Source organism: Acidiphilium sp. MT5 (assembly GCF_054767495.1).
In genome coordinates, this window is the sequence record NZ_BAABMR010000012.1 from 1 (window position 1) to 57165 (window position 57165).

Annotated in this window: 55 protein-coding genes (1 of these 55 only partly in view); 24 read left to right on the top strand and 31 right to left on the bottom strand. The window is 56.2% G+C overall.

Translation table 11 applies throughout. The features are described from left to right. The coding region (locus ACYUCQ_RS13045; RefSeq protein ID WP_460254981.1) for a transposase at positions 1–251 on the bottom strand (251 nt) is incomplete at its 3' end. A gap of 58 nt (positions 252–309) precedes the next feature. Next, the gene (locus ACYUCQ_RS13050) at positions 310–1293 is read right to left on the bottom strand and encodes a LysR substrate-binding domain-containing protein (RefSeq protein ID WP_460254982.1); all 984 of its coding nucleotides are present in this window, start codon (positions 1291–1293) and stop codon (positions 310–312) included. Here ACYUCQ_RS13050 and ACYUCQ_RS13055 point away from each other — a divergent pair. From ACYUCQ_RS13055 to ACYUCQ_RS13065, 3 genes are all read left to right on the top strand, one after another. Beyond that, the gene (locus ACYUCQ_RS13055) at positions 1292–2317 is read left to right on the top strand and encodes an MBL fold metallo-hydrolase (protein ID WP_460254983.1); all 1026 of its coding nucleotides are present in this window, start codon (positions 1292–1294) and stop codon (positions 2315–2317) included. The genes ACYUCQ_RS13050 and ACYUCQ_RS13055 overlap by 2 nt on opposite strands. Further along, on the top strand, positions 2314–3270 hold the full coding sequence (locus tag ACYUCQ_RS13060; RefSeq protein WP_460254984.1) for an alpha/beta hydrolase: 957 nt from the start codon (positions 2314–2316) through the stop codon (positions 3268–3270). The genes ACYUCQ_RS13055 and ACYUCQ_RS13060 overlap by 4 nt, the downstream gene beginning before the upstream one ends. A 218-nt stretch (positions 3271–3488) precedes the next feature. Then, complete coding sequence (locus ACYUCQ_RS13065) at positions 3489–4073, top strand: recombinase family protein (RefSeq protein WP_460254985.1); 585 nt, start codon at positions 3489–3491, stop codon at positions 4071–4073. 242 nt (positions 4074–4315) lie between these two features. On the opposite strand, the gene ACYUCQ_RS13070 is transcribed toward ACYUCQ_RS13065, so the two are convergent. Next, positions 4316–4954 carry a hypothetical protein gene (locus ACYUCQ_RS13070; RefSeq protein WP_460254986.1) on the bottom strand — a complete coding sequence of 213 codons (639 nt, stop codon included), beginning with the start codon at positions 4952–4954 and terminating at the stop codon, positions 4316–4318. A gap of 1069 nt (positions 4955–6023) precedes the next feature. Between ACYUCQ_RS13070 and ACYUCQ_RS13075 the strand changes: the two genes are divergently transcribed. The 5 genes from ACYUCQ_RS13075 to ACYUCQ_RS13095 all read left to right on the top strand — a co-directional run bounded on the left by ACYUCQ_RS13075 (position 6024) and on the right by ACYUCQ_RS13095 (position 9755). After that, positions 6024–7451: an AAA family ATPase gene (locus ACYUCQ_RS13075; RefSeq protein ID WP_460254987.1), complete on the top strand. Its 1428-nt coding sequence runs from the start codon at positions 6024–6026 to the stop codon at positions 7449–7451. Positions 7452–7569: 118 nt separating this feature from the next. Then, complete coding sequence (locus ACYUCQ_RS13080; RefSeq protein ID WP_460254988.1) at positions 7570–7866, top strand: hypothetical protein; 297 nt, start codon at positions 7570–7572, stop codon at positions 7864–7866. Between the two features lie 49 nt (positions 7867–7915). After that, positions 7916–8638, top strand: a complete 723-nt coding sequence (locus ACYUCQ_RS13085) for a metallophosphoesterase family protein (RefSeq protein ID WP_460254989.1) — start codon at positions 7916–7918, stop codon at positions 8636–8638. A gap of 60 nt (positions 8639–8698) precedes the next feature. Further along, complete coding sequence (locus ACYUCQ_RS13090) at positions 8699–9355, top strand: SOS response-associated peptidase (protein WP_460254990.1); 657 nt, start codon at positions 8699–8701, stop codon at positions 9353–9355. Positions 9356–9551: 196 nt separating this feature from the next. Further along, positions 9552–9755, top strand: a complete 204-nt coding sequence (locus ACYUCQ_RS13095) for a hypothetical protein (protein WP_460254991.1) — start codon at positions 9552–9554, stop codon at positions 9753–9755. A 52-nt stretch (positions 9756–9807) separates the two neighbouring features. On the opposite strand, the gene ACYUCQ_RS13100 is transcribed toward ACYUCQ_RS13095, so the two are convergent. Further along, a complete protein-coding gene (locus ACYUCQ_RS13100; protein ID WP_460254992.1) occupies positions 9808–12666 on the bottom strand; it encodes an adenylate/guanylate cyclase domain-containing protein in 2859 nt (952 codons plus the stop codon). Positions 12667–12821: 155 nt separating this feature from the next. Here ACYUCQ_RS13100 and ACYUCQ_RS13105 point away from each other — a divergent pair, with 155 nt between their 5' ends. The 5 genes from ACYUCQ_RS13105 to ACYUCQ_RS13125 are packed head-to-tail and all read left to right on the top strand — an operon-like array spanning position 12822 to position 20010. Then, positions 12822–13139, top strand: coding sequence for a HigA family addiction module antitoxin (locus ACYUCQ_RS13105; RefSeq protein ID WP_460254993.1), 318 nt, complete (start codon positions 12822–12824; stop codon positions 13137–13139). Beyond that, positions 13136–15916 carry a class I SAM-dependent DNA methyltransferase gene (locus ACYUCQ_RS13110; RefSeq protein WP_460254994.1) on the top strand — a complete coding sequence of 927 codons (2781 nt, stop codon included), beginning with the start codon at positions 13136–13138 and terminating at the stop codon, positions 15914–15916. Before ACYUCQ_RS13105 ends, ACYUCQ_RS13110 begins: the two co-directional genes overlap by 4 nt. After that, on the top strand, positions 15913–16746 hold the full coding sequence (locus tag ACYUCQ_RS13115; protein ID WP_460254995.1) for a hypothetical protein: 834 nt from the start codon (positions 15913–15915) through the stop codon (positions 16744–16746). Before ACYUCQ_RS13110 ends, ACYUCQ_RS13115 begins: the two co-directional genes overlap by 4 nt. Then, positions 16743–18806, top strand: a complete 2064-nt coding sequence (locus ACYUCQ_RS13120; RefSeq protein WP_460254996.1) for a DEAD/DEAH box helicase — start codon at positions 16743–16745, stop codon at positions 18804–18806. The genes ACYUCQ_RS13115 and ACYUCQ_RS13120 overlap by 4 nt, the downstream gene beginning before the upstream one ends. Next, the gene (locus ACYUCQ_RS13125) at positions 18799–20010 is read left to right on the top strand and encodes a GIY-YIG nuclease family protein (protein ID WP_460254997.1); all 1212 of its coding nucleotides are present in this window, start codon (positions 18799–18801) and stop codon (positions 20008–20010) included. The genes ACYUCQ_RS13120 and ACYUCQ_RS13125 overlap by 8 nt, the downstream gene beginning before the upstream one ends. Positions 20011–20200: 190 nt before the next feature. Here the strand turns inward: ACYUCQ_RS13125 and ACYUCQ_RS13130 are convergent, their stop codons facing one another. Next, positions 20201–22000: an AAA family ATPase gene (locus ACYUCQ_RS13130; protein ID WP_460254998.1), complete on the bottom strand. Its 1800-nt coding sequence runs from the start codon at positions 21998–22000 to the stop codon at positions 20201–20203. Positions 22001–22407: 407 nt separating this feature from the next. Here ACYUCQ_RS13130 and ACYUCQ_RS13135 point away from each other — a divergent pair, with 407 nt between their 5' ends. Next, complete coding sequence (locus tag ACYUCQ_RS13135) at positions 22408–22641, top strand: glyoxalase superfamily protein (RefSeq protein ID WP_460254999.1); 234 nt, start codon at positions 22408–22410, stop codon at positions 22639–22641. On the opposite strand, the gene ACYUCQ_RS13140 is transcribed toward ACYUCQ_RS13135, so the two are convergent. The 9 genes from ACYUCQ_RS13140 to ruvX all read right to left on the bottom strand — a co-directional run bounded on the left by ACYUCQ_RS13140 (position 22568) and on the right by ruvX (position 33705). Continuing rightward, positions 22568–24895: an ATP-dependent DNA helicase gene (locus tag ACYUCQ_RS13140; protein WP_460255000.1), complete on the bottom strand. Its 2328-nt coding sequence runs from the start codon at positions 24893–24895 to the stop codon at positions 22568–22570. The genes ACYUCQ_RS13135 and ACYUCQ_RS13140 overlap by 74 nt on opposite strands. A gap of 62 nt (positions 24896–24957) precedes the next feature. Next, complete coding sequence (locus ACYUCQ_RS13145) at positions 24958–25368, bottom strand: hypothetical protein (RefSeq protein ID WP_460255001.1); 411 nt, start codon at positions 25366–25368, stop codon at positions 24958–24960. Beyond that, a complete protein-coding gene (locus ACYUCQ_RS13150; protein WP_460255002.1) occupies positions 25361–25843 on the bottom strand; it encodes a hypothetical protein in 483 nt (160 codons plus the stop codon). The genes ACYUCQ_RS13145 and ACYUCQ_RS13150 overlap by 8 nt, the downstream gene beginning before the upstream one ends. Then, positions 25840–28239, bottom strand: a complete 2400-nt coding sequence (locus ACYUCQ_RS13155) for a hypothetical protein (protein WP_460255003.1) — start codon at positions 28237–28239, stop codon at positions 25840–25842. The genes ACYUCQ_RS13150 and ACYUCQ_RS13155 overlap by 4 nt, the downstream gene beginning before the upstream one ends. Continuing rightward, the gene (locus ACYUCQ_RS13160) at positions 28232–29773 is read right to left on the bottom strand and encodes a tyrosine-type recombinase/integrase (protein WP_460255004.1); all 1542 of its coding nucleotides are present in this window, start codon (positions 29771–29773) and stop codon (positions 28232–28234) included. The genes ACYUCQ_RS13155 and ACYUCQ_RS13160 overlap by 8 nt, the downstream gene beginning before the upstream one ends. Further along, positions 29774–30976: a tyrosine-type recombinase/integrase gene (locus ACYUCQ_RS13165; protein ID WP_460255005.1), complete on the bottom strand. Its 1203-nt coding sequence runs from the start codon at positions 30974–30976 to the stop codon at positions 29774–29776. A 194-nt stretch (positions 30977–31170) separates the two neighbouring features. Continuing rightward, positions 31171–32796 (bottom strand): long-chain-fatty-acid--CoA ligase, encoded by a 1626-nt coding sequence (locus ACYUCQ_RS13170; RefSeq protein WP_460255006.1) that lies wholly within the window; start codon positions 32794–32796, stop codon positions 31171–31173. 109 nt (positions 32797–32905) lie between these two features. Beyond that, positions 32906–33241 carry a hypothetical protein gene (locus ACYUCQ_RS13175; RefSeq protein ID WP_460255007.1) on the bottom strand — a complete coding sequence of 112 codons (336 nt, stop codon included), beginning with the start codon at positions 33239–33241 and terminating at the stop codon, positions 32906–32908. Continuing rightward, the gene (gene ruvX / locus ACYUCQ_RS13180; protein WP_460255008.1) at positions 33238–33705 is read right to left on the bottom strand and encodes a Holliday junction resolvase RuvX; all 468 of its coding nucleotides are present in this window, start codon (positions 33703–33705) and stop codon (positions 33238–33240) included. Before ruvX ends, ACYUCQ_RS13175 begins: the two co-directional genes overlap by 4 nt. Positions 33706–33750: 45 nt before the next feature. Between ruvX and gatC the strand changes: the two genes are divergently transcribed. Genes gatC through gatB form a run of 3 tightly spaced genes read left to right on the top strand, consistent with a single transcriptional unit; the run spans position 33751 to position 36973 of the window. Beyond that, positions 33751–34038, top strand: coding sequence for an Asp-tRNA(Asn)/Glu-tRNA(Gln) amidotransferase subunit GatC (gene gatC, locus ACYUCQ_RS13185; protein WP_460255009.1), 288 nt, complete (start codon positions 33751–33753; stop codon positions 34036–34038). Then, complete coding sequence (gene gatA / locus ACYUCQ_RS13190) at positions 34035–35525, top strand: Asp-tRNA(Asn)/Glu-tRNA(Gln) amidotransferase subunit GatA (RefSeq protein WP_460255010.1); 1491 nt, start codon at positions 34035–34037, stop codon at positions 35523–35525. The genes gatC and gatA overlap by 4 nt, the downstream gene beginning before the upstream one ends. Continuing rightward, the gene (gene gatB, locus ACYUCQ_RS13195; protein WP_460255011.1) at positions 35522–36973 is read left to right on the top strand and encodes an Asp-tRNA(Asn)/Glu-tRNA(Gln) amidotransferase subunit GatB; all 1452 of its coding nucleotides are present in this window, start codon (positions 35522–35524) and stop codon (positions 36971–36973) included. The genes gatA and gatB overlap by 4 nt, the downstream gene beginning before the upstream one ends. Before the next feature lie 16 nt (positions 36974–36989). On the opposite strand, the gene fumC is transcribed toward gatB, so the two are convergent. After that, complete coding sequence (fumC, locus tag ACYUCQ_RS13200; protein WP_460255012.1) at positions 36990–38444, bottom strand: class II fumarate hydratase; 1455 nt, start codon at positions 38442–38444, stop codon at positions 36990–36992. Between the two features lie 156 nt (positions 38445–38600). Between fumC and ACYUCQ_RS13205 the strand changes: the two genes are divergently transcribed. Next, positions 38601–39338: an SCO family protein gene (locus tag ACYUCQ_RS13205; protein WP_460255013.1), complete on the top strand. Its 738-nt coding sequence runs from the start codon at positions 38601–38603 to the stop codon at positions 39336–39338. Here the strand turns inward: ACYUCQ_RS13205 and ACYUCQ_RS13210 are convergent. The 4 genes from ACYUCQ_RS13210 to ACYUCQ_RS13225 are packed head-to-tail and all read right to left on the bottom strand — an operon-like array spanning position 39335 to position 41946. Next, positions 39335–39961, bottom strand: coding sequence for an SCO family protein (locus tag ACYUCQ_RS13210; protein ID WP_460255014.1), 627 nt, complete (start codon positions 39959–39961; stop codon positions 39335–39337). The two genes, ACYUCQ_RS13205 and ACYUCQ_RS13210, sit on opposite strands and share 4 nt — an antisense overlap. Beyond that, a complete protein-coding gene (locus ACYUCQ_RS13215) occupies positions 39958–40296 on the bottom strand; it encodes a c-type cytochrome (RefSeq protein WP_460255015.1) in 339 nt (112 codons plus the stop codon). The genes ACYUCQ_RS13210 and ACYUCQ_RS13215 overlap by 4 nt, the downstream gene beginning before the upstream one ends. Then, the gene (locus tag ACYUCQ_RS13220; protein ID WP_460255016.1) at positions 40293–40751 is read right to left on the bottom strand and encodes a copper chaperone PCu(A)C; all 459 of its coding nucleotides are present in this window, start codon (positions 40749–40751) and stop codon (positions 40293–40295) included. Before ACYUCQ_RS13220 ends, ACYUCQ_RS13215 begins: the two co-directional genes overlap by 4 nt. A 10-nt stretch (positions 40752–40761) precedes the next feature. Next, positions 40762–41946 (bottom strand): outer membrane protein assembly factor BamB family protein, encoded by a 1185-nt coding sequence (locus ACYUCQ_RS13225; RefSeq protein WP_460255017.1) that lies wholly within the window; start codon positions 41944–41946, stop codon positions 40762–40764. Positions 41947–42094: 148 nt separating this feature from the next. On the opposite strand from ACYUCQ_RS13225, the gene ACYUCQ_RS13230 reads away from it, so the two are divergent. Next, entirely contained in the window at positions 42095–43624 is a 1530-nt protein-coding gene (locus ACYUCQ_RS13230) for an ArnT family glycosyltransferase (RefSeq protein ID WP_460255018.1), read from the top strand. Here ACYUCQ_RS13230 and ACYUCQ_RS13235 read toward each other — a convergent pair. From ACYUCQ_RS13235 to ACYUCQ_RS13245, 3 genes are all read right to left on the bottom strand, one after another. Further along, complete coding sequence (locus ACYUCQ_RS13235) at positions 43615–44406, bottom strand: sulfite exporter TauE/SafE family protein (RefSeq protein WP_460255019.1); 792 nt, start codon at positions 44404–44406, stop codon at positions 43615–43617. The two genes, ACYUCQ_RS13230 and ACYUCQ_RS13235, sit on opposite strands and share 10 nt — an antisense overlap. Positions 44407–44496: 90 nt before the next feature. Continuing rightward, entirely contained in the window at positions 44497–44874 is a 378-nt protein-coding gene (locus tag ACYUCQ_RS13240; RefSeq protein ID WP_460255020.1) for an ArsR/SmtB family transcription factor, read from the bottom strand. An 11-nt stretch (positions 44875–44885) separates the two neighbouring features. Beyond that, complete coding sequence (locus tag ACYUCQ_RS13245; protein ID WP_460255021.1) at positions 44886–45575, bottom strand: peroxiredoxin; 690 nt, start codon at positions 45573–45575, stop codon at positions 44886–44888. 153 nt (positions 45576–45728) lie between these two features. Between ACYUCQ_RS13245 and ACYUCQ_RS13250 the strand changes: the two genes are divergently transcribed. The 5 genes from ACYUCQ_RS13250 (at position 45729) to ACYUCQ_RS13270 (ending at position 51084) form a co-directional block, all read left to right on the top strand. Continuing rightward, entirely contained in the window at positions 45729–47000 is a 1272-nt protein-coding gene (locus tag ACYUCQ_RS13250; RefSeq protein WP_460255022.1) for an NAD(P)/FAD-dependent oxidoreductase, read from the top strand. 350 nt (positions 47001–47350) lie between these two features. Further along, positions 47351–48028, top strand: a complete 678-nt coding sequence (locus tag ACYUCQ_RS13255) for a c-type cytochrome (RefSeq protein ID WP_460255023.1) — start codon at positions 47351–47353, stop codon at positions 48026–48028. Beyond that, entirely contained in the window at positions 48025–48885 is an 861-nt protein-coding gene (locus tag ACYUCQ_RS13260) for a c-type cytochrome (RefSeq protein WP_460255024.1), read from the top strand. Before ACYUCQ_RS13255 ends, ACYUCQ_RS13260 begins: the two co-directional genes overlap by 4 nt. Positions 48886–48911: 26 nt before the next feature. Further along, positions 48912–49715: a thiosulfate dehydrogenase gene (tetH, locus tag ACYUCQ_RS13265; RefSeq protein WP_460255025.1), complete on the top strand. Its 804-nt coding sequence runs from the start codon at positions 48912–48914 to the stop codon at positions 49713–49715. Next, positions 49609–51084 carry an outer membrane protein assembly factor BamB family protein gene (locus ACYUCQ_RS13270; protein ID WP_460255026.1) on the top strand — a complete coding sequence of 492 codons (1476 nt, stop codon included), beginning with the start codon at positions 49609–49611 and terminating at the stop codon, positions 51082–51084. The genes tetH and ACYUCQ_RS13270 overlap by 107 nt, the downstream gene beginning before the upstream one ends. A gap of 107 nt (positions 51085–51191) precedes the next feature. Here the strand turns inward: ACYUCQ_RS13270 and ACYUCQ_RS13275 are convergent, their stop codons facing one another. The 9 genes in view from ACYUCQ_RS13275 to soxC are tightly spaced (at most 57 nt apart) and all read right to left on the bottom strand, a layout consistent with a single transcriptional unit that may run on beyond the window. Then, positions 51192–51623: a DsrE family protein gene (locus tag ACYUCQ_RS13275; protein ID WP_460255027.1), complete on the bottom strand. Its 432-nt coding sequence runs from the start codon at positions 51621–51623 to the stop codon at positions 51192–51194. Continuing rightward, positions 51623–53356, bottom strand: a complete 1734-nt coding sequence (soxB, locus tag ACYUCQ_RS13280; RefSeq protein WP_460255028.1) for a thiosulfohydrolase SoxB — start codon at positions 53354–53356, stop codon at positions 51623–51625. The genes ACYUCQ_RS13275 and soxB overlap by 1 nt, the downstream gene beginning before the upstream one ends. A gap of 57 nt (positions 53357–53413) precedes the next feature. Then, entirely contained in the window at positions 53414–53725 is a 312-nt protein-coding gene (locus ACYUCQ_RS13285) for a hypothetical protein (RefSeq protein ID WP_460255029.1), read from the bottom strand. Further along, on the bottom strand, positions 53722–54573 hold the full coding sequence (gene soxA, locus ACYUCQ_RS13290) for a sulfur oxidation c-type cytochrome SoxA (RefSeq protein ID WP_460255030.1): 852 nt from the start codon (positions 54571–54573) through the stop codon (positions 53722–53724). The genes ACYUCQ_RS13285 and soxA overlap by 4 nt, the downstream gene beginning before the upstream one ends. A gap of 51 nt (positions 54574–54624) precedes the next feature. Beyond that, entirely contained in the window at positions 54625–54936 is a 312-nt protein-coding gene (gene soxZ / locus ACYUCQ_RS13295) for a thiosulfate oxidation carrier complex protein SoxZ (RefSeq protein ID WP_460255031.1), read from the bottom strand. 11 nt (positions 54937–54947) lie between these two features. Next, positions 54948–55436: a thiosulfate oxidation carrier protein SoxY gene (gene soxY, locus ACYUCQ_RS13300; RefSeq protein WP_460255032.1), complete on the bottom strand. Its 489-nt coding sequence runs from the start codon at positions 55434–55436 to the stop codon at positions 54948–54950. A 29-nt stretch (positions 55437–55465) separates the two neighbouring features. Continuing rightward, the gene (gene soxX, locus ACYUCQ_RS13305; protein WP_460255033.1) at positions 55466–55819 is read right to left on the bottom strand and encodes a sulfur oxidation c-type cytochrome SoxX; all 354 of its coding nucleotides are present in this window, start codon (positions 55817–55819) and stop codon (positions 55466–55468) included. Positions 55820–55829: 10 nt separating this feature from the next. Then, positions 55830–56600, bottom strand: coding sequence for a c-type cytochrome (locus tag ACYUCQ_RS13310; RefSeq protein ID WP_460255034.1), 771 nt, complete (start codon positions 56598–56600; stop codon positions 55830–55832). Beyond that, positions 56584–57165, bottom strand: the 3' portion of a protein-coding gene (gene soxC, locus ACYUCQ_RS13315) for a sulfite dehydrogenase (RefSeq protein WP_460255035.1). It continues 669 nt past the right edge of the window; only the last 582 of its 1251 coding nucleotides appear in the window; its start codon lies beyond the right edge, outside the window; its stop codon occupies positions 56584–56586. The genes ACYUCQ_RS13310 and soxC overlap by 17 nt, the downstream gene beginning before the upstream one ends.

A 57165-nucleotide genomic window follows, 5' to 3' on the forward strand; every position in this document is an offset into this window, starting at 1 on the left:
TACTGAACCGTGGTGAAAGGCGGAAAATCCTTGGGTAACATTCGCCATTGGCAGCCCGCAGTCGCCTGATACTGGATGCCATCCCAGATGGTGCGCATGCTGTGGATCGATGGTCGCCCAACCCTGCTCGCGCGCGCCAAAAACGGCCCAATGATCGCCCACTCCTCGTCAGTGCTGTCACTTGCATACCGCAACGCGCTGCTGTCATGATGTCGCCGAGTGATTTCAGTCCAGGCCACATGATCCTCCATTGTCTTCGCAACCAATAGAGAATCATAACCAACTGAAATCGCTCACCTTAATTTTCGGTCAGACACTTAGAATTGACCCATCTCGGTCGTCCGACTCCGGTCGAGCGATCTCGGAAGCCGATGCAGCCTGCAAAAGCGGCACGATCCGCGCTCGCAGCCATGCGAGTGCCGGGTCGCCGTCATTCTGCATTGACCACACCAGAGCCACTGAAGGCAGACGAAGCGCAAGCGGAATTTCCGTTACCGTGAGGCCGAAGCGCGGCGCGTAGCGTGCCGCCATCCGCGTCGGCAACGTGGCGATAACTGGTGCCTCGGCCGCCGTAGCCAGGACGGTGAGAAAATCGGATGCCGCCAGCACGACGTTCAGCGTTTCGCCGGCCCGCGCCAAAGCGTCTGACAAGCAGCCCTGGATATCGTCCTTCAATGTCATCAGCGCATGGGGATGCGCGATATATTCGGCAGCCGACAACGGTAGCCTCGGCTGCACGAGAGCCGGATTGAAGCAGCAAGCAAGTGACTGCTCGAACAGAGGCGTTCCGCAATGTCGCTCCAGTCCGTAATCGAAACAACCGATGGCGAGATCGAGTTCACCGCTATCCAGCATGCGATGCGCGTCGCTCCGCGCCACCGAACGGGTCAGCAAGCTGATTCCTGGCGCATGTACCTGTAGGCAAGCGGTCAGCCTCGGCAGCAGCAGAATCTCCAGCTCCGACGAAAAGCCGATTCGGACGATGCGTGTTTCGGACTGCGGATCGAACCGCCTGCCCTCCGTCAGCGTGTTCTGGATTTGCAGCAGTAATTCGCGCAGCCGCGGCGCAAGCGCGATTGCCTTGGCGGTTGGGTTCATCGTCGTGCCGACCCGGACCAAAATTTGGTCATCTAGTAGCAGCCGCAATGTGGACAGCGCGTGGCTCATCGCCGGTTGCCCGAGTTTCAGCCGCTGCGCCGCCCGCGTGACGCTGCGCTCGGTCATCAGGGCGTCGAAGGCAATCAACAGGTTAAGGTCGAACGAGCGAAGATTGAAGTGGTTGATGGAGTCCATGACTCAAATCGATTTGTATGACGAGGAGGCGAACCATAGCTATCTGTCCATGACGCAGCAACCCTCGAACAACGCGGAAATCCCGCTCTCCTTCCGGGTGGGCGACGCCCTCATAACCCAGATTCCCGAACTCCGCTGGACGAATACCGATCCGGCCCGGCTCTATCCCGATCTCAACGCCGCGGCTCTTGGCACAAATGGCGGTCAGCTCACGGCCGGTTCCTACAACCCGGACACTGGCACGCTGGCCCAGGGCACGCATTCCTGGCTGGTGCGGCATGCCGGGCGGATCATTCTGATCGACACGGCCACCGGCAATGGCAAGAAGCGGCCCAGCGCCCCGATGCTGGACCGTCTAGACACCCCCTATCTGGCCCGCCTCGCGGCCGCCGGGGTAACACCGGAACAGGTCGATCTCGTCCTGCTGACGCATATCCATGCCGACCATGTCGGCTGGAACACGGTGCTGCGGGACGAGATCTGGCAACCGCTCTTCACATGTGCGACGCACGTCTATTCCAAGACGGAAGCGCGCTACGCCGCGGCACTGGACGGTTTCGCACCCGCGCCTGACCTGCCACCGGAAGCGTTCGGCCGCCCCGATCACCCGCCCATGCCGCAGGTCTATACCGACAGTCTGAAACCCGTGATCGATGCCGGTTTGGGCCAAGCCATCGCGATCGACGGCCAGGAGATCGCAGAGGGTCTCTCCTTCCATCCCGCGCCCGGCCACAGCATCGACCATGCCGTCATCCGCCTCCGCTCGCGCGGCGAGGAAGCCTGGTTCGTGGCCGACCTCATGCATCACCCGCTGCAAGTCTACCGGCCCGATCTGCGGTCGGTATACTGCGAGTTTCCCGGCAAAGCCGAGGAATCGCGCCGACGCATGCTGGCGCACGCCGCCGAAACCGGCGCGCTCTGCTTTACCGCGCATTTTGCCGAAAGCGGCGCCGGGCGCGTCACGCAGAATGGCGTCGGCTTTGCCTGGCATTTCGTCAATCCCATGGAAGCATCTCCAACATGAGTGACCTTACCACCGAAAACCAGCTAATCCCGAGTGATACACCGGGCATTTGCCTCCACCTCCGCCGCAAGCGCCGCACCGATATCGCCGCATTCGGGGCAGAGCGCACCCTGCTGCTCATGCATGGCGCGACGCTCCCAGCCGAAAGCCTTTATGACGTGCCGGTCGGCGACGGTGCCTTCATGGATGTGCTTGCGGACGCAGGTTTCGATGTCTGGGCGCTGAATGTGCGCGGCTTTGGCGGCTCGACCCGCCCCGCCGGCATGGACGGCGCGCCCGATGCAGCCCCGCCGCAAGTCTCCACGGCAGAAGCAGTGCGCGACCTGGCTACCGCCGTGAGTCACATCCGCGCCGTCCAGAGTGTTTGTCAGCTTACCCTTATCGGCATGTCCTGGGGTGGCACGGTAACCGCGGCATACAGCGCCACCAATCCCTCCCACGTCGCCAAACTCGTGCTCATCGCCCCGCAATGGCTGAGCGACGGACCACCACGCATCGATCCGGGCGGGCCGGTGCCAGCCTATCGCCGCTTCGATGTCCACGCCTTCCGCGATCGCTGGCTTGAAAGCGTGCCGCACGAGCTGCGGGAGGAGATCCTGCCCGGCGCCTGGTTCGCCGCCTGGTCCGAAATTATCTTGGCGAGTGATCCGGCGGCCAGGGACGGCATTATCCGCGCACCTGCTGGCGTCATCCAGGACGTACGGGACTACTGGGCCGTCGGCCGACCATTCTACCAGCCGGAGGCGATCACCGCTCCCGTGCTGCTGCTGCACGGCGAATGGGATCTGGATGTACCGCTGCCGCGCATGTCGGCCCTTTTCCAGCGCCTTACCGGTGCCCGCTATCGGCGCTGGATCGAGATCGGCGAAGCCACCCATATGATGGTGATGGAATGCAACCGCTGGCAGATCCTGAGCGAGATCCTACTTTTTTTGCGCAGTCAGCCTGGATAGCTCCCCACGACCGGCCTGCTATCGCCCTCAAATTCGCCTTGAGGCGAATGACAGTTTCAGGCCGACTGGCAGCTTTCCAATCTACAAGCGCATTGGCGCATAACTTGTAAAATACGCGACAGCTATGCGAATTCCCGGTCCAACAGGGTTTTTCCTGTTGCATATCTTTGTCGCAAGTTATATTTATTACGCGACATAACTTGCAACAGGAAAATTGAATGGCCAATTCCGCTTCCGGTCACTTTATTGGTTACGCCCGCGTTTCGACCCAAGGCCAAGACCTCGCCCAGCAACGTTTTACGCTGAATGAGTCCGGCTGCACTCGGATTTTCGAGGAAAAAATCAGTGGAGCAAAGCGCGATAGGCCGGAACTGGGGCGACTGCTCGACCATCTGCGCGCTGGGGACGTGGTAACGGTCACGCGCCTTGACCGGCTCGCTCGCTCTACGCGTGATCTTTTGGAAATCGCCGAGCGGATCAAAGATGTCGGGGCGGGCTTGCGCTCACTGGCCGAGCCATGGGCCGACACCACGACGCCAGCCGGGCGTATGGTTATGACCGTGTTCGCCGGCATGGCAGACTTCGAGCGTTCCCTGATCGTGGAGCGCACCAGCGCCGGTCGGGTAGCAGCCAAAGCGCGCGGCGTGCGCTTTGGGCCGCGCGCCTCCCTATCGGCCGAGCAAATCGCTCATGCCCGTCAACTCATCGAGCTGGAGAGTAAGCCTGTCGCCGAGGTGGCTCGCTTGCTCGGGGTCCATCGGGCCACCCTCTACCGGGCTTTGGACGCACATCAATCACACTGACTTTCGGCGGTGCTGTTTGGAGCCAAAATCGACCGTTTTCGAAAGAATAAAATTACTAAATCGTAGAATGGGATGGGCATTTCGGACAACCGATTTTATCGGGCCGCGATTTTGCATAGAGTATTCAACGTAATCTGATTATATGACGGTTAAGCACCCCACATGAGGGCTATTTTCCAACACGCCAGGATGTATGTAAGTGCGGGTGTACTTTGTGGTCGAATTCTAGTCTGTTTCGGTAGTTAGTGGTTTTTTCGGCCAATTATACAAAGTTCAATTAATTTGCATTTAATAGGAAAATTATCAGAAACAGTGAGTTCGCGGATTTTCGCGCATCGTCCATCGACTATATTTTTTGTTAATATTCCGATAAGTTCGTTCTGAGTTTCGGGGACTGTATTCGCCCACAAATTCTTGCAATATTTAAAATATTCTTCGTATGATTGAAATGGGTTTCCCATTGATTTGTTATCAACAACAGGAAAAATGCATGGAGAAATAAAATGGCATAGTTTTGAAGTGAAAACAGGCGAATTGACTTTTTTAATACTATATACTATTGACGTAAATTCTGCTATTTCATCCCAATCCACCTCGGCAATATCATTTTTAAGAAAAATTTTTTCATTATAGGCATTGTAAGCAATCCTCAGCGTAGGGAATAGATCTCTAGCGTTTCGAGTCAGATCGTCCGAACTTTTTGGTCGCGTAGCTTTCCAACGCGTTAGAATGGGGAGTATCCGACCCCACCATACCTCGAAAGACGTTCTATTAAGAGCGGGTGGTAATTCGTGCTTGTAGAAATATTCGTGGAAATCTTGTGGCCATTTTGTCTTTCTCCAGAATCGGATTCCACTCTCTAATTCTGCTATCTTCAGCATCCGAAAATCCCTTGTTTTGTGCCTTCGCTCGTATTTCACTCAACTGTCGATCACAGAATCGATCATTATGGAAACTATTCAATAATCTCAGGAAAATTTTCCCTCAATCCGCGATGTGCAAATCGGCTGAAGCCATAATCACAGGCGCGCAGGGAATGGTCAAGACGCCACGCCAAGCCCACACTTGGTATGCCGCGAATACTTTGAGAAGAGATTTCCCATACGAATGCACCCGGCACGGAAGGGCTGAGGCAGCGGCCCATGTTCAGGACACCTCACCAGATCCATCTACGCCCAGAATAGAAAGATGGCGGCCACCCCTCAAGGACGCTGCGCGCCGCTGCGCGGTGGCCGATGGCCATCCTTGACCGCCGACCGCCATCTTTCTCATGGGGAAGGCAGGTCGGGACGGGGGGATGGTCTCTTCGATCGAACAAAGGGATTTGGTAGGTGCTCTGGGGTCAGGTGGCCGGCCGTGTAGGCGCATCCCACCATCGAATTTGAAAAGAGCTTTATGATCAGCTGGGAAGTTTTGACGATGAGCGTTTCAGCTGAGATCGCCGGGCGCCAGGAGTACGATTAAGGGGCCTTCGCGATCCTTCTATACACTTCCCCCTGGTTGTATTAGACATAAGTGTCGCGACTCGGCTTGAACACCGCTCGCGATGCGCACAGCGCGGAACGCAGGGAGACCGCTTTGTCGGGCGGCTCCCGAAATATAATACCTTCCGAGGGAATACGGGAGGTGCGTTACCCTGCGTGCGCATGTTCAACCGTCCCGGCGCCAGCGGGGACCATGCAGGGTGTGAAGCTATGGTCAAAGCTTTCCTTAGTTGAATTCGCGCTGTGCGCACAATCGATCATGTGGCCCTGTAAGGTTCCGTGACGATGGTGTTGCGTCGGCATTCTTTTGCCTAGTTGCCAAATTTGAATCGTCTATCGGTTAGGGTGACCAATGCCGCCTAATGCTCAATCGACCTCAAAGGGTTGGAGATACCATTTCAATAGACGCAATCGAGCCGCCGAAGAAGGAAGACATCTTCCGACACTTGAAGAGCTCTATTGCGGAATGTCGTTTCTGAACGAGTCCCTGGCTTACGATGTGCAGATATGGTCGGAACGCGTTATTTCGTCTCTTGCCAAATATACCGATAAATTAACGCGGAGCTCGCTGCGAACAGCTCTTGGGCGGCTGACGGTAAGCGCAAACCTTCAAGATCTGACAATCGTCTATGATATGACCGTAGAATATGAAAATTCGCCGGAATTGGCAGATGAAGTCCAATGTGCGGCGAAGCGGATGGTTGTGTATCGGGTGGCCAGTGGGGATGCAGCAGCTCGACCATTATTATGCAACGACCTAGTAGCGGTAATCCGGATGACTTATGGCGAATCTGCTAAGCTTTTTGCGATGGCATCAACTTTACTCGGCCTAATGTTAAATATGAATTTGCAGCACCAATTCCGTGGAGATCGCACACGATCCCTACGCACCTTCATCCGCGATGGCGAAATCATGCTAGGCAGGATCAAAAATTCGGCTGCCGATTGGGAAGGGGTTGATGCAGAAAATACGAGCACCAAAAATAATATTAAAAACGCCGAAACCGACGTCACGAACTCAAAAGTTTCTGGCCCGTCAATCATCGTCTTCACCCAAATTGGTAATATCACCAAAGACAATGATAGCAAATTCAATTCTGTCCTGAAGGATCTTGTTGGCAAAAAAGTTCCTTTAAAAACCTACCCGGAACTCAAATATATTCGAGAGATACTCGTTGATGAGTTTCCATATGCTGCGGGCGTGGCGGATGCGATTTTAGGCGACCTAGCATCGCACGATTACATTGAAATCAAACCGACCATTCTGTTGGGGGCACCGGGCTGCGGCAAAACAACGTTTTCCCAGCGGCTTGGAGGATTGCTCGAATTACCCTTCGAGATTTACTCATGTGCTGGCATGAACGATTCTTCTCTTGCCGGAACGGCTCGACGCTGGTCATCCGGTGAACCTTCGCTGCCGACCTCCTTGGTCATTTCTACCCGGTTGGCCAACCCACTCATCATATTGGACGAAATCGAAAAGGCTGCGACCTCAAAGTTGAATGGCAGCTTGCTGGATGCACTATTGCCGTTCCTTGAGCGTGTATCCGCGTCCAAATATTACGACATATTTCTTCAGGCATCAGTGGATTTAAGTGGTGTGGTCTGGCTTGCTACCGCGAATGACGTTGCACCTTTGCCTAAACCGCTTCGCGATCGCTGCCGTATATTGACCTTTCCATCCCCAACGATTGCCGATCTTCCGCTCATTGCTCCTCGTATTGTTGGGGAGATCGCAAAGTCATGGGGGCTCGATGAACGATGGATATCGCCCGTTACTGTGGATGAAATGGAAGCTCTTTCCGCGGCATGGTCTGGAGGCTCAATCAGATCGCTAAAGCGGCTCCTTGAAGGCGTTTTAACGGCTCGCAACCGATTTACTGAAAGGCACTAATTCGAGACAAAATAACATCTTGAAAATCTGTTGATTGGAATTTTTGTTGAATTTACCATCGTATGATCAACGGGATGTGCACGACACGCTTGTAAAATCGCCGAGAAGGAGGCTTCTCATGGAAGATACCGACATCGATTACGCCTATAGTGTTTCCGATATTCTGCATAAAAGGCAGTACGAAGAATGGGGCCGCCCTACCGTCTGGCCACGGGATCTGACCTTTGATAAAACGGCACAGGCGAGGATTGAGGTAGTTAGCAAAAAAGCCATGGAGGTATTAGGGCCTCTCGAAGGGCATAACTGGTGTTTCTTTGAAGCAGAAGAGCTGCGGGGTCATATACCTCGGCTACTCGCTGCCGCCAGCGAGCAGGGCATGCGGCTAATCTTGGAATTCTTGAGCAAAGTTAAATGAACCCAGACTTATTGAGAACAATGAGGGCGCTCGGCGTTAAGGCAAAATAATGACCAAACGCACCACGCCAGATCACCGTGAACCGTCAGGCATTCTGTTTTACGGCGATCCTCATGGAAATTGGCGCCCTTTGATCGAGGCTGTGCTGCGCGATCGGCCTGCCGCCGTCGTAATCCTCGGTGATTGCGGTCTCGATGCGCCGCTCCGTCAAAAACTCGCCGCGATTTGGGATCAGGTGCCGGTCTGGAAATGGATCATCGGCAATCACGATGTTGATAGTCTCGCAGAGTATGAGTTTTTGGTGGAGAGCCATCCTGCCGGAAATCTCAATGGAAGCTGGGCTTCACTGGACGGCCACATCGTCGCGGGGCTGGGTGGCATTTATCGCGCCCAAGTTTGGTATCCCAAATTCGGCGGCACCGATGATGATCCGCCAAAATTCCGCACCCGGCGCGACATGATCAAGGTTACCGCCCGGGCGGATCGGCTCAAAGGTGGGCTACCGCGCTCTGCACGGGCGACAATCTTTCCAGAGGATCACCAGGCGCTACGGTCTATTCGGGCCGACATTCTGGTGTGCCACGAGGCACCGACATCGGATCGGCACGGATTTGCCGCGATCGATGCGCTCGCTCATGAGATGGGCGTCAGCCTCGTGGTGCATGGTCACCATCACCGCAGCTATGAGGGTAACACCGCCCACGGTATTCCCGTCAGGGGGCTGGGTATCGCCGAGCCGTGGGTGTGGCGGGGCAACGTCACCATGGCCTAACCATTTACCGAACAAGGATCTTGCCAATAAAAGCAAACTTTATCGCATCCAAGGGAACCGATGTGTAACCTCTACAGCATGACCAAAGGCCAGCAGGCGATCCGGGATTTTACGCGGGCGATCAAGGATCGCACCGGCAATCTGCCGATGATGCCCGGCATCTTCCCTGATTACGCGGCACCAATCGTGCGCAACCAGCCCGACGGGCGAGAACTGGTCATGGCGCGCTGGGGTATGCCCTCACCGGCCTTTGCCCTCCAAGGCCGGAACGCTGATCCGGGGATCACCAACGTGCGCAATACCGCCTCGCCGCATTGGCGCCGTTGGCTCGGCGTCGAACATCGCTGCGTGGTGCCGTTCACCAGCTTTGCCGAAACCGAAAGACTGCCGGATGGATCCCGCCCGCCGATCTGGTTTGCCCTCGATGCCAGCCGACCGCTCGCGTGTTTTGCCGGCATCTGGACACGATGGACGTCCGTCCGGAAGGTCAAGGAAGGCGAGACCACCAATGATCTGTTCGCCTTTCTCACGACCGAGCCGAACAAATTAATCGCCGCGCATCATCCCAAAGCCATGCCGGTCATTCTGACAAATCAGGACGCGATCGATCGCTGGATGACCGCCCCAATCGAAGACGCTTTGACGCTGCAACGACCCTTGCCCGATGATGCGCTCATGATTGTCGCCCGAGGGGCAAAAACGGACGGCGAGTCCTGACCAACGCGGGTGCGCACCGCCTTTCACAACGCCACCCCCTGCGCACATCTAAACCCACAGCACCCACCCCGTGGCGCCAAAATTCACCCGATCATGCATTCAATGTGCTAAATATCACATCTTTGCGCCCGTCCCCGCGCTATTCATCATTTCAACGCTGCACACCCCAACCCACACCCCGCCAGGAGCAACCACCATGAACATCATCGCCCCCACCCCCGCCGTCACCAGCACCGCCCTTCCCGTCAAGCATTTCCGCGCCGACGCAAAAATCACCTTTTCGCGCCCGCAGATCATTGTCGATCGGGATTTCGACATCTCGCACCGGATCAAATATGTCGGCACCTTGGCCGCCACCGCCGTCACCCTGATCACCGGCGCTGTGTTCCTGTTCATGTAATTGTCGCGCCGCACCAATCGTCGCGCCAAATCTCGCACCGCTCCCGAGCACCCTACAGCCCGAGGTCGAGTTCCAGCGCCGCGCGGAGCGATAAGGTGGCCCCTTGCGCCATCAGCGCGGCGCGAGTTTCCGCGGGCAACGTGCCCGCCACCGCCGCCACGTCGAACAGCACCATCAGCGCATCCCACACGCGCTGTTCGATGGGTTCCATCGGCTGTTGATGCGCGGTCCAAAAATGCTCGGTGTGTCCGGCGAGTTGTGCCGCCACGTCCAGCGCGCCAGCCCGCGCCGCCAGCAGTGCCAAGTCGCCCGTGAAGCATGCGCCGATACTGTAATCCTCCAGCTCGATGACCAAGGGCACCGCCTCCCGCGCCGCCTGCACCGCCGCCGCATCATCCCCCGCCAGCAGCGCATAGCTGGTCAGGTTCACCACATCATAGGTGAGATTATACCAGTCGCGTCGGGCGCGGCTTAGAGCCGAGTTACGCTTTACGCTCGCGATCGCACCACCATAATCGCCGAGTCTGGCCTGGAGTTCAGCGAGGTTGCTGGAGACAACAAGCACCCCGCTCTGGTCGTTGAATTTTTCATGAATCGCCAAAGAAGCCGCAAAATCCCTCCGGGCCGCTTCCATCACCGTCGCGTCCGAACCAGCGAGATATTGATAGGCTGCGAGATCGCCCAGCATCCCCGCTTGGATCAGGTTGGGCTTCATGGTTGGCAATATCGCCCGTGCCGCTTCGGCAAATCGCCGCCCCTGAGCCTCATCCCCCGCGCCGAGGAGCAAAAATGCGGTCCTGGCCGCTGCCAACCCAGCCATGGGCCTGTCTTGCAGCATCTCAAACAAAGCCCGCGCTGTGTCAGCGGCCGTCGCGCAGGCCCACGCACCCGCAGATCGATCGCCTGACAGAGCCCGCCACAGCCGGGCGGCATCCTTGGTCGGCGTGTCCGGCGTCAGCTTGGTAATCGCCGTTCGCACAAAAGCGAAATAAGTGGGCGATGCGAGCAAAGCCTGTCGTCGCAGGGGCTCCAACCATGCCGCGAGGGCAATCGCCAGCGCGTCATCCCCCGCCTCGCTAAACGCCCACTCCAGCGCCGCCAGCAAATTCTCAATCTCTGGCTCAATAGAAGCCCGCCAGACCAGCGTGTCCGTATCCGGATAGCGGTCCTCCGCTGCACCGAACAATGTGACCATATATTCGGCATGGGCGCGGCGGAGCGCCTGGGTCTCGCCCGCCTGCGCCAGGGCGTCCAGCGCATAGGCCCGTGTGCTGTCCAACAGCCGGTAGCGCGGTTCTTCGCCCGCTGCGGGCAGCCGCGTCACCAGCGATTTATCCAGCAGGCTCGCCACCAAATCCAACACTTCCAGTGCCTCAATGTCTCGCCCCGCCAGCACGGCCTCCACGGCGGAAAGGTCAAAACTGCCCGCAAACACCCCCAGCCGCCGGAACGCAATCCGCTCCTTCTCGCTCAGCAGCGCAAAACTCCAATCAATCAGCGCCCGCAATGTCTGCTGCCGCGGCAAATGGGTGCGCGCCCCACCCGTCAGCAGCCGGAACCGATCATTCAGCCGCGCCAGCAAATCCTTTGGCCGCATCATCCGAATGCGCGCTGCCGCTAACTCAATCGCCAAGGCAATCCCGTCCAGCCGCTGGCAAATCGCAGCAATATCCGCCGCATTATCCGCCGCCAGCGCAAAGCCCGGCTGCACCAAATTCGCCCGCGCCACGAATAATTCGATGCCGGCATAGGTCGCAGCATCCGCCACCGTCATCCCCGCAATCGCGTCAGGTTCCGGCACCGCGAGGGTGGGCAGAGCAAAACTTTGCTCGCCCGGCAGCCCCAGCGGGCTGCGGCTGGTGGCCAGGATCGTCACACCCGGATTGCGCCGCAAAACCGCATCCGCCAGCGCCGCCGCCGCCTCAATCAGATGCTCGCAATTATCCAGAATAATCAGCATCGAGGCCCCGCGCAGCGCCGAGGCAAATTGCTCTGCCGCATTCCCACTGCCGCTGAGCGCAATATTCAGCGCCGCCGCCGCACTCGCCGCCACCTGCTCGCCCTGGCTTACCCCCGCCAGTTCCACCAGCCACACCCCGTCCGCATAGTTCTCCAGCGCCTCTGCCGCCGCCTGCAGCGCGAGCCGGGTTTTGCCAATGCCGCCAGGGCCAAGCACGGTCACCAGCCTGTGCCGCGCCAGCAAGCCGCGCACATCCGCAAGCGCCCCCTCCCGGCCAATCAGCGTGCTCGTCTGCTCGGGCAGATTATGCGGCCTGGCATTCAGCGTCCGCAGCGGCGGAAACGCCGCCGCCAATCCCGGCCCAGTAAGCTGGAAAATCTCCTCCGCTTGACCCAAATCCTTGAGCCGGTGCATCCCGAGGCTCTGCAGCGCATAAGGCGCCGGCACGCCACCCGCCCCCGCTGTCACCGCCATAGCCACAGCAGCCGAGACCAAAATTTGCCCGCCATGCCCCGCTGCCATAATCCGCGCGGTGCGGCCCAAAGTCAGGCCAAAATAATCATCATCCCGGAACTCAGCCGGCCCGCAATGCACGCCAATCCGGAATTTTAACCCGCCCACCGCCGCAAAATTTTCTCCGCCCAAGCGCGTCTGCAGTAAGGCCGCCGCCGTCAACGCCGCCTGCACGCGCGCGAACACCGCGCAGCCACCATCGCCCGTGGTCTTGAACACCGCACCGCCCGCCGCCGCCACCCCATCGCGCAGCAACGTATCATGCCGCGCCATCGCCCCCCCCATCGCCTCCGGATAGCGCGCCCAGCGCTGAGTGGAGCCTTCAATATCGGTGAATAAGAACACGTAATGCGTGTCCGCCCGCGCATTAATATCAATCAAATGATCCATCAGGCTCCCAGTCAGCGCAGCTTCATCGAATAATGTTCGCGCCACCATACCGGACGCCTCATCGGGGAGGCAAACGAAAACAGGATATCTGTCTCAACCGTCGCTCCCAATCGTATTTTGTTGTAACTCTCAACGTATGCCAATCCCAATGGTCCTGGTTGCTACTTGCCCAGTGTCGATTATCACTATACGTTTAGCTGATCATGGTTGACACCAATCGGCAGGTAACGCACCCGGGTGCGACGGTTAGAAGAGATTACCTTGAAAAATACAGGTTGAGCGTCACCAACGCTGCTCTAATCCTTGGGGTCGACCGACAGACCCTTAGCAATTTGCTCAACGCTAAGTCAGGAATTTCGCCCGAGATGGCCGTGCGACTCGAAAAGGCGTTCGGCACGCCCGCTCGTGAATGGCTGATCCGGCAACTCGATTATGAGCTCGCTGAAGTGATGCGCCGGGCAGGTGCAATCAAAGTTAAGCCTTTCGCCCCACCGGTCGATGAAGGGCGGAGCGAGATATGAACGCGGTCGAGATCGAGGAAGCCGTCACCGAACTGGCCGAAAAGCCATTCGACGCTGCCGAGTTTCCTTATCAGTTCCTCGCCGCCTTCGGGAACAAGGACACAACGATCAAGCGGCTACGCGCTGGATCAACCAACGGGTCCGACCTGCCGGGCGGCGTTCTCCAGCGGAGTAATATCCACATTGCCGTCGCTAACCCCGGTGCGGTGCCCCAGACACTTGTCGCACTCCGGGCCAGCCCCACCACTGCCAAGGCCAAGGTGAGGTTCATTCTCGCCACAGACGGTGACAGCTTTGAGGCTGAGGAACTGGAATCCGGTGAGACAATTGCATGCAACTATGCGGATTTTCCAAATCATTTCGGTTTCTTCCTACCACTGGCCGGCATCACTACCGTTCGGCAGATCCGCGAAAGCTCGTTCGATATTCGGGCCACCAGTCGTCTGAATCGACTTTATATCGAGCTACTGAAAGATAACCCCGACTGGGGCACTGCAGACCGCCGCCACGATATGAACCATTTCATGGCAAGGTTGATTTTCTGTTTCTTCGCCGAGGACACCAATATTTTCAACGGTGTGGGTGCCTTTACCGCGACCATTGAGCAAATGAGCACGCGTGACTCCTCGAACACCCATGAGGTGATTGGCACACTGTTTCGCGCCATGAATACCAAGGTTGATAAGCGGGCAGGGGCGGGTATTCCGCGCTGGGCAGACCAGTTTCCCTATGTTAACGGCGGCTTGTTTTCTGGCTCCACTGATGCACCGCGCTTCTCCAAAATCGCCCGTTCCTACCTGCTGCATATTGGCGGGTTGGATTGGAAAAAGATCAACCCAGACATTTTTGGCTCTATGATCCAAGCAGTGGCGGATGATGAGGAGCGCGGCGCGCTGGGCATGCATTATACAAGCGTGCCCAACATCCTGAAGGTGCTCAATCCGCTGTTTCTGGATGATCTTCGAGCCAAGCTGGCCGAGGCGGGTGACAACGCGCGCATGTTGCTGAATTTGCGCAAGCGCATGGCGAAAATTCGGGTGTTTGATCCCGCCTGCGGCTCGGGCAATTTTCTGGTCATCGCCTATAAGGAGATGCGGGCGATTGAGGCTGAGATCAATCAACGCCGTGGCGAAGCCAATCGGCGCACCGACATCCCGCTGACCAATTTTCGCGGCATCGAGCTCCGCGATTTTCCGGCAGAGATCGCTAGGCTGGCGCTGATCATCGCTGAATATCAGTGCGATGTGCTCTATCGCGGCCAACAGGAGGCATTGCAAGATTTTCTGCCACTGGACGCGATGAACTGGATTACCTGCGGCAATGCCCTGCGGCTAGATTGGTTGAGCATCTGCCCGCCAACAGGGACGGGGGTGAAGCATCATGCCGATGATCTTTTTGCCACTCCCCTCGACCAGGCGGAAATCGATTTTGAGAATGAGGGCGGTGAGACGTATATCTGCGGTAATCCACCGTATAAAGGCAGTAAGTGGCAATCTGACGAACAAAAATCTGATCTTGGGGCGATTTTCGACGGGCGCACTAAGAGCTGGAAATCGCTCGACTACGTTGCTGGGTGGTTCATGAAGGCCGCTGATTATGGGGTGAAGACCAGTGCAGTCGCCGCTTTCGTGGCAACGAATTCGATCTGTCAGGGTCAGCAAGTGCCATTCCTGTGGCCCTTGATTTTTGCGACGGGGCACGAAATTGCTTTCGCTCATACCAATTTTAAATGGGCTAACTTGGCCAGTCATAAAGCTGGTGTCACTGTTGTGATTGTCGGTATATCAAATCATGCTGGGACTCGCCGCTCACTGGTTTCAGTGGCAGATGACGGCTCTCTGATTTCTAAAGACGCAGAAAAAATAAATGCTTATCTGATCACCGGGGCCGATGTCATTATCCATCCTTTGGCGAAGAGTCTTTCCGGTTTGCCGGAAATGGCGCGAGGTAACTCGCCTACAGATGGCGGGCACCTTATCCTAGAGTACAATGAAGTCGCAGAACTCGCGCTGAACGACGATGATCGCGCTCTGTTTATCCGTCCATTCGTCGGCTCAAGGGAGTTGATCTCTGGCAGTCATCGATTTTGTATTTGGATAGCCGATGGAGCAGTCGATAGAGCTCAATGTATCGCCAGCATCCGTGCGCGGATTGACCGGGTACGCCGATTTCGGCTGGAAAGCCAAAAATCCGCGACGGTTAAGGCTGCAAATTGGCCATACAGATTCGATGAAAGAAAGCCTCTGCCGAACGCACCGGTGATCTGTGTACCCGTAATTAGCTCGGAAAATCGTCCTTATCTGCCTGCGGCTTTGCTTGCTAGCGGCACGGTAGTATCTAACAAAGCATTTATACTTCAAGGTCGGGAGTTGTGGCCCCTAGCAATCATATGTTCTCGGCTCAACTTGACTTGGGTTGCTGCCGTCTGTGCTCGGATGAGAACCGACTACTCCTACACAAACACCCTGGGCTGGAACACCTTCCCCTTGCCAACGCTTACCGAGAAAAACCAGGCCGACCTCGAGCGTTGCGCCGAGGATATTCTGCTCGCCCGCGAGGCGCATTTCCCGGCTACCATCGCTGATCTTTATGACCCGGATAATATGCCAGCCGGTTTGCGCGCCGCGCATGAACGCAACGACGAGGTGCTGGAGCGCATTTATATCGGTCGGCGGTTCAGAAATGATACTGAGCGGTTGGAAAAGCTGTTCGAGCTATACGCGAAGATGTCCGTCGGGACTAGTGCGAGAGCGAAACGAAATGTAGGGGCGGCATGAGTAGCCTTACTGAAATCGAAAAGCGATATTTTGAAAAGCTGCTAAGGATGCAAGGTGGCTACGTTCTGGATTTTACCGATGCATCTTTCGGTGATTTTTTTAATCGCCACAGGATCGGCATCCACGGCCAGAAATATCAGACGCACGGGACATCCAAGGCCAAGAAGATGCGGTCGTTTTGGGAGCAGGAGACGGATGCTCTAGTCGGCAAAGTGCTAGGGGAGATGTTGGACGCCTACGAGGCTGATTGCGCTTTGAACAACCGTGATCCCGAAACACCCATTCTCGAAAAGTCACGTAGAATTGTTGCTCGGCTTTCCGGTGTATCCGAGCCAATAAAATCGACGCGAACCGTTGACGACTTCCTGCATCATGAGTTTACTATCCCCAACATCCAAAAGCTGCCCGTCGAGGCACAAGCCATGCCGATCATTGAGAGCCGCCTTAACGAAGCGCGGGTGGCGATGGGTGCGGGCGCATATCTCTCCACCGTCGTCCTGTGTGGTAGCGTATTGGAGGCTGTTCTGCTTGGGGCGGCGCAGAAAGAGCCAGCCCGCTTCAATAGAGCCTCAGCCAGTCCGAAGACCAATGACGGCAGTGTGAAGCGTTTTCATGAATGGAGTCTCGCGCAGTTCATAGAAGTCGCCTGTGAAGCAGGGATATTGAAGCCAGACGTAAAGACCTTCAGCCATGGGCTGAGGGACTTTCGCAACTACATCCATCCATACGAACAGATGCTTTCCGGCTTCACACCGGATGCGCATACGGCAAAGGTTTGCTTTCAGGTGTTGAAGGCGGCGCTTGCCAGTGTTGCGGGGGAGAGAAAATGAAGCCAGAAGCCCAATCCGTCCCTTCCGTCTCGGTCTCCTACGCCCGAAACGGCAGCTCCACTAAAGCCAATTCTCTCGGGATGCGCCCGATGCAGGAGCGTGCCTATGAGAAGCGGGGCGAACAATATCTGCTCATCAAATCGCCGCCCGCGTCGGGCAAAAGTCGCGCGCTTATGTTCATCGCGCTCGATAAGCTGGCCAACCAGGGCGTAAAACAGGCAGTCATCGTTGTGCCGGAGCGGAGTATCGGTGCCAGCTTCCATGACGAGCCATTGAGCCAATTTGGTTTTTGGGCGGACTGGCAGGTCAAGCCAAAATGGAATCTCTGCGATGCGCCGGGGTCAGACAACGGCGGGAAGGTCAACTCGGTCGAGGCATTCTTGCAAAGTGATGACCCGGTGCTGGTCTGCACCCACGCGACTTTCCGCTTCGCAGTCGATAAATTCGGCATTGAGGCATTTGATAACCGGCTCATTGCAGTGGACGAGTTCCACCACGTCTCCGCCAACCCGGACAACAAGCTCGGCCTGCATCTTGGGGCCTTCGTTGCCCGCGACAAGGTGCATATCGTCGCTATGACCGGCAGCTATTTCCGCGGTGACGCCGAAGCGGTGCTGGCGCCCCAGGACGAGGCCAAGTTCGATACTGTAACCTACACCTACTATGAACAGTTGAACGGCTATCAATATCTCAAGCAGCTCGACATCGGCTATTTCTTCTATTCCGGCCCTTATGCCGACGAGATTCTCGCGGTCCTGAATCCCGCAGAGAAAACCATCATTCATATTCCCAGTGTCAATTCCCGTGAAAGCACCAAGGATAAAATCAGGGAGGTGGAGCATATCATTGAGGCGCTGGGTGATTGGCAGGGCATCGACCCGGCGACCGGCTTCCAATTAATCAGGACTGCCGAGGGCAAGGTGCTGCGGATCGCTGACTTAGTTGACGATGACCCTGGCAAGCGAGACCGCGTTTCTGCCGCGCTAAAAGATGCCTCGCAGAAGAACAATCGTGACCATGTAGACATCATCATCGCCCTGGGTATGGCGAAGGAGGGTTTTGACTGGATTTGGTGTGAACACGCGCTCACCGTCGGCTATCGGTCGAGCCTGACCGAAATTGTGCAGATCATTGGCCGTGCGACGCGCGACGCGCCCGGCAAAACCAGAGCCCGCTTCACCAATCTGATCGCTGAGCCGGACGCTTCCGAAGAAGCCGTTACCGAAGCGGTCAACGACACGTTGAAGGCCATCGCCGCCAGCTTGCTCATGGAGCAGGTGCTGGCACCCCGCTTCGAGTTTAAGCCCAAGAACGCGGCTAGCGGCCCTGTCGAGGGCTTTGAATATGGCGAGGGCGGCTATCAGGCGGACAAGTGCAATGTTGGCTTCAACGAGGAGCGTGGCACCTTCCAGATCGAGATCAAAGGGCTGGCTGAGCCCAAGAGCGAGGAGGCGACCCGCATCTGCAAGCAGGATTTGAATGAAGTGATCGCTGCCTTTGTGCAGGATAAGACCACCATTGAACGCGGGCTGTTCGATCAGGAACTTGTGCCCGAAGAACTGACCCAGCTTCGCATGGGTAAAATCATCAAGGACAAATACCCCGAACTGGATGCAGAGGATCAAGAAGCCGTCCGCCAGCATGCCATAACGGCCTTGAACCTCACGCAGAAGGCCAAGGAGGTCGCTCTGGGCGATCCGGAGGGTGATGGTGAGAAAAACCCGAATACGGCTTTCATCGAAGGCGTGCGCCGATTTGCGATGGATGTGCGCGACCTGGATATCGACTTGATCGACCGCATTAATCCGTTTGGCGAAGCCTATGCTATCCTTGCCAAGGCGATGACCGAGGACAGCCTGAAGCGGGTTGCCGCCATCATTTCCGGCAAGCGAGCAACTCTGACCGTGGAAGAGGCGCGAGAACTGGCCCATCGGGCATTGAAGTTCAAGCAAGAGCGTGGTCGGCTGCCTTCCATCACGTCGACCGACGCGTGGGAGAAGCGCATGGCCGAAGGGGTCGCTTTCCTTGCCCGCATGAAGGCGGAGGCTGCTCGTGGCTAAGGGCTTTACCGATGAGGATGATGCACTGCTGTCTGAGCTCGGTGTTGAGGTCGAGGCGAAGAAAGATGCCGGCCGGACTCCGCGAGAGGAGCGAATTATAGCCGGATTTGAGGAAATCCAACGCTTCGTAGCAACACATGGGCGGGCGCCGCGGCACGGTGAGGATCATGATATTTTTGAGAGGCTTTACGCCGTTCGGCTCGACCGGCTTCGGGCGCAGGACGATTGCCGCATTCTGCTAAAGCCATTCGATCATGGCGGGCTTCTGGTGGGGGCATCATCCACCCTGGCCGACGCGGCCGATGGCATAAGCGACGACGAATTGCTGGCCCAGCTAGGCGTGGACACCGCGGTTCCAGACGACATCACCGAGTTGCGGCATGTCCGTTCCGCAGCCGACAAGCGTGCGGCGGAGGAAATTGCCAACCGGCAGCGGTGTCAGGACTTCGACCGTTTCAAGCCCATATTCAGCGCCGTGCAGAGTGACATTGATAGCGGCATGCGGATTACCCAGGCCATCCGGAAGGATGCGGGCTTCCTCAAAACCGACATCAAGGCCGGTGAATTTTTTATCCTTGGCGGTCAGATTGCCTATGTCGCCGAAGTCGGCGAATCGTTCAAAGCACCCAATGGCGAGAGCGACGCGCGGCTCCGAGTCATCTATTCCAACGGCACAGAGAGTAATTTGCTGCTCCGTTCACTGCAACGTGCCCTGTATAAAGATGAGCTGAGCCGTAGGGTGTCAGAGCCGAACGCCGGGCCGCTGTTTGCCAGCAAAAATGAGGCTGACGACTTGGCAAGCGGTACAATCTATGTGCTGCGCAGCAAGTCGGATAACCCGATTGTCGCCGCTAACCGCAACCTCGTTCACAAGATTGGCGTCACGGGTGGCGACGTCGCCAAACGCATCACTAATGCCAACTTGGACCCCACGTTCCTATTGGCCGACGTCGAAATTGTGGCGACCTATAAGTTGTTCAACATTAGTCGGACCAAGCTGGAAAGCTTGATCCATCGCATATTTGAACCCGCGAGGCTCGCCATTGAGATCAAAGATCGGTTCGGCAATCCCGTTACCCCACGTGAATGGTTCCTCTTGCCACTGTTCGTGATCGACGACGCCGTGGAAAAGATCAAGGACGGCACAATCACCGAATATGTCTATGACCCTCAAACGGCGCAACTGGTTACCTTGTCTGCGTGAGGCGCGATCACGTTGCGTATTATGCTCAATCCCGCCAACCATAATGCTGTTATGACACCACCGGAAAGTCTCGATACCGGAATGGCAGGCTTGGAGCGGGCAATGAGAGTAAACTACCAGTGACCGATCCCTTCGGCAGCGGCGAGTGTCGCTGAAAAGTACGAAAATCATCTGAATTCGTGTGCGCTTTTTACAAACGTCGAAACGCTTCAAATATATTATATATCTCTTTGAACGTATCGGGTTTTCTTTCAAGGGCGAGAGCAATATACATATTTTTCAGACGACCTGGCTGTATCTTCGCTTCGGAACAAAACTGCTTAAAAACTTGCTTGCCTGGGATGTTAGCTTTCCAGAGTTGCTCGTCAGATAGCTGGCGCTCGATTTCATCATAAGCCTGGGAGAATGCATTAGCGACGGTTTCGGGCTCCAAAACCGAATCCAGCCGCGCTTTCTCCGCAGCTGCCTTTTGCCGCGCGGCTTCCGTCATCTCTTCCTTGGACATGCTATGGATGCCACTAGGTTTGACCGACACGTTACCCGCGTTTCGTCGAACTTTGGCGGTGGCAATCAACGCTGCTGCATAGCTTTTGTACCTTTCCGCGATCTCTCGCAGTCGGGTGTTTATCTGGGAGGGATCACGAAGCCATGAGTCTGCAGTTTCCTGTCGCTCGAAGCATTCAGCTAGAATACAATGGTCCAAAAAATAGTTCTCTATGTGGTACCGTGGAAGAATTTGGAACCGAGAACTTTGCGCATTAGTTGCCACGTTGCAATCTCGGTCGGCGAGCATGAAGAATTGTACACCCCATAGAGTCCTATTGAGTATCCTCTCGTTTAATCGGTCGAAGTTCTCTAAATCCGCCCTTCCGTCGGCGGGTACAAGCACAAGCTCGGGATATTTCGCCTGCACGATAGAAGAATAAAGTTTTGCATCCAAGCTTGCATCGTTGCCTTCGATTAGGACAAGCTTTTTCCCTAGTGCCACAACGCCAACCGACTGACCCAGCGCCGATAAAGCTTCTGTCGTTTCGCTATCAGGCTTTAGAATGATCGCTTGATTGCTTCCATCCTCCTTTGCCTTCGTAAGAAATATGACGGTATCATCGAGTGATGATGCAATGACTTCTGGGGAATGCGAAATAAGAATAAATTGATTTCGTTCGCCAGAAGTTTGTAATGTCTTAATTAGTCTGTTCAATAGTTCGGGATGGAGATGTAACTCTGGTTCATCAAAGAATACTATGCAATCGCATGGTTTACGGAGGATAAAGTCGAAGGCAATATTGACCACCTCCCGCTCCCCACTGCTCAACGTGTCAACGGGCCTCTGTTCTTCTCCCTCTTGATACATTAGTCTCTGATTCTGCAGATCGGGCTGAGTCAGAACTTTAGGTGCTAGGAGCTTTGAGAAAGCTTCTTTGAAAGGTTCAATAGGATCGCTAAATCCGAGCCCCATGCTTTCTTTTCCGTCTCTTCGGAGATGCATGGCTTGACTGCCTAGTTGATTACGCAGCGTAATTACTTTCTTGAAGATCGCGTGCTGCGTGTCCTGCCAGCGACCTTTAAATGGTTGCATCGTAACGTTCCAGCCGATGTTCTCCGTGTCGGGGTCCGCGAATTCGAACGAGAAAGTCAGAGGTTTCACCTGAGCGATCGACCGATCACTTTCAAAATAGATGATGCTGCTACGAAAGTTCTTTCGTTGCCTGCTCTGCTGGAGGAGATCGTGAAGCTTCCTCCTCCGCGCATGGTCGAGCGAGTGGATTGGACTCGAACCTAAGCTCTCCTTCTCGTAGTTGTTGGTACATTCGATGATAAATTCGACATTCGGTGTTTGGATGTTCTGAAACGCCGATAGAATCTGTGAGACCAGTCGTGTCTTTCCTGATCCATTCGCACCCGCGATAACCACCAAATCCGAGAGCTCAGATACTTCGAAGTGTTTGATAGGTGGCGAATTTACGACTTTTATATGGTTGATTCTCATGTGACCAGATCCCGTTGGTTGCGGAAGAGATTTTAATCATGAGTTTGTGGCCAAAGTAAATATGGGCTGAGCGCATGTCGGCAGTAGGTGCCGGCTGAGGACTCTGGAAAAGGCAAGGTGGAGGTGCGACGCTATCGCCGGGGCTCAGTTGACCGAAGGTCCACTTGACGCATCTCCCTCCCTAAAGCAGATACCGGATTGTCCAACGATCCCGCTATCAGCGATCCTTCATGCGACCGCGCCAGCAACGACAGGTTCCGGGGATGGGCCGATTGGTCGGGAACGACGACAATGCCGCGCTAAGGGGGCCGCTTAAAACCGGCGTTGACCGTGGCGAGAACGCCAATACCAGTCGGACAACGGACGTGGACGTTGAGAGCCGAAATAACATCTCGCGCTGAGGCACCGTGCGCTTCCTCCGCACATGCCCCATCATGCGGATTTTCGATCAAACGAAGGAGCGCGAGTTCTACATTGGTTTCCTCGGCATGACCCCCGACAATTCCAGAGCGCTCGTAAGAGCGCTCATAGAAGCGTTCCGATCGAGCCACGCAGGCATGGTTTCGGCTAACCTGGATCATCAAGAGTATGGAGTTGTAGACCATCGATCCGACCAGACACTTTGGGCGCCGCAGCAATAACGGATTTGATCAATGCCATGTCGCCGACGAGAACAACGGTGTCGATCGCTCTGGTTACCGCCGTGTAAATTAAGGCTCGATCAAGCACGCGCGAACTGGTCAGAGGAACGATGACGCGCCGGAAAGCAGATCCCTGTGCCTTATGGACACTGATGGCCCAGCCCAATGAGAGGTATTCCAGTTCGTGGACACGCACCTCATCTGCCGCGCCATCATCCAGCTCGATGAAACAACCATTGTCGGTCGGGCGACGCACAATACCCAGGGAGCCATTCATAAACCCTTGATATATAATGTTATCATCTCGATCTTTTATTGGGTTGCCGCCTTCATCGAGTAATGGCCCCTTCTTGTAGTTGTTTTTCAACCAAAGGATTTTAGACCCGATCGATAAGCCCCAGTTGTCCTGAATCTTAGGCTGCCGGGCCATATAGTGGTTCTCAATAGCGCCATTGAGTTGTTTGATGCCGCTCTGCCCTTCCTTAGTCGGGCAGAGGATTTGAATATCGAGATCATGAAGGCGTTGAGTTTGAAGGGATGGGGGAGGGCTTCCGGCCATGGCTTGATAGACGCCCAAGGCGGTGCTGCCTTCATCGCCAATTTGGCTGGCCGCCAGATAAACCCCAGGTGCCAGCGGTTCCATAGGATTGAATCGTGGCAGTTGGGGAAGGTGCCCCTCGCGGATATCTCGCGCAATTCTTGGGATGCCCGTTACGTCTGCTTGGCGGTGAATCACATCCAGTGAAACCCGAGGAATGAGATCGCAGCCGACCATTTTTTGGAATAACAACCCTGGACCAATGGGCGGCAGTTGGGCAGGATCTCCGATAAACAAGATGTCTACTGTAGCCGGGACCATGGAAATGATCCGGTAGACGGACGGCAAATCGAGCATGCTCGACTCGTCGAAGATCAGCAGGCCATGGCGAATTTTACGACCTATTTCCAGCTGCCGGATGAACCGTGCGACTGTCATTGCCTCGCGCCCGGTGGCTTCCGCGATCCGTTTCACAGCACGTCCGGCGAGCGCCACCTGAGGATATTGCCAATCCTTGCGCTGATCCGCCCGCAACGCTTTGGAGCATCTTTCGGACGCATCCAGTATGGCCTTCACCACCGTCGTCTTCCCCGTGCCGGCACCTCCGCAAATGCAACTCAACGAACTGGAGACGGCCATGTAGACGGCCTCACGTTGCCCTTGGGTGAGGTGGTAGCCATCGCGTGCCTCCATTTCAGCAATTGCCGCCGCGATCTCCGCAGGGGGCGGAGTAATGCTGTCGCGGCTCAGTCGTTCACGGAATGCTCGCTCGACTTCGCGCTCCATGAACCATGCTGATCGGCTTTGCAGCAACCCATCTTGGCATTGAATGATTTGTCCGGCATCAAGCGCACGATCAACTGCGTCGCTTGCCTGGCGCACCGTGCGTATCCCCAGGATCGGTCTCAATTGGGTCTCGATATCACCCCTATGAGCCGCTGTGTGGCCACGCTGATATCGCCGCGCGAATGCTTCCTCCACACCCGCCAGGAGCCGTCGGGGATCATCCGGCTGCAGCCCGAGCCGAAGGGCGCGTTCATCGACGGCTCGCCACGGTTCAAGAAGGACGAGTGTGTATGGATCGGCGCTGATTTTTTCGATGGCGCCACGACCCCAGATTGATGCAACTGCGGCGGCCGTGCGGGCGCTGACGCCATAACGGTCGAGCCATTGGAATACATCGACCTCGTCAGCCAGGAGGCCGAATTCCTGCACGATCATCACGGCGCATTCCATGCCCACGACAGGCGTCAACGCCGCATAGTCCCGTTGGCGGATTACCGTGTAGAGGGACTCACCCATCTGGTCCCACAAGCGATTAGCCGCCTTCCAGCCGACCCCGGTGAATTTCTTTGATGTGGCAAGATATCGGACAATCGCACGACCAGTCGGTATCAGCGGCAGGGCCACGGAGGCATGGATTTGCATACCGAAATCCTGGTGGGCGCGTTCGCGTCCGCTCACGCGCCACGCCTCACCTGACGACGGCTCCCGAACCGACATTTGGGAGTTCATCACGACCCGGATGAGCCCTTGGGCGGCTTCGGGTCGCTGGTCGCGGCCGATCATGATGCCGCCGCCAAGGGGCGATCTGTGGAACGAGGTTACCTCAATTTCCAAAGTAACGGTGCGATCAGATGGGTCACCGGCAGCCAATTCCTCCTGCTGGAGCTGGGAGCGGCGCAACTGAGCGGGCAGGGGGTTTCGTAGTGACATTTATTGGCGCTACTTTAAGGCCATGGCGAAGCAGTTCGACGGGGAAGCTATATGCATAGGGATCATGACGGGAACCGGCCCGTATCGGCCATTAGGCGCTCCAACCTTCGGAACCGTTCAATTTCTTTGCGGAGCGCGGCGTTCTCGGCAAGAAGACGGAGATTCATGGCTTCAAGATCTGCGCGATCCTGGTCTATCTTGGCCTTCTCTTCGCGATGAACCTCAGCTTGCTGCATCTTGGTCATGAACCGCTCTCGGTCGGTGCGATCAGCGACCTCAAGTAGTTCCATGCAGCGGGGATTGGTCCTGAAGATGGCCCGGTCAAACCCACATTCCTTGGCTAGCTTGCTATGGTTAATTTCGCTCCCATAGCGCGGCAGAGCCTTGTCCCGATAGCCATCCAGGATGGCAATCAGGGTCTGGACGTGTTCCTCCGCGATCTGGTTTCCGCTTTTCCCAATTCCCTTAGCCATTTTTGTTTGCATTCCGGGCGCGGTGATTCGGGACAAGTGGCAACACGTCCGCATTAGGCATGGCTCCCATCGCCTTGAGCGAATTTATGGCCTCTTGCCAAGGCTCGAAGAACCTACGCCATGCCGCCATGCCGCCCATCTCGCCAACGGCGAGGATCATCGACCTATGGCTTGCAATCAAAAGATCGCGTTGCGCTTGGAGTTGGGCTACTTTATACTCTAAATCCGCAATCTTGACTGTCAGATTAGTCCTCGACTGCTTATTCGTTCGTTCCAATAGACGCCGAAGTTCAGCTTGCCGCTCAGCATACTGCTTAAGCAGGGCCGCGCGGCCAGGGTTACGAGTGATATCCGAGGCATGTTTGTAGGGTGACGAAGGGTGATGGGCAGCCGCAGTGGCCGTAATATTGGCGTTCTCACAAAGCATCGCTTCAAGGACCTCCCTGAAGACCTCAAATCCACGATCGGTCGTCATTCCGCCCTCCGGATTTTGGGTCCATCGAGGATAGTCCGGCCAACCTTATCATCAAGCGACCGAAACAAATCGGGTCCATCTGGAAATGGACGCTGGCCGGGCCTGGTGGCTAGGGCTTTCCTGATGTTACGGAGACGCACATCCGCGTGCTTGAGCTGATTTGACCAACCGAGAGACCGCTGATCGGCGGGCGTTGACTTGATCTTGTCAACGACCTGTTGCATTCTTTTTCCGAGACGTTCCAAGTTACGCTGTTCCTCGGTCACATCCGTGCGGCAAAGATGCTGGCAACCATTATAACATTCAATATGCTTGGGGCAGGGGTCCATTGAGAAGCTATTCACGCAAAAACCATATGGCGTTACGTGTAAACCATCGGCTTCAGCGTCAAGGTAATCAAATGCCGCATCATCTCCAAGTTCGCTTTGAATTTTGTGGAATTCATCCACAACGGTCCCGGCAACCCTGCCAGCATCGATCATCCTCAGAACTTCTTGCGCGCGCGGACCCATCCGCTCAGCATTTTTGGGAAGATCAATATGGGCTAAGTCTTCTCCTAAGCTTGCATGATTATACTCGTAGCTCTGGATAACAGAACGGCGATTAAACCGCTTTGTGATAATGGTATCTGCCACGCCGAGGCGGAACAGTTCCCCGTTTTGGAGATGTCTTAAAGAATGGGTGTTTAAGGATAAATTGCGATCCTCCTCGGTCTCGCCGTATCGTGAGAAGAGATTATCCGGCCTTCCGCCGAGATGGCAATGCATGTCGGATGGGCTTACGCGGCCGACGGCAAAGTAGCGTTCAATATCCAATATACCACGATCAAGAGATTCGAGACGGTCGTTGGTAGGCAATAGGAACATCAAATCATGAGGATAGAGTTGGGTGCCGTCTTGCAGCGTGAACGACGCCCTATCGGGCGTTTTTGTCGGGGCAATACGCGGCATGAGGTCTTCGACCTCTCCCACCTTATAGTATAGATCTTTCGAATCAACACTCTGACCATCCTGATAAGGTTCGCCGGTGGCGCGTCGGGGCGTAAGCCCATAATTTTTTCTTAGACGAGACAAGTATTTGCCAACTTCGACGTCTGCGCCATCGCGTTGGAGATTTTCGATTTGCTGGGATCGAATTTGGTCCAATACATCAAGCCGGAATGACTCTCGATACGCTACGATCAAGCGTTCGGGGATAGGGCTCTTTGCGAACTTGACGGATCCTGTGCATCGGTTGCGGAGATCCCATCCTGGAATTAGATCGTCAGGATCCAACTCGGGAAATAGGCGGCCTGTTTCGATTTGATGCCTAAGGCGATTACGCATCGGCTGAGTGATCTGCTGCGCTGTCATCAATGAATCACGAACGATTTCTTCAAAGATCTGAGGCACGTGTTGCGCCGTCTCGTAAAGCACAATCGTTTGCTCTCGGATTTCGGAGTCCGAGTTCCTGGTGCCGACGTCATCTGCTTGTTTTTCAGCGAAATGCCTGAGCATCAAAGATCGCGAGATGCCACCACTTTCGCCCGCGGGCTTACCATTAGTGTCGACATAATCGCGCCAACGTTCCCAATCAACAGGAATGGTTGCATTCTCGCCCATGCGGAATCCAGTGACAATCGCGACTTTGATCTGGCAAAATCGTACAGCGTCGGAGAAGGTTTTGGGCTTTTCAGTAAACACAATTCGAACAAGTTCCCAAAAAGCCCTTTCGCCGGGGAGCTTGCCTGCAGCTTTGCGCTGCGCCAGCTCTGATCGTCGTTGATCCACAGTGCTATGAATATTGTTCGCCTTTCTAATTTTCTGAACCTGCTTCTCTGCAGCGTTAGCCTCGTCGGTAGGGAAGGGGACACAAAATCCGGCTAGTGGGCTTTGGTCGGCCAGATGCAATCCATCAATGATTGTTCGGACCGTCATCGCCACATTAGCTGCCCGTTTTCCGGAGTCGCCTATCAGCAGTGCCACATTGTATGCAAGCTGCACGATATCGGATGTCAGAGCCCATGGGTCCGTTTCATGAGCACATGCTGCTAGGATACGAATTTGGCGGCCGATATTCGTAATTGCATGGCTTGGCTTATTCCGCTTTACAAGAAGCTCATTCAATACCACTGATTTGTAGAAATCCTGCCAATTGGGCGGCATAGGGCCATCGCTACGCGATATTTTCCCTGCACGCACAAGGAAACGATTGAGGATTGGAAGGCACTTATTGTCATATCCCATGTCCCCAAGCCATAAGGTTGGTGGGGGAACCATGCCGCAGAGGTTTGTCAGATTCCACCGTTCTGTCTTTTCTACCAATCCCAAATCATCATAGGTCATATCCCACACGAGCTGATTTTCGGCGGCGAGTTTTTTGCCTCTCCCGATGAACGCAGCATAGAAATCATTCATCCCCATCTCCTACCGTCTCGTCCACTCCAGCATCGATTTCCGCAACGACTTGCGTTGCCGCAGTTAACATCCGACGAAGTTGTGTGTAGGCTGGACTTTCTTCGTTCCCCCGTGATGCATCGGCGAAATCCTTAACGACGGTGCGAAGGTTTTGAACAACCTCTTCATGGATACGGCTATCCTTTACTGGCATGAACTTTCGGCATGTATAGCAACTGAGAACTGGGTTCTTGGTGCACAACGACTGACCCATGCGGCAGCCACCGATGCCTGCGATCGGAATACCGTGGGGCACGGCCCCAATTTGCTTGTCCGGGGGTAGGCGCAGTAATGTTGCCTTATTGATCGTCCTGGTTTTAGCCACCTCGACGATCGTGGAGTAAATCGGTGATAGTGCCAACGCTTGATTGACACGCTGTGCTTGCGTTGGTGAAGTATCAAAATAGACGTTGGCTGTCTTAACGGAAGCATGGCCCATGAACTCAGAAATGGCGATATGGGATACCCCTCCATCAGTCAAACGTTGCGCCGCCGTGTGGCGTAGGTCAGTGGCCGTCCATCGTTCCCCGGTAATGCTTTCGGTGAGACTCTGAATTACATCTGATATTTGAGCTGGCTTGAGCCCAAAAAACGAATCGGTCGGTGTGAAGTCCTCCTCATCCATCAAGGCGGCCCGCCCGCTCAAGCTGTAGGCGGCAAACAGCCGACCCCACTCACGTTTTACCCGCCGGGTTACCCGGCGCATATTATTGCTGCGTCGCTGCTTGAGTAGAGGGTAGCTGAAATGCACTGCGCCAGTATCGTGTATGCGAACGTCCGCCACTCTAAGCCGCGCAACCTGCCCTGGACGCAGGGCGTGCTGGTGACTGATAATGAGGATGCAAGCATCACGGAGGCGCCTTGGGTGAATTTTTGCTTTTTCGATTCCCACCCGAGCCGTCATTTCATCAAAGTAGTCTATGATAAGCGATTGCTGGTCGAGTGGAACAAAACAGTCGCCAGTACGAACAGTCCGATAATAATCTGTCTTTGGTGTGGGTAGCTTTGCTACGTAATCCCGATATTCGGGCGTCCACGGACTTATTGCTTGGATACAAAGACTGTGAAAGGCAGCTTTAAGGGATGAAGCTTCAAGGTTAGTGCAATTCGGTAGAATGGTCTCCAACCATTGATCACGGGCTTCGTGAGGAGAAAGACCAACCAATAAATTTAGTAACGGTTCAGCGCCGATTTTTCTAATGACAGAAGCTAAACTCAAATAAAAAATATTTATAGTTGTTACGTCAAGCCTAAAAAATTCTTCAATAATTATCAATTTTATCAGACCGCGGTAATTATTTGGCCAACAATTAAAGTCAAAATTAGTCTGTTTGCCGTCCTGCGTTATGGTCCAAACGTCAGTTTCCGCAAGATCCCTTATCGTATGATAGGTGTCTAGGTAGTCGTCCCAGTATCGCAATGAGGATGGCAATGGCGGTAGATTTACGAGCGCAGGCTCAAGCTGGCCTGTATTGGTTGCGAGTAAGGGGCTCATCTATGCCTCAAGATTGCGAAGGGTTTCCACGAAAGTGTCGTAGCCATCGTTCCATACATCCGCCAATCCGCTCTCAAAGTAGGCGCGGGCATAATGGCGGGGCATCTCGGATGTCTTTGACCACCCAAAGAAGACGCGAAGTTTATCGATTGCCATTTCTTGGGAATCTCCGCGAGCTAGGTAGCGGCTTAATCGATAGACTGCGCAGGTATGCCGAAGGTCATGGGCCGTCACTGTGTCCTTTTTTCGGTTGGACAAGGCTCTCTTGGCTGGTTCTGATAGGCATTGTGTGATGACTTCAAAGACATTGTGCATTTGCCGTAAGGCGAGGGGTTTCCCCTTTTGCGACCCAAAGAGAAAGCCGTGTCGTGCGCCGCGTCGATAATTCTGCACGAGGACGTCGGCCGTCTTGAGAATTTCTTCTGAAATCGGGAGTTGCCGTCGTGAATAAGCTGTCTTCAATCCAGGAGCGGTTTGGCGTGGGTCAGATTCGACATCAGTTTCATCCACGTTTAACCAATACCTTATCTCTCCGGTCTCAGGGTCAAAGTCGTCCTTAATAGCATCAGCAGGCAAATTTGCCGCCTCACCGCGACGTAGTCCAAGGTGCAATAACATAAGGAAAAGCAAGAAGTTACGCCAACGTATCGCAGGTGTCCGGAAGGGATTGGTGGCAGAATTCGGATCGAACAGCCGATATAAATCCTCCACGACGACGGCGGGTAATGCCCGGATTGGCGCAGGTGGGCGGGGCAGGCTGGGAGAAATTTGGCTATATAAGCGAGTTATCCTGTTCAACTTTGCCTGCAACTCTGCGAACGGCTGTTCCGCCTGCAAATGCTTGAGAACATCGCTCAGGAACATTATGGCCGACGCCCAGGTCGAGCCACGATCCACACCCGTTTGAACGCTTGAGTTGCGTAGACTGGTCAGAAAGCCCCCGAGCGCTGACTCCAGACCATCAAAGTCGAGTTGCGCAATCATAATATCAAGACGGTCCTGACCCGTCTGGCTGGCCACCGAGCGGTACAACTTCTCTACGGCCACAAGATGACTACCGCGCGTCGACTCACTCAAATCAGCCTTCAAAACATTTGCCCATATGGTTGGCCAATATCTTGGCAACCCATGATCATCGGTCAGACCCCAACCAGTCACAGATCTTGGAATTACATAGGTTTGTCGAAGACGGATAGCTGGCATTCACCCGATTTAGATCACATCGCCGCTATACGCAACGCATTAAATAGCGCTTTATGAAGTCGGTAATTGCGCTGTAAAATGCCATTTAAACGCAAAAATGCAACGCCGATGAAATGGCCGGGCCTTTCCATAATATTTCTTCTGCGACTTTTGGTGGTGCCAAAAAAACACCCCATGATCGGCACTCCGCTCGCCTACTCCGCCGCGTTGCGCGCGAGCAAATGCGCGGCGAACTGCGCCCGCAAGGCTGTTTTCAGCAATTTCCCAGTGGCGCCATGCGGCAATTCATCAACGATCACCACATCATCCGGCACCGCCCATTTCGCCACTTTGCCGGCGTAAATCGACAATAAATCATCCCGGCTTGCGGTGATGCCGGGCCGAAGCGACACGATCAATAAGGGCCGCTCGTCCCATTTCGGATGTTTCGCCGCAATCACCGCCGCTTCACGCACCGCCGGATGCGCCACGGCGATATTTTCCAAATCGATTGAGCTGATCCACTCCCCGCCCGATTTGATCAGATCTTTACTCCGGTCGGTCAATTGCACAAACCCAACCGGATCGATCATGCCGACATCGCCGGTTGGAAACCAGCCATCCGCCGTCACGCTCGGCGGCATCCGGTAATAGCCGGTGGCCACCCAATGACCGTGCAGCTCAAAATCACCGGCCAGCGCGCCATCCCACGCCGCCTCGGCCCCCTCGCGCATGATCCGGATGTCGATGCCGAACAAAACCCGCCCCTGGCTAAGCTGGTGCCGATGCGCGCTTGACGCGTCATCGCCCGGAATTGGCGCGGCCATCGTCGCGATTGGGCTGCTTTCAGACATGCCCCACGCGTGCCGGATTTCGACGCCCAGCGCGCCATAGGCGTCGAACAAGGCTTCCGGACAAGCCGAACCACCGATGAGCAATCGGTACAACGAAGTGAATTTACCACCAGTTTTGCGCAGATTTTCCAATACCCCGAGCCACACCGTGGGCACACCAGCGGAAACCGTCACATGCTCATCCTCGATCAACGCGTAAAGGCTGGCCCCATCTAAAAACCGCCCCGGCAGCACCATCGAGGCCCCGCACGCTGCCGCGGCATAGGGTAGCGACCATGCATTCACATGAAACATCGGCACGACCGGCATCATCCGGTCCACCGCCCGCAGACCGCAGGAATCGGCGGCATTCACCGCCATCGCTTGCAACACGGTCGAGCGGTGTGAATACAGCACCCCTTTCGGTTTACCGGTGGTGCCTGATGTGTAGCACAGCGCGCTTGCGGTGTTTTCATCGAAGCTGGGCCAGTCATAGGCGCCATTTTCCGGGGCAATCAGCGTCTCATAGGCCAAAACCGTGACCGCCCCGGGCAATTCGAGCGCGGGCAATTCTGCCGCATCGCACAAAAATACCACCGTGCGCAGCGTTCCGGCCAGCCCTGGTGCGATTGCTTGGATAATCGGCACAAAATCCAACTCGGCGAAAATCACCCGGTCTTCGGCATGGCTCGCGATATAGCCAATATCCTCATGCGCAAGGCGTGGGTTGATGGTGTTGACCACCGCCCCCATCCCCGAGATCGCAAAATAAAGTTCCACATGGCGATGGCTATTCCAGGCCAGCGTCGCGACACGGTCACCGAACGTGACGCCAAGCCGGGCCAACGCTTGCGCCAATTGCTTGGCGCGATGCTCGGTATCACGATAAGATTGCCGGTGGATGCCCGAGGGTAGTTTGGCAACAATTTCGGCGCGCGGATGGTGCCGCGCAGCGTGGCGGATCAAATCAGAGATCAATAATGGCGCCTGTTGCATCAAACCACGCATAAAACCCCTCCCCTGAGCGCATTTTCTGTTGGATTATTTTATAAACAAGTTTCGGATGAAGCCAAGAATAAAGCGCGATTATTCCGACCTCGCGAATCAGTGCGGAGCGTCAGCCTCGACCGGTTGCCGCGAGCACCAGCCCGCCGGCCACGATCATCAAGCCGCCAACCAGCACGGCGAATGAGGGCTTTATCCCGTAAGCGAAGAAATTTACCGCCTGGGCGATCAGGAATACCAATACCACGTAAACGCCGATCACTCGACCGAAATCCCATGGCCCCAGATTGACCAGCACGCCATAGGCCGCGAGCACCGCAACACTCGCCGCGAACCAACCGAACCGGGCCGCGCCCGTGCTGTGCAAAAAATTGCGCATGAGGGCGTCGCCCCCCACTTCGCACAGTCCCGCCACGGCGAGCAGGGCCAGAATAGCGAGCGACTTCAATCGACCCCCGCCACCAGATCCAGCGCCGCTTGCAGCATGAACGATGCCGCCGCCGCATCAACCCGAGCCGCCCGCTTTGCTCTGGTGACATCAGCCGCGATCATCGCCCGGTTCGCTGCCGCCGAGGAGAGGCGTTCATCCATCATCGCGACCGGCAGGCGGGTTGCCGCTTGCAGCGCGTGCGCCCAATCGCGCGCCGCCTGCGCCGCAGGGCCCAGGGAGCCATCCATGGAGAGCGGTAAGCCGACCACCAAACCCCCTACCCCTTCCTTGCGGGCAATATCGAGAATTGTGCCCGCGATATCGGCCATTTTACCGCGCGGCATGGCACCATAGGGCGAGGCCAGGCGACGGCCCACGTCAGACAACGCGACGCCGATAATCCGCGTGCCGGGATCGATGCCGATCAGCCGTGCATTGCGGGGCAGGTTTGCGACCATCTCGGTCAGGTTGAACAGTGTCATGCGCCCGTTTATGGTCGATCCCGCACAGAAACCCAAGGGATGCCCATGTCGCTCGACCCCGCGACGATCAGTCGTATCGCGAAACTCGCCCGTCTCCGCCTTACCGACGCGGAGATTCCACGCCTGCAAGGCGAACTCAATGCAATTCTCGGCTATGTCGAGCAGCTCGCTGCCGTGGACGTTACCGGCGTCGAGCCGCTCTCAGGTGGCGCGCAGATGGCGCTGCGGCTGCGTGACGACGTGGTGACCGATGGCGCGATGCCAGAGCGGATTCTGGCTAATGCGCCGGACCGGATCGATAATTTCTTCGCTGTACCGAAGGTGGTGGAATGAACCCGCTCGATTGGACAATCGCTGAGGCGCTGGACGCCTTGGCAGCCCGGCATATTTCGGCGGTCGAGCTGACCCAAGCGCATCTGAGCGCGATCAGCGCCCTGAATCCGCGCCTCAATGCCTTCATCACCGAAACGCCGGACCTTGCGCTGCAGCAGGCGCGCGCCGCCGATGCCGCGCGGGCGGCGGGATCAGCGCCATCGTTGTCAGGTATCCCATTGGCGATCAAGGATTTATTCTGCACAGAGGGCGTGCGCACCACGGCTGGTTCCAAAATTCTCGAACCCTTTATCCCGCCTTATGACAGCACCGTTACCGCGCAACTCAAGGCGGCGGGTGCCATTACGCTGGGCAAGGCCAATCTCGATGAGTTCGCCATGGGCTCCTCCAATATCACCTCGGCCTATGGTCCGGTGGAAAATCCTTGGCAGCGCGCCGATGGCAAAAAATTGACGCCGGGCGGCAGTTCGGGCGGTTCCGCCGCCGCCGTCGCGGCGCGGATCGCGATGGGCGCGACCGGCACTGACACGGGCGGATCGATCCGTCAGCCGGCGTCCTTTACCGGCATTGCCGGGATCAAGCCTACCTATGGCCGCTGCTCGCGGTTTGGCATCGTCGCGTTCGCATCTTCGCTCGATCAAGCCGGGCCGATGGCGCGCACGGTGCAGGATTGCGCGATTTTGCTCGAAACCATGAGCGGTTTTGATCCGCGTGACAGCACCTCCGCCGAACGCGCCGTGCCTGATTTTCGCGCCGCGTGTTCGCGGGGCGTCAAAGGGCTACGCATCGGCATTCCCGCTGAATATCGGGTCGATGGGATGGACCCGACCATTGAAAAACTGTGGCAAGCCGGGATCGATTGGCTCAAATCGGCAGGCGCCGTGATTGTTGATATATCGCTGCCGCACACGAAATACGGCTTGCCTGTTTATTACATTGTCGCTCCAGCCGAGGCGTCCTCGAATTTGGCGCGGTATGATGGTGTGCGCTTTGGTGCGCGGGTTGAGGGTGATGATCTGATCGATCTGTATGAGCGCACCCGTGCTGCGGGCTTTGGCGCGGAAGTGAAACGCCGCGTCATGATCGGCACCTATGTGCTCTCGGCTGGCTATTATGACGCGTATTATTTGCGCGCGCAAAAAATTAGAGCATTGATTTTGCGCGATTTTCAGGCGGCTTTCGCGCAAGCAACCGGCGTTGACGCGATTTTGACGCCCACGGCCCCTTCCGCCGCCTTCGCTTTGGGCGAAAAAATGGACGATCCGGTAACCATGTATTTGAACGATGTCTTTACCGTGCCGGCTTCGCTGGCTGGTGTTCCTGCCATGAGCATTCCAGCGGGGTTGGACCCGGACGGTCTGCCGCTTGGCTTGCAGGTGATTGGCCGGCATTTCGATGAGGAAACCGTGTTCGCGGTGGCTGGCGCTTTGGAGGCGGCTGCGGGCTTCACCGCCCTGCCCGCTTTGCGCGGGAGTGCGGTCCGATGAGCTATGTCCTCACCGGCAAGACCGGCCCTTGGGAAATTGTGGTGGGTTTGGAAGTTCATGCCCAGGTGATTTCCCAATCCAAATTATTCAGCGGTGCCGCGACTGATTTTGGCGCGGAGCCGAACAGCCAGGTCAGCTTCATCGATGCGGGTTTTCCTGGCATGCTGCCAGTGTTGAACCGTGAATGCGTCGCACAGGCGGTACGCACTGGGCTGGGGTTGAACGCGACCATTAATTTGGTGTCGCGTTTTGACCGGAAGAATTATTTCTACGCGGATTTGCCCCAGGGCTATCAAATCAGCCAATTCGAGCATCCGATTGTTGGCACCGGCGCCATCGATATCGAACTCGACTCCGGCGAAACTCGCACCATCGGCATCACCCGCCTGCATCTGGAGCAGGATGCGGGCAAGAGTATGCATGATCAGAACCCGGAGAAATCGCTGATCGATTTGAATCGCTCCGGTGTGGCGCTGATGGAGATTGTCAGCGAGCCGGATATGCGCAGCCCCGAGGAAGCCGGGGCTTATTTGCGCAAGTTGCGGATGATCCTGCGTTATCTTGGCACCTGCGATGGCAATATGGATGAAGGATCGATGCGCGCCGATGTGAATGTGTCGGTGCGCAAAACCGGCGAAGCGTTTCGCACGCGCTGCGAGGTCAAGAACGTCAATTCGATCCGTTTCGTCATGCAAGCCATTGAAGCTGAAGCCTTGCGTCAAATCGATGTGTGGGAATCCGGCGAGAGCGTGCAGCAGGAAACCCGCTTGTTTGATCCGGCGCGGGGCGAAACCCGCTCGATGCGCAGCAAGGAAGATGCGCATGATTATCGCTATTTTCCCGAGCCGGATTTGCTGCCGCTGGTGCTCGATCAAGCCTGGATCGAGACATTGCGGGCGCAATTACCCGAGTTGCCGGATGCCAAGCGCGCCCGGTTGATCCGCGATTACGGGCTGACCCCCTATGAAGCGGCTATTTTTGTGCAAGAACAAGCGACTGCCGACTTTTTCGAGACGGTCGCCCGTGGGCGCGACGCCAAGCAGGTCGCGAATTGGATGCTGGGTGATTTCTTCGCTGGGCTTAACCGCACGGGCAAAACGATTGAGACCAGCCCGGTTCGTGAAGCTGACCTGGGGGCGCTGCTCGATTTGATGAGCGATGCGACGATCAACGGCAAGATCGCCAAGGAAGTTCTTGAAATTATGGTTGATACTGGTGAAAAACCCGCTGCGATCGTGGAATCGCGCGGGTTACGCCAGGTGACCGATACCGGCGCGATTGATGCGGCGATTGACCAGGTGATTGCCGCGCATCCGGATAAATTGGCCGAATATCAAGCCGGTAAGGAAAAGCTTTTCGGCTTTTTCGTGGGTCAGGTGATGAAAGCGATGCAGGGTAAGGGCAATCCAGCCTCGGTCAATACGGCTCTCAAGGCTAAAATTGGCTGAAGCCGCGCCGGGGCGGTTACGCGCCGGCTACGCCCTCGCCGACCATCGTGATCGGGTTCACCACGGCGTCAAATTGAGCGTCGGTGAGCAAGCCGGACTGGATGGCGGCTTCGCGGAGCGATAAGCCTTGCTGATGCGCCATATGCGCGAGTTCTGCCGCCTTATCGTAGCCGATGGCCGGCGTGAGCGCTGTGACCAACATGAGCGATTGTTCCAGCCCCTCGCTGATGCGCGCTTTGTTGAGCTTGGTGCCCGCGACGGTGTAATCGCGAAAACTGGCCATTCCGTCTGATAGTAATTGTGCCGCGCTCAGCACGTTATGAATGACCAGCGGGCGCATTACATTGAGCTCGAAATTGCCCTGCGCGCCGGCGAACGCAACGGCGGTGTCCAGCCCGATGATTTGGGTGGCGATCATCATCATCGCCTCGCATTGCGTGGGGTTGACCTTGCCCGGCATGATCGAGGAACCAGGCTCGTTCTCTGGCAGACGCAATTCGCCGATGCCACAGCGCGGGCCACTCGCGAGCCAGCGTAAGTCATTGGCAATTTTATATAAAACAATCGCGACATGGCGCAGCGCCGCACTGGCCGCGACCATGGCATCCAGGCCGCCGAGGGCTGCGAATTTGTTGGGCGCGGTAACGAAATCAAGCCCGGTCAGAGCCGCGATCCGTGCGGCGATGGCGCGGGAAAAGCCGCGCGGCGCATTCAACCCGGTGCCGACCGCCGTGCCGCCAGCGGCCAATTCGAGCAGGCCGGGCATGCAATAATCGAGTTGAGTGATCGCACCACGCAATTGCGCGGCCCAGCCGGACCATTCTTGGCCGACGGTCAACGGCACCGCATCCTGCAAATGGGTGCGGCCAATTTTCACCACCGACATCCAAAAATTTGCTTTATTTTCAATCGTTGCTGCCAAAGCGTCCGCAGCGGGCCGAACGTCACGGGTGAAGGCGAGAGCCGTTGCCACATGCATCGCCGTTGGCATGATGTCATTGGATGATTGGGCCATGTTGACGTCATCATTCGGATGCACTGGGCTTTTACTGCCCAGCGTGCCACCGAGAAGTTGGATCGCCCGGTTCGCGATGACTTCATTGACGTTCATATTGGTCTGCGTGCCCGACCCGGTTTGCCAAACCGGCAGCGGAAATTCGGCATCCAGCGCGCCAGAAGCCACTTCATCGGCGGCGCGAATGATCGCCATCGCCTTGTCATGGGCAAGAGCCCCGCGCGCGGCGTTCACCTCTGCAGCCGCCCGTTTGACGATACCAAACGCATGGTGCAACGCCACCGGCATGCGTTCGCTGCCAATGGCGAAATGGATCAGCGCACGGGCGGTCTGCGCGCCCCAATAGTGATCGGCAGGAACCGCGATGGTGCCCATCGAGTCCGCTTCGATGCGGCTCCCTGAGGCTTCAAGGCCCGGTGATGTCGGCGGGCTGCTCATTGCGCGTGTCTCGTTCATTCGCCGCTCCCAAGGGTACCCCGTCATGGCGCAGGGCAACGCCGCGTATTTCGCCGATCACGACCCTGCGTCCGGCTTGTTTTGCCAACGCTTGTTTTACCAACGCTTGTTTTGCCCCGGCTTGTTTTGCCAAAGCAAAAGGATCATGAGAACAAGATGCTATACGATTTTTTGAACGGCGTCACCTTCATCCCGGTCCGCTTCATCCGCCGTAATTTTCGATGGATCGCGGTGCTCGCGGCGCTCGGCGCGATCAACCCGGCCAGAGCGGCGACATCAGCGCCGCTGTTATCCCCAGAAGTGCCAGCCACCCAAATCGTTGTGCCGATCACCGGGCTTGCGCCGCCCTTGCGTTTGACCATGACCGATGCCAGCACCGGCAAACGGGTGACCGCAGCCGATTTTCGCGGCAAGGTGGTGATGCTCTATTTCGGCTACACCAATTGCCCGGATGTTTGCCCGGATACATTGGGTAAAATTCATCAAATCTTTCTGAAATTACAACAAAAATATCCTTCGGTCGCCGCCAAGACCGTGTTTTTGTTCGTCACGGTCGATCCCAAGCGCGATGGGCTGGCCCTGCTGCATCGCTATCTGGCTTTGTTTGATCCGCATATGATTGGCCTGCGCGGCGGGCCGAATGCGCTATACCGGCTGACGCGCCGCTACCGCGTGGTTGCCTCGGTGCATCCCTCGGCCAATCCTGAAAAATACCAGGTGACGCATTCAGCCTTGGTGTATGTGTTTGGTCTGCACGGCAATGCACGCTTCATTATCCCTGAGTTGGGGCTGAACCCGCATCCGGATTATGCCGCCTTGGTCAACAAGCTGCAGCAGCTTACCCAATCCAAGCAGCGCGACGGCCTGCTTACCGCCTTGGCGCGGTTCAATTAAATCGCGTCGGTGGTGATAGCGTGGCGCAGATCGCGGGTAATACCGGCAATATCAGGATGTTGAGCCGATAATCCTGCACAAATGAATTCTGCCTTGCCCTGTTGATTGAACACATACACGGCAGCCGAATGGGTCACGGTGTAATCGGCTGGGTTGGCGGAGGGATGCACTGCATAGTCGGCATGGAGCGATTGGGCGAAATGGCTGAGCTGCGTCGCGTTGCCACGCAGCCCCACCAATTCCGGCGCACCGAATAAATGCAGATATTTGGCGAGAATGGGCGCGGTGTCGCGCTCCGGATCAACGGTGACGAATAAAAACCGCAATTTTGGGCCATTGTCGCCCAGTAACCCAATGATTTTCAACATTTCAGCCAAGGTCAGCGGGCAGACATCGGGGCAATTGGCGTAGCCGAAATAAACCAAGGTTACGAAGCCGCGAAAATTTGCCTGCGTCACGATTTTGCCGGTCGCGACGTTGGTCATTTGAAATTGCAGATTGGGAAAATGCCCCCGCACCGAAACATCTTGCGGATTGAGCGTCCAGGCGTGATGGCAGGCGGCCAGCAGAGCGGTGGTGCTGAGCGCCAACCCACCGCGCCAGACCGTGCGCCTGGCGATCATGAGCCGGATTTCAGGGAAGCCAAATAGGCGGCGACAGCTTGGCGCTGGGTGGGGCTAAGATCACGGGCGATATTGGCCATCACGTAGTTTTTGCCCATTTTTCCAGCGGCAATCGCTTTGAGTGCGGCCAACGTGACCGCCGGATCAAGTCCCGCGAGACGTGGCGCGCCGATGGCAGGATTGCCCTGCAAATGGCCGCCATGACACGCCATGCAGGGCAATGCCCCTGATGCTGTGCCGTGGGCCATGATGGTGGCACCAAGCTGTATTTGTGAGGCGGGAGCGGCTGCCATCAGTGGCAAAGCAAGCCCGATCATCGCGAGCTGAGACCTCATGACTTTGCCGGATTTTGATCGGCACCATAGATTTTGAACGGTACGGTGAGATCCGGCGCGTCGCGGAAATGGAAAATTACCGGCACGGTTTGGCCAACCTGCATGGTGGGCTGCATGCACATGATATGGTAGTCGCCGGGCTTGAACTGAACGCGCCCGTGCGGCGGGATTGCGATGGAATGCACCATCACCATCCGATCGGTGCCGCTGTTATCCTCTGAGCGATGCAGCATGGCCATGCCGCAGGACGCCGCACTCACGCCGGTCAGGGTAATGGTTTTCGCGGTGTGATTATGCAGGGTTACGAAGCCGCCGGCTGGAATTTGCGCCATCAAATAGCGAAACCAGCCATGGCTCGCCGAGATTGGTGCAGGCGTTGCTGCGGCGGTACCCGCGCCGGCCAACGCCAGCATCGATCCAACCAACAATCCCGCCACGCAATTCTGTTTTCGCACTGCGATCTCCTTATCGTAAACCAACGACTTGACCTGCACTGCTCGCAACCACGATGGCACCATCAGCGGCGATTGGCTTGGTCAGCACAGCTGAGGTGTGATAGCGCCAACGCACGGTGCCTGTCATGGTCGAGATCGCCACAATCATGTGATCATCGACCTTAAAGACCACGTCTTTCCCCCATAGCAATGGCGCAGATTGCGGCAGGCCGTGCAGCCGAACGCGCCAAAGCAGCGCGCCGGTTTGCGGGTTCAACGCGATGGCATCGCCGGCGCGGTTTGCAACGATCAAGCGTTGCCCTTGTAAAACCGGCGGCGATATGGCGACATCGGCCATTCGATGCTGCCAAATCAGCTTGCCGGTGATTGCATTCAGCGCATAGACATGCCGGTCTTCGGAGACCAGATAAACACGCGAATCGCTGGCGATCGGGGCAAAATCGATCGGACCATTGGTGGCAAAACTCCAGAGCGATTTGCCGGTCGCGAGCGCATAGGCATGGACCGTTCCGCCACGATTGCCATCGATCACCCGGTCATTGACCACCAGCGGCGGCGCGACGAAGCTATATCCGGTTTTGGCGATCCAGCGCCGCGCGCCCGTGGCCGCATCCAAGCCATAGAGATCATCATCGGCCGAGCCAAACACCACCAAGCCCTGCGCCGTCGCGGGCTGGGTCAGTCGCGCACCATCGCTTTTGAACTGCCACAGCCGCCGTGAAGGCATGTTGCCCATCGGCGCAAAGGCATAAAGATCATGGCCATCGGTTTGCGCGAATACCAGATTGGCACCCAGCGTTGCGTTATGGCTGCACATGCATTGCGGCGGCTGGTTGCGGGTATATTGCCAGACTAAAGCGCCGTCTTTCGCGCTCAGCGCGCGCATGAAATGGGTAGCACCGATATCCGATGCGACAAAGACTTGGCTTTTGCTCACCGTTGGCGACACGGTGATCGCCCCTGCCGTCGCGTAGCGCCAAATGATCGCGCCGGTGGTTGCGTTCAGTGCAAAAACATTCGGCCCCTGGCTTTGGGTTGTGGTCAGGTAAACGCGGCCATCACGATAGCGCGGCGTGGCGTAAACCGGATGCCCGACGGGAGAAGACCACCTTATCTCCGGCGCCTTCGCCCACGCTACGGCTTGGTTGGCAGCCAGCAGAGCGATCAAAATCGCCAGCCTACTCTTCAATCGCATGCCACTCTTTAATCGCATGCCACTCTTTAATCGCATGATCGTTCCTATCTCTCGCCGACGTTTGACGCAAATATGCCTATCAATGAACATTACCCTATGTCAATGTTGAACACTTGACCCCGCGCTCTTCCTCGCCCATCCCGTGCCGATGACGAAGACCGCCCCTGCCCGCCTCGCGATTTGGCTAATCGCGCTTGCCACCTTATTTCGATTGATCCTCGCCATGGGCATGGGTCTCGGCATTGATGAGAGCTATATGGTCGCGGCGTCGCACCAATTCGCTCTGTCCTATTTTGATCATCCGTTCGTCTCTTGGTGGCTGGAACTCGCGATCCGGCGCGTGACCGGCTTGCAGACGCCTCTGATCGTGCGGCTGCCCTTTATCGCGGCGTTCGCGGGCACCTCATGGCTGATGGTTCGCCTGACCGATCGGCTATACGGCGCCCAAGCGGCGCTATGGGCGCTGGTGGCCTTAACAATTTCGCCGGTATTTTCGTTGGCTTTCGGCACCTGGGTGTTGCCGGATGGACCGCTTGATTTCTTTCTGCTCGCTTCCGTGCTCGCGATGGCCAAGGCGCTGGGATTGGCGCGGCCTGACGCCGGGGCGCAGCCCGATCCGAAATACTGGCTGGTTGCCGGTGTCTGCATTGGGCTGGCGATGGATTCCAAATATAATGCGGCGCTGAATTTGCTGGGTGCCTTGTTGTTCCTGGTGCTCGACCCGGCGGCGCGACGCCTGCTCGCAACATGGCGGCCTTGGGTGGCGTGCCTGATTGCCCTGATATTGTTCAGCCCCGTGCTGATTTGGAACGCGACGCATCATTTTGCCTCGTTCGATTATCAGGGCGGGCGGGCGGTCGGCTTTGGGTTTTATCCGCTGCGGCCCTTTATTGTTTGGGCCGGTGAAGCTTTGTTCGTGCTGCCGTGGATTTTCGTTCCCATGATTATTTTAATGATCGGCGGATTGCGCGCCAAAGCGGATCGACGCGCCCGGTTCTTGGCGACGTTGGCGGTGATCCCTGTGACGTTATTTTCAGTGGTCGCGCTCTGGTCCGCCCGCAAGATACTATACCATTGGGCAGCACCAGGCTATTTGATGTTATTTCCGTTGCTGGGCGCTTGGATTGCCGATCTTACCGCGGCCAAGCGGAACATTATAAGGCGCGTTGCCATTGGCTCCGCCGGGTTACTCGGCGGAGCCGTGCTGTTCATGGTGGCTGAACTCAATCTCGGGTTTATTCCAGGGTTCAACCGGCTGTTTGCGCTGGGTCATTCGCCCGATATCCAGGCCGTTGATTGGACCAGCGTGCGGGCCACCCTGATGCGCCGGGGCTTGCTGGATCAGCCGCATTTCGCCATCGCAGCGACGCGCTGGTTCAACGCGGGGAAGATCGGCTACGCGCTTGGCCCGGCGGTGAAAGTGACCGTGTTTGACAGCGACCCGCATGAATTTGCCTTTACCGTGCCGCCCCGTTCGCTGATCGGCGATAATATCCTGATTGTCGGCACCGAAGGCGCGACGAAGGAGCTGCAAGCGCAATATGCACCGCTGTTTCGCTCCCTCACGATTGGCAAGCCAATCATCATCCGTCATCACGGAACGAAGCTGTTACGGCTCCCGGTGCTCTATGGTCAGGATTTGCGCCGCTGGCCGCAACCGACCAAGCCTCAGAAATGAATCCCCACCGAATTGGCGCTGCGGTAAATCATGTAGGCAGCCACCACAAAAATCAGTCCAGCAAACACCCGGTTAAGGGCGGATCGGCGCGGCGCTAACGCGATAGCTGCGCGCATACCAAGAAAGCCGCCCAAAACCCCGCCACCGATAAATTCGGCGGCCACCAACCAGGCCACTTTCCCGGACAGTGAATAATTAATCGCCGTTGTTAGGCCGAACGTGCCGACCGAGAGCAATGATGAGCCAATGGCATAAATCATCGGCATGCCGGTGCTCAACAGCAAGCTCGGCACAATCAGAAAACCGCCGCCAATGCCAAAAAACCCGGATAAGGCCCCTGCCCCGAGCGCCGCGAGCGCAACCTGCACCGCCATCCGCTTGGTCAGTTCTTCCTGCGGCGTTGCACCGCTGACATGCGGCGCCGGTTTACGCCGCAACATCAAGATGCCAACAACCACCATCAGAATCGCGAAATAGAAAATCAATTTCTTGCCATCGAGCGCCTTTCCGATATTCGAGCCGACAAAAGCGCCAAGGACACCAACAATCGAGAAAATAATCGCACTTCGCCAAAACACGTTGCGTTTGCGCGCATGGCCGAAGAAATTAATAAAGGCGTTGGCGGACACGGCGAGCGCGCTGGTGCCGATCGCGCGATGCGGTGGCAAGCCAACCACATAGAGCATTAAAGGGGTCGCCAGGATCGAGCCGCCACCACCGATCAAACCCAAGGTAAAGCCAACAGCTCCGCCCGACAAAATAGCCAAAATGATCTGCTCCAAAGCAAGTCCCCCTGATCATTGTTATGCCAGCCAATAATTCAGTCTGGCGTTGGAGTGTTACGGTTCTATTGAAGGTTCGCGTGTTAGCTTCTAGGCCCGGATAATAGCGAAATGGGCGGCATGGTTGCGATGAGGCGATGGCGTCGGCTCGGCCTTCGAGCGTATCGCGGAGATTGTCGTATCACCAAAGCCGCTGGCTAAGGCTGCGATCAAACGATGGTGGGTGTCATCCGCCAGCCGATAGATCATCGCCCGCGAGTCGCGGCGCGCGCTGACCACGCCGGCATCACGCAATTCGGCAAGCTGCTGGGACAAATTCGGTTGGCGGATTTGCAACGTCGCCTCTAACTGCGCGACCGATTGCTCGCCATTCAGTAAATGCAGCGCAATCCGCAACCGCGTAGGGTTTGCCAAATAGCGCAGTGTCAAAGCCGCTTTTTCGATATCAAAGTTGTCTTTCAGTATCATTGGCCTTAAGGTCATTGGCCGTTGTGCTTTTTTGTTTTGCTCGGCGGCGTCGGTTTATCCCGTCCGATTCGACCGGTCCGGTAATACCAATCCGCCTCGCCGCCTTGATCAAACATGGCGTCTGCCGATTGTGGTGCGGGCAAAATAACGGCATCGCCCGGTTGCCAGCCTTCCGGCATCAGCACATGATGCGTATCACTCGCCTGCAGCGCGCGCACCAGCCGCAATAATTCGGCGACATTCCGGCCAATGGTCATGGGATACCACAAGATTGCGCGGATGATGCCTTGCGGATCGATGACATAGACGGCGCGCACCAAAGCGGTATCCGGGGCGTGGGGCGCAATCATGCCATAGCGTCGCGCAATTGCCATTGAGGGGTCTTCGATGACCGGAAATCCGATCGTCACGCCGAATTGCTGGTGAATACTATGCACCCAGGCCAAATGCGCGAACAGACTATCCACTGAGAGCGCGAGCAAATCGCACTCAGCGGCCTCAAATTCGCTGGCGAGTTTGGCAAAGGCAACAAACTCGCTGGTGCAAACCGGCGTAAAATCCGCAGGATGCGAGAAAAAAATCAACCATCGACCACGATACCCGGACAGGCTGCGCACACCCATCGTGGTTCGCGCCTGAAAATCGGGGGCGACATCATGCAATTGCGGCGGGTATAGGCTCGGCGACGACAACTCGCTCATCCAAATCTCCTGATCGTCACCGAACAGGGACTAAACACCCTGAACGGCACTATATTCTGCATATTTAAGCTAGACATATATACGTTTATTTGCAAGCATGCGCTACCGCGCCGCTTTGTGCCCGAAAATCATAAATCAAGGAGGATATCCCCTATGCCCAATCTGGCCGCCGATCACCAAACCGCCCCAACCAGAGCCCCCTATGATGTTTTGATTGTTGGCGGCGGTGCAGCGGGTATCACGACAGCCGCGATGCTGCGCAGTAAAATCAATGGCTCGATCGCGATCATCGAACCTTCGGAAACCCATGCCTATCAGCCGGGCTGGACCTTGGTGGGTGCTGGCGTGTTCAATCTCGGGCAGACCATCAAGAAAGAAGCCTCTCTGATTCCCAAAGGCGTTGATTGGATCAAGCAAGCCGCCGCGTCGTTCGAGCCTGATGATCATTGCGTCGTCTTGGCCGATAGCAGCCGGGTGACCTATCGCTATTTGGTGGTTTGCCCCGGCTTGAAGCTTGATTGGGACAAAATTGAGGGTCTGAGCGAGACGCTGGGCCGCAACGGTGTGTGCAGCAATTATCGTGGTGACTTGGCCGCTTATACCTGGGAATGCATCAAATCCTTCCAAGGCGGCACCATGATTTTCACCCAACCGCCCATGCCAATCAAATGTCCCGGCGCGCCACAAAAAATCGCGTATCTCGCCGCTGATCATTTGCGCAAAACTGGCAAGCGGGCGGCAACGGAGATCAAATTTTGCACGGCGCTCGAGACATTGTTTGGCGTAGCGTTTTTCGTGCCGGCGCTGAAGTCCGCGATGCAGGACCATCAAATTAACGTGAATTATAAAACGGTGCTGAAAAAGATCGATGGTCCAGCCAAAAAGGCGACCTTCGCGGTGACCGCCGCTGATGGCAGCGTCTCCGAGACGGTGCTGGATTTTGACATGATCCATGTCACCCCACCGCAATGCGCGCCTGACTTCTTGAAAGGCAGCCCGATTGCCAACGAAGCCGGCTTCGTCCAGGTTGATCAAACATCGATGCAACACGTCAAATATAAAAATATTTTTAGCCTTGGCGATGCGGCGAGCACGCCCAATAGCAAAACGGCGGCAGCCGTGCGCATGCAGGCCCCGGTGGTGGTGCGCAACCTGTTAGCGGCGATGCGCGCTGAGCAGGGTAGTGCAACCTATGATGGTTATGGCTCCTGTCCGCTCACCACCGGCTATGGCAAAATCGTGCTGGCGGAATTTACCTATGGCGGCAAAGTGACGCCGAGTTTCCCGCTCGATCCGCGGGTGCCCCGACTCTCTTCGTGGTTGTTGAAAACCAAGTTTCTGCCTTATCTATATTGGAACATGATGCTCAAAGGCAGCGAGTTTGATATTGGCCACAAGGAACGCCAATTCGCTGACGCGGCGTGACCCGGTCAGCGCGCACGCCGGATCGCGCATCCGGCGTGCGGCATAACCCATCGATAAACGTATCAACGAGTCGGAGGGCGCCTGGCTGCCAATTCATTCTCGTTGAAGAACAGGCCCCGTTCGTCAAAGCGCTGGGAACTAGGGCGTGGGCGAAATCGCCACCACCGGCGCCATCGGCGCCAACGCGGTTTGGCATGCGACGGGCCAGCGCGTTCGTGAGTTTCCGATCAACTTGCATCGGCGGCTCCGCCCCCACTAACGCGCGCATAGTCGCGCCCACGGGCTGATCAATTGCATTGTTGCAGAGATTGGAATATTAATCTCGACATCTTTTGCGCGGAGGAACATCCATGCGTCATTCAACCTCAAATCGGGTTCGCGTCGGTTTGGCCGCCGCTGGCGTTGCCGCTCTGCTCACCGGCGCCGCCGCGCCGCCGCAGGTGGCCACTTGTGCGAGCTGCCATGGTGCGAACGGGCTCGGCAATGCCCAAACCGGGTTTCCCGCCTTGGCTGGCCTGCCCGCCGCCTATTTGGAGCAGCAGCTATACAGCTTTAAACATGGTGGCCGGGTCAACGCGATCATGCAGTCATTTGCAAGCAAATTGACCAAGGCGGACCGAACCATCATCGCCAATTATTATACGAATCTGCCGGTTCCCCCCAAAGCAGAACCATCGCCCCTGCCCGCTGGTCCTGGCGACGATTTGGCAATCAACGGGGCTTGGCACCAACAGCTCAGCGGCCTGCCCTCCTGCGAATCCTGTCACGGTCCTTATGGCATCGGCGTTGGCGCCAATTTCCCGCGTCTCGCCGGGCAACCGAAGGCCTATCTCGCCAATCAATTGATCGCTTGGCAAAAAGGCAGCCGTTCCAATGATCCTTTGCATTTGATGCGCAATGTCGCAAGCAAGCTGAACGATGCGCAAATCGATGCCGTGGCCGGATATTATGCAGCCCTGTCCGCTAATCCAACTATTCTGCCCAAGCCCGGCGAGCCATCGCACGCAAATGTGAAAGGAGCAAAATGATGCGTCGTTTCACGCTGCTGCTAACACTACTTCTCGCTCCCGGCGCGGCCATTGCCGCACCCGCCACCGCTTTCACGCCGCCAGCTTACACGGCGATGCCAACCGGAAAATTTGGTGCTGCGGTCAAGCTCGGCGAAAATATTTTTCGCCACACGACAATCTACGGCAAGGGCATCATCGGCAATGGCTTGAATTGCAGCAATTGCCATCTGGATGCCGGTCGATTGGCCGGGTCCGCGCCGATGTGGGCAGCCTACACGGCCTATCCGGCGTATCGTGCGAAAAATAAGAAAGTGAATAATTTCGGCATGCGGTTGCAAGGCTGCTTCCGCTTTAGTGAAAATGGTAAAGTGCCTGCTCTGGACAGCAAAACCATTATCGCGCTGGAGGCTTATTCCTATTGGCTCGCCAAAGGCGCCCCTACCGGCGCCAAGCTGGCCGGGCGCGGCTATCCGGCATTGCCAGCAGCTCCCTTGGCGCCGAATTATGCCCGGGGTGCCGCCGTGTACAAAGCCAATTGCGCACTCTGCCATGAGGCCGACGGTGCGGGCCAATATGTGCGCGGACAAACAATGTTTCCGGCATTATGGGGCCCCAAATCCTTCAATTGGGGTGCTGGAATGGGCAGCATTAAAAACGCGGCCGAATTTATCCACGCCAATATGCCATTTGGCGCGGTCGGCACTCTGACACCCCAGCAAGCCTGGGACGTCGCGGACTATATTGATAGCCATAATCGGCCTCAAGATCCCCGATTTGTCGGCTCAATCGCGGCGACACGCACCAAGTTCCACAACAACAAGTTTTCGATGTACGGCGAAACCGTCAACGGCAAATTACTCGGCGCCAAGCCATAATGGCTTTAAACCAGAAAGGATGTCCCATGACCGACTCACCTGAAATCTCGCGCCGCACCGCGATAGCACTGCCGGCGGCTGGCATTGGCATCGCGGCGGTAGCGAGTGCGATGTCGCCGATCGGCGTGGCGCAAGCCGCCAGCACAAACGACACGCTGATCCCCGCTCAGGGCACCAAGATCCGCGCCCTAGCAGCAGCTTTGGCCAAAGCGCCGCGTCGGCGAAACTTCAAGACCGTGCCAATGATTTTGACCAGCGCCGACCAGTATGACAGCGAGGCATTACATTTGCTGTTCAGCTATGAGGGCGGGCCGAAGCAAGTTTGGGACAACACGGCCCTCGAAAGCCCGTGGCTCAATTTGATGCGCAACTCGATGAATGCGCAAATCTGGTCCTGGAAACACCCCGATTTTATCGCCGTTTCCGCAACCCATGGCACAGCGCATCTCGCTTTGTACGATGCCTATATCTGGGGAAAATATCTTACTGCGTTCACCGGCGGCAAGATCAAAGCCAATAGCTGGATCGAAACACCGGCTGCGGCCAAGGCAAACCCTGCTGACTATAACGATCCGACCGGTGTTTTCTCCCCGCTCGATAACAGTATTGCGGTGTTGCAGCGTCGTGGCGTGGTTTTTTGCGCGTGCCATAACGCTGTTTGGGAACTTACTTCGGCTGTGCTGAAAAAAGGCATAAATCCTGACAAGCTGAGCCATCCCGAGATTGCGGCTGAATTCACCAACCATCTCATTCAAGGCGCCGTGCTCACACCTGGCGTCGTCGGCACGATCCCGCAATTGCAGCTCGCCGGCTATCATTACGCGAAATAAGTCGGCAGCACAGTCCAGGAAACAGAACATGATAGTCAAAAAAACATTGCTCGCCAGCGCTGCTCTTGTGGCTGCACTCACCACCACGGCGTTCGCGGGCAACACGCCCGCATCATGGCCGATGTATGCGCTGCAACCCAGCCATAACGCGGCCTTCACGTCAGACTTTCCGGCTGTTTCCTGGACTTTTCAGGCACCAGGGGCCGCTGCGGCGCGCCAAGCGGTGCATAATAACACCATCATCCGTGATTTGGTCGGCTTTCCTATCGGTGTCGCGGTGGCGAATGATGCGGTCTACGCACCCAACGATAATGGCTATCTCTACAAATTGGATGCCAAAACGGGCAAGTTACTTTGGTCATTCAACGCCTATAATCAATTGATGACCGTGCCTGTGGTCGCCACCGCTGCCGGTAAAGAGCTAGTGTTTGTCGGTGCTGGTAATTCGGTATTTGCCTTTAGCCACGCGAAGAAATTCGCAACCAAAGGCGCTCAGGTGATCCGAGGTACCGACGTATCGGCCATTGACGCGATTAATGCACAAACCGGCGCGCTCGTCTGGAGCTTTAAAACCAAGGGCGAAGATATGCCCAGCGCCGTGTTTGATCGGGGCTTGTTGCTATTTGGCAATGGTGATGGCCATGTCTATGCATTGGATGCGGCAACCGGCGCTCTGAAATGGAAAACGCCGATTAAGTCGTTTGTTAGCATGTCCTCCGCCGCGTTCGATCCCAGACAAAATATTGTGATCATGGGCGGCACCCATCCGAGTGACATCGTGGCCGTAAACGCCGCGAGTGGCAAATTGCTCTGGCGCGTGCATCCGAAAAATATCTTCTCCAGCAGCGGCGGTGATGGTACTTGGGCGGTAACTGGCAACGAAACAATCGGACAAATCGAAACCCGCACCGCAACCGAGACCAAAAATTCCTCGTCCGAGGAGTTGGCGATTGATATCGCCACCGGCAAAATTCTTTGGTCGGTCAATCTTGGCACCGGCAAATCACCGCCTCGTAATAAGGACGCAGTTCCAGCGATCGCCGCTAGCATAATCTACACCGGCAGTCCGGTGACCCATCAGGAATATGCGATTGATGCCAAATCCGGAAAAATCCTGTGGCACACCCCGCTGAAAGTCGGCATGAAGGCCGCCCCGACGATCGTTGGCGCCGACATCATTCAACCGACGGCCAAAGGCGCGATCATCACTCTCGATAAAAAGACCGGCAAAGTCTTGAACAATATCAATTTCAAGCAGGGCGGCTACGGTCCGCAAAATGGCGATGTGGTGGGCAACACCTACTTCATCGGCACGAATGCTGGATATCTTCAAGCCATTCCGCTCACCAAGCTAGCCGTGAGTCGCTGATCGGCTTTCCGCGCCTCACCCACCCGCCGGGGGTCAACGTATCGACCCCCTGGCGGCTTGGAGCAATGACGTTAATGGCGAGCCTAGGTTTTAGAGCCAGTCAATCCTTAGGGCCGAACGAGGATATAGCCGCGCTTAACCAGTTGCATAATGCGCACCACCCCGAACGGCACTTTTTTTGCGATCGGGTTCAGCAGCGGCGTCTTACCGGTTTTACGGGTGATGGTGTTGATTGTATTCATACAAACATCGAATTGAACGCCCTGTGCGGCCAAACTATTGACCCGCACTCGCAGAGCGCTATCGGCAAACAGTAACGATACCCCTGGTCCAAAGGCGACAACGACAATCGAAACCGTATCAGGATAGGCTTTCAGCACCGCATTCGCGTTATTTAGCACTTCCTTTTGTTTGGCTGGTGTCGCATCGGAAAGTTGCAGCACCAATTTATGGGTTGCAAACGGGTTTTTGCCGGCCCACGCGGCAACTGGCGATAGCGCGAGCGCAACACTGCCTAAAACGGCGAAACGACGGTTCATTAGGTTTCGTAGCCGGGATTGTGCTCTATGCCAACTAGTTTCACCTGATTCGGCTTGGCGACTTTCACCACTTTATGGCGGCGCAAATTGCTCGCAACCACATCCCAAATCGGTTTGCCGTTCTGCGGCAGGCTAACCGACGCCCAACTGACCACTTTATAGGATTTATTCGCCTCGACCGGCTTGCCGCTATCGAGCACCATGTTGGAAATCCGATGCCCAATCAGCTTGGCCGGCGCGCAAGCGTAGTTCATACCACCGACGCGGATCATATCACCGCCTTGCTGGTAATATGGATCGGGGTTGAACAAATTATCGCAGACATCTTCCATCATCGCCTTGATCGCACTGCCCGTCATCATTGACGTATAGGCCATCGGATAGGTGATCGCGGTTTCGCTTAGCAAATCGCCCATCGTGAAGGGCGAGCCGGGCAAGAACGAATTTCCCCAGCGAAATCCGGGCGAGAAGGCGATTTCAGCATCCATCTCCTCGCGCGCGGCATTCATAATCACCTGATCGACCGAACCGTAGAAATTATTGCGCCGATACAGCAGTAACTCGGTATCAGCGAGTTTTTCGGACAACATTTTCTGATAGGGCGCTTCAGATTTCTCAATGGCAGCGCTGACCGCCGCGTCAGGCTTGATCATATCGGTGTAAATCGGCAGCAATTTATAGTGTAAATCGCGTAATTTACCCTTGGCCAAATCAAGATCAAGCACGGCAACAAACTTACCCGCGGTCCCTGCATTGGTAACAATGGTGGTCCCGCCCGGATTTTTCACCAAAACCGGATGCGGCACCGCGTCATGCGTGTGACCGCCCAAAATAATATCAAGCCCGGTCACGCGCGATGCCAGCTTGAGATCGACCTCCATGCCATTATGCGACAGCAATAGAACAGCATCGACCTTATGTGTCTGACGAAGCTCGTCGATCATTTTTTGCATGTGCGATTCGTGGATGCCAAACCGCCAATCGGGCACGAACCGACGCGGATGCGCAATTGGCACATAGGGGAATGCCTGACCGATCACGCCAACCCGATATGCACCGAGCTCGCGAATAATATAAGGCTCAAACACCTGACCGGTTTGCGTGTTGAAGGCCGGCTTGCCGGTCATGCCGGCTTCAGCGGAGAGAAAAACGTTTTGGGCAATGAACTTGCCATGAAACGTCTTGATAATGTTCTCGACCCCCGCTTCGCCATAGGTGAACTCCCAATGACCGGTCATCGCATCAATGCCGAGCATATTACCCAGCTCAACCATGCTCAGACCCTTGGTGAGATTAGCCACCCCGGTGCCCTGACACAGATCGCCACCATCGAGCAGCAGCGATTTGCCAGGGCCAGCCCCCGCGCGCAACTGATCGATCACGGTCTTTAGATGCGCAAAGCCGCCAAGCGGGCCATATTGATGCGCAAGCTTAACAAAATCGAGGAAAGTATAGGCGTGCGCATCGCGGGTGCCTTGCTTCATATCGTAATGCTTAAGGAAGGCATGCCCAACGAAATGCGGGGCGTGACCTTCCGCAGCACCCACGCCGATATTCTGCGAGGGTTCACGAAACTGCACTGGTCGTGCTTGGGCATGGGTATCGGTCTGATGAATGATCCGCACGCTGCCCTGCATCGGCACGTCATACGGATCAGACGCTGAAAATGCGAAACGGGGCAACAAAGCCGTGGTGCCCGCAGCAACCATAACTGCGCGTCTTGTAGCCTTCATCGAGACATTCCTTGGCAACGAGGCCGGATACGTCCCGGCCTCATGATTTAACCAAACTTACTTGACGACTTCGTTGACCCAAAGCTTCTTTTGCACTGTGGCCTGCTGGATCGACAAATTAGCGAGCGTCTCCGCCGTCATCGCCTTGGATTGCGCTAGGGCAAAATCACCCTTGGCCTCAGCCGCCTTGGCCGCTTTGAATGCGGCCAATGTCGCCAACCATTGATCATTCATGCCTTCGGCAATTTTGATCCGCGCAGCTGCGCTGGAAATCGCCTTGGCCGCAACCGCTTTGCTCGGCCCGCCCGCTTGGGCCAGGAACGGCATCAGAACCAGCGCCACCCCAGCCGCCATCAGTGTTTTTCTCATGGCCGCGCTCCCGGGCCGGAAACCGGCAACCCATTATCCATATAGGTCAAGAAATAGGCGAGATCACGATACGCCGCACTGTCAGGCTTCGCTGGCGCCGAATGAACCTTCTTGTTGCAACCAATGAAGCGCCGCACCAGCGTGCCCATATTGCCCCATTTTGACCGATAGAGCGGAAATGCAGCCGTCATACCCAAAGCCGGTGCCAACACGTTGCCCCGTAAATGCATCCCCGCCTCTTGCACATGACAGCTTGCGCAAGAGAAGTTCAATTGGCCGCGCCGCGAATAAAAATACTCCTTACCCGCCTGATAGGCTGCCAATGCCTTCGGATTATTCGGCACGACAACATTGATCGGCTTACCGTCCGACGTTGAGGTCATATAGGCCAAAATATCGGCCATCGGCCCGGTGGTCAGTTTCAGCTTCTTCAAACCATTCGCGACCCGGCAACGATTAATCGCAATGCCAAGCGTGACGACGCGGCCGGTTTTCGCGTCAAACATCGGGTAGTTTTGCGCTATCCCGATGCCACCATTCGGAAAACACGAGGCATAATCCTTGCCATTCGGAAACTTGGCATTGAACAAAGATTTGCCGGTATCGAGAGCAAATTGATAGGGCGGAAACTCCATGATCTGCTTCCACTGATCGGCTTCCGACTTGCTGAAATTATACGGCCCATTCACATAGGCTGCCAACGGCACATTGGGAAAGCGCTTCAGGAAATAACCCTGAAACGCCTTCAAGTCCGCCTGCGGATTAATCGGCGCCGCCGCGCGCGCCGAGGCCAGCGGCCCAAACAGCGCGAGCGAGGCACCCATCAGTGCCATTATAAAGAATTTCATCGTTGCTCCCTCCCTATCGCCCAACCCGCCCTGATCTCGGGCGGAGTGAACTCACATAATATTCGAGCTGACGTTGGCTTTTTCGCCTTTGTTGTCGACCCAGGACACGCCGATCGGATCGCCCGACTTGCCGCCCTTAAAGGAGAATTTGATGAACGGATTTTTGGAAACCGCCGGCCCCCAATAGCCTGTTAGCACCACTTTACCCGCATGGGTGAATTCAATGACTTCGATATAATGCGCCGGGATGATCTTGCCCGCCTTATCCTTCACGAAGCCGGAATCCATCGGATGCTTGACCAGCGCTTCAACCGTGGTAACGCCGCCGGCGGTGGACGCATGAATAAGAATTTGATGTGCCATTGATCTGCTCCTTAACCGCAACCGCCGAGAGTGACTTTAACCGGCTTTGACGTGCTATATAATTTGCCGCCCGACTGCACGACCGCGACCACTTTGGTGGTCTTGGCGAGCTTTAAGCGGCTCGAAATGCCCGGGTTGGTGCCAGCCGGAATTTTATAGGCTGCTGCCATGGTGAACGGATTATCGATCGCGAGCAGCGCCACAGCGGTCACGTTGGGCAAGCTCGAATCAACTGTCACCGGCACCACCGCGCCATTTTCAGCAATATCAGGAGCGCCCATTTTAACATCGGCCGAATGCGTCGGCGCTGCGCCATACATCAACTTAAGCGCAGCCGTTTCCGTGGTCTGCGCAAACGCCTTGGCCGGATAAGACGCCGCGTCGGCAACATCCGCCGCCTGGGCGATCCCGGTCAAACCTCCTGGCGCCACCGCAAGAGCCGCAGCCCCCGCGGCCGCACCGAGCAGCACCTCACGCCGACGTGGCGAAAATTTCGTCATTGATGGAATATGTGTCACTGTTTCCTCGCTTACTTGGTGTACATGAAGTCGATAACGTCGTTGATCTGCTCCGGCGACAAAATATGATTTTTGCCAAATGCCGGCATCACGGTTTGAGGATTGCGCGCTTCCTCATCATAGATGATCGCATAGAATTCCTTACGGTTTGGAACCATGGACTTCACGTCTTTCAACGCAGGCCCAACATTTCCCGCCTCGGTTGCGCCCGTAAACATGTGGCATGCATCGCAATTACCCAGCGTCGTCGTCTCGGCAATTTTTTGCCCTGCAGCAATTTGAGCCGGCGTTGCGGCCTGACTGATACCGACCGCACTGAGCCCCGCCAATAGCGACAGACCCAACAAGGATGCGCGCAAATTCATAACGTCCCCCTCATTTGCCGTTCTTCATATGGTCCACCGGACCGGTCAGATGCGGCGTCAAATTCATCGTTACGGCGTTGGACGTGATCTTCGGCGTGCCAGACTTCACACAATTATTCATGCAAGCCACGTTATGCGTCACTGGCCTCGGATCTTTCCAATTCCACCCATTGCGATCGGGCATTTTCACATCGGCAACGCTTTGCGCGTTGGCCACGAAGTTCGAATGCACAATCCCATTCATATTTAGCAGATACGCGGTCAATGCATAGACCTGATCGGGCTTTAACGTATGGGGCGCATAGAATGGCATCGCCCGATTGATGTAATCCCAAACCGTGTTGCTAAACGGCCAGTAACTGCCGAGCGTTTTGGTCTGCGTTGCGGTCTTGAGTGAACCAACGCCACCAACGAGTTGCGGATAGCCATTTTTTCCCTCAGCGAACGTGCCATGGCACATCGCGCAATCTTGGCCGTAAAGCTTTTCACCCTGGGAAACCGTCCCCTGCCCTGGCGGCAAACCCACACCGTTCGGATAAACCGTGATCGTCCACCCAGCGACTTGCGCCGGCGTCGGCGTTGTCCCGATTTTATAAAACCCTGGCGGATGAGCAGGTTTTTTCATCGGGTGCTTGCCGAAATCGGTGGCCTCGGCTTTCCAGGTGCTCAGGTAATTAGCCGGGATCGGCGCCGGTTTGAACGGTGGTGCCGCAACCGCAACACCAACACCAAGTCCGATCACAATAGTTGCGCCAACAGCGCGATTAAGAAAGCTGGACATTATTCACCTTTCCATTGGCCAGAATTTGCCAAGTCTGGATCGAATTATTCTCATAAACCGGGTCATGGCCCCAGAATTTATGTTTTTGCACAATCGTCGGTTGGACATAGCCCGTCTCGTCCGTCACCCGCGATTGAATGAGAGCCGGTCTGCCATCCCACTGCCAGGGGAACGTAAAGCGCGTCAGGCATTTAGACAGGATCGGTTCGTCCAGCTTCGCCGGCCGATAAGTCTTACCGCCATCCACCGAAACATCCACGCGCTTCACCTTGCCACGACCACTCCAGGCCAAGCCACGAATTTCATAGAAACCCGGCCCACCATCCAGCGGTTTTTCTGGGCACGGAAAAGTGATCACCGACTTCGCGTCCATCACCCAAGTAAAACCCAACGCCTCGCCCGAAGGCAGTAACTCGCTATATTCGCTGGTTTCTTCGCGGGTAATCGCCGGAATCTTACTGACCTCAATCTGACGCAGCCATTTAATATTCACATTGCCCTGCCAGCCCGGGACCACCAAGCGCACCGGATAGCCTTGTTCTGGTCGCACCGCCTCGCCGTTCTG

Bases quoted from the DNA above. Each gene is read 5' to 3' on its own strand.
- ACYUCQ_RS13260 (WP_460255024.1), top strand. From the start codon at position 48,025: ATGATGCGTCGTTTCACGCTGCTGCTAACACTACTTCTCGCTCCCGGC.
- soxX (WP_460255033.1), bottom strand. From the start codon at position 55,819: ATGAATTTGCGCGCATCCTTGTTGGGTCTGTCGCTATTGGCGGGGCTC.
- ACYUCQ_RS13275 (WP_460255027.1), bottom strand. From the start codon at position 51,623: ATGAACCGTCGTTTCGCCGTTTTAGGCAGTGTTGCGCTCGCGCTATCG.
- soxZ (WP_460255031.1), bottom strand. From the start codon at position 54,936: ATGGCACATCAAATTCTTATTCATGCGTCCACCGCCGGCGGCGTTACC.
- ACYUCQ_RS13100 (WP_460254992.1), bottom strand. From the start codon at position 12,666: ATGGTGGCGCGAACATTATTCGATGAAGCTGCGCTGACTGGGAGCCTG.
- gatA (WP_460255010.1), top strand. From the start codon at position 34,035: ATGAACCCGCTCGATTGGACAATCGCTGAGGCGCTGGACGCCTTGGCA.
- ACYUCQ_RS13145 (WP_460255001.1), bottom strand. From the start codon at position 25,368: ATGGCTAAGGGAATTGGGAAAAGCGGAAACCAGATCGCGGAGGAACAC.
- soxB (WP_460255028.1), bottom strand. From the start codon at position 53,356: ATGAAGGCTACAAGACGCGCAGTTATGGTTGCTGCGGGCACCACGGCT.
- ACYUCQ_RS13065 (WP_460254985.1), top strand. From the start codon at position 3,489: ATGGCCAATTCCGCTTCCGGTCACTTTATTGGTTACGCCCGCGTTTCG.
- ACYUCQ_RS13105 (WP_460254993.1), top strand. From the start codon at position 12,822: ATGGTTGACACCAATCGGCAGGTAACGCACCCGGGTGCGACGGTTAGA.
- ACYUCQ_RS13170 (WP_460255006.1), bottom strand. From the start codon at position 32,796: ATGCGTGGTTTGATGCAACAGGCGCCATTATTGATCTCTGATTTGATC.
- ACYUCQ_RS13245 (WP_460255021.1), bottom strand. From the start codon at position 45,575: ATGAGCGAGTTGTCGTCGCCGAGCCTATACCCGCCGCAATTGCATGAT.
- ruvX (WP_460255008.1), bottom strand. From the start codon at position 33,705: ATGACACTGTTCAACCTGACCGAGATGGTCGCAAACCTGCCCCGCAAT.
- gatB (WP_460255011.1), top strand. From the start codon at position 35,522: ATGAGCTATGTCCTCACCGGCAAGACCGGCCCTTGGGAAATTGTGGTG.
- ACYUCQ_RS13070 (WP_460254986.1), bottom strand. From the start codon at position 4,954: ATGCTGAAGATAGCAGAATTAGAGAGTGGAATCCGATTCTGGAGAAAG.
- ACYUCQ_RS13085 (WP_460254989.1), top strand. From the start codon at position 7,916: ATGACCAAACGCACCACGCCAGATCACCGTGAACCGTCAGGCATTCTG.
- soxY (WP_460255032.1), bottom strand. From the start codon at position 55,436: ATGACGAAATTTTCGCCACGTCGGCGTGAGGTGCTGCTCGGTGCGGCC.
- ACYUCQ_RS13075 (WP_460254987.1), top strand. From the start codon at position 6,024: ATGTCGTTTCTGAACGAGTCCCTGGCTTACGATGTGCAGATATGGTCG.
- ACYUCQ_RS13080 (WP_460254988.1), top strand. From the start codon at position 7,570: ATGGAAGATACCGACATCGATTACGCCTATAGTGTTTCCGATATTCTG.
- ACYUCQ_RS13090 (WP_460254990.1), top strand. From the start codon at position 8,699: ATGTGTAACCTCTACAGCATGACCAAAGGCCAGCAGGCGATCCGGGAT.
- ACYUCQ_RS13130 (WP_460254998.1), bottom strand. From the start codon at position 22,000: ATGAGAATCAACCATATAAAAGTCGTAAATTCGCCACCTATCAAACAC.
- tetH (WP_460255025.1), top strand. From the start codon at position 48,912: ATGACCGACTCACCTGAAATCTCGCGCCGCACCGCGATAGCACTGCCG.
- ACYUCQ_RS13310 (WP_460255034.1), bottom strand. From the start codon at position 56,600: ATGTCCAGCTTTCTTAATCGCGCTGTTGGCGCAACTATTGTGATCGGA.
- ACYUCQ_RS13165 (WP_460255005.1), bottom strand. From the start codon at position 30,976: ATGCCAGCTATCCGTCTTCGACAAACCTATGTAATTCCAAGATCTGTG.
- ACYUCQ_RS13255 (WP_460255023.1), top strand. From the start codon at position 47,351: ATGCGTCATTCAACCTCAAATCGGGTTCGCGTCGGTTTGGCCGCCGCT.
- ACYUCQ_RS13050 (WP_460254982.1), bottom strand. From the start codon at position 1,293: ATGGACTCCATCAACCACTTCAATCTTCGCTCGTTCGACCTTAACCTG.
- gatC (WP_460255009.1), top strand. From the start codon at position 33,751: ATGTCGCTCGACCCCGCGACGATCAGTCGTATCGCGAAACTCGCCCGT.
- ACYUCQ_RS13250 (WP_460255022.1), top strand. From the start codon at position 45,729: ATGCCCAATCTGGCCGCCGATCACCAAACCGCCCCAACCAGAGCCCCC.
- ACYUCQ_RS13160 (WP_460255004.1), bottom strand. From the start codon at position 29,773: ATGAGCCCCTTACTCGCAACCAATACAGGCCAGCTTGAGCCTGCGCTC.
- ACYUCQ_RS13215 (WP_460255015.1), bottom strand. From the start codon at position 40,296: ATGAGGTCTCAGCTCGCGATGATCGGGCTTGCTTTGCCACTGATGGCA.
- fumC (WP_460255012.1), bottom strand. From the start codon at position 38,444: ATGAACGAGACACGCGCAATGAGCAGCCCGCCGACATCACCGGGCCTT.
- ACYUCQ_RS13150 (WP_460255002.1), bottom strand. From the start codon at position 25,843: ATGACGACCGATCGTGGATTTGAGGTCTTCAGGGAGGTCCTTGAAGCG.
- ACYUCQ_RS13240 (WP_460255020.1), bottom strand. From the start codon at position 44,874: ATGATACTGAAAGACAACTTTGATATCGAAAAAGCGGCTTTGACACTG.
- ACYUCQ_RS13205 (WP_460255013.1), top strand. From the start codon at position 38,601: ATGCTATACGATTTTTTGAACGGCGTCACCTTCATCCCGGTCCGCTTC.
- ACYUCQ_RS13285 (WP_460255029.1), bottom strand. From the start codon at position 53,725: ATGAGAAAAACACTGATGGCGGCTGGGGTGGCGCTGGTTCTGATGCCG.
- ACYUCQ_RS13115 (WP_460254995.1), top strand. From the start codon at position 15,913: ATGAGTAGCCTTACTGAAATCGAAAAGCGATATTTTGAAAAGCTGCTA.
- ACYUCQ_RS13060 (WP_460254984.1), top strand. From the start codon at position 2,314: ATGAGTGACCTTACCACCGAAAACCAGCTAATCCCGAGTGATACACCG.
- soxA (WP_460255030.1), bottom strand. From the start codon at position 54,573: ATGAAATTCTTTATAATGGCACTGATGGGTGCCTCGCTCGCGCTGTTT.
- ACYUCQ_RS13225 (WP_460255017.1), bottom strand. From the start codon at position 41,946: ATGCGATTGAAGAGTAGGCTGGCGATTTTGATCGCTCTGCTGGCTGCC.
- ACYUCQ_RS13140 (WP_460255000.1), bottom strand. From the start codon at position 24,895: ATGTCACTACGAAACCCCCTGCCCGCTCAGTTGCGCCGCTCCCAGCTC.
- ACYUCQ_RS13055 (WP_460254983.1), top strand. From the start codon at position 1,292: ATGACTCAAATCGATTTGTATGACGAGGAGGCGAACCATAGCTATCTG.
- ACYUCQ_RS13120 (WP_460254996.1), top strand. From the start codon at position 16,743: ATGAAGCCAGAAGCCCAATCCGTCCCTTCCGTCTCGGTCTCCTACGCC.
- ACYUCQ_RS13210 (WP_460255014.1), bottom strand. From the start codon at position 39,961: ATGATCGCCAGGCGCACGGTCTGGCGCGGTGGGTTGGCGCTCAGCACC.
- ACYUCQ_RS13095 (WP_460254991.1), top strand. From the start codon at position 9,552: ATGAACATCATCGCCCCCACCCCCGCCGTCACCAGCACCGCCCTTCCC.
- ACYUCQ_RS13110 (WP_460254994.1), top strand. From the start codon at position 13,136: ATGAACGCGGTCGAGATCGAGGAAGCCGTCACCGAACTGGCCGAAAAG.
- ACYUCQ_RS13155 (WP_460255003.1), bottom strand. From the start codon at position 28,239: ATGAATGATTTCTATGCTGCGTTCATCGGGAGAGGCAAAAAACTCGCC.
- ACYUCQ_RS13230 (WP_460255018.1), top strand. From the start codon at position 42,095: ATGACGAAGACCGCCCCTGCCCGCCTCGCGATTTGGCTAATCGCGCTT.